General features: G+C 69.6%; 56 protein-coding genes (1 of these 56 running past the window's edge). 13 read left to right on the top strand and 43 right to left on the bottom strand.

All coding sequences use genetic code 11. From position 1 onward, the window contains the following. Nucleotides 1-189: 189 nt before the first annotated feature. The 7 genes from pyrF to pyrR form a co-directional block, all read right to left on the bottom strand. A complete protein-coding gene (pyrF, locus tag B8W67_RS05965) occupies nt 190-999 on the bottom strand; it encodes an orotidine-5'-phosphate decarboxylase (RefSeq protein ID WP_069391945.1) in 810 nt (269 codons plus the stop codon). 2 nt (nt 1000-1001) lie between these two features. Next, nucleotides 1002-4352, bottom strand: coding sequence for a carbamoyl-phosphate synthase large subunit (gene carB, locus B8W67_RS05970; RefSeq protein WP_069391944.1), 3351 nt, complete (start codon nt 4350-4352; stop codon nt 1002-1004). 61 nt (nt 4353-4413) lie between these two features. Then, the gene (gene carA, locus B8W67_RS05975; RefSeq protein ID WP_069391943.1) at nt 4414-5538 is read right to left on the bottom strand and encodes a glutamine-hydrolyzing carbamoyl-phosphate synthase small subunit; all 1125 of its coding nucleotides are present in this window, start codon (nt 5536-5538) and stop codon (nt 4414-4416) included. Further along, on the bottom strand, nt 5535-6035 hold the full coding sequence (locus tag B8W67_RS05980; protein ID WP_085302919.1) for a PH-like domain-containing protein: 501 nt from the start codon (nt 6033-6035) through the stop codon (nt 5535-5537). The genes carA and B8W67_RS05980 overlap by 4 nt, the downstream gene beginning before the upstream one ends. Then, nucleotides 6032-7333 carry a dihydroorotase gene (locus B8W67_RS05985; RefSeq protein ID WP_069391941.1) on the bottom strand — a complete coding sequence of 434 codons (1302 nt, stop codon included), beginning with the start codon at nt 7331-7333 and terminating at the stop codon, nt 6032-6034. The genes B8W67_RS05980 and B8W67_RS05985 overlap by 4 nt, the downstream gene beginning before the upstream one ends. Next, nucleotides 7330-8283 carry an aspartate carbamoyltransferase catalytic subunit gene (locus tag B8W67_RS05990; RefSeq protein WP_085302921.1) on the bottom strand — a complete coding sequence of 318 codons (954 nt, stop codon included), beginning with the start codon at nt 8281-8283 and terminating at the stop codon, nt 7330-7332. The genes B8W67_RS05985 and B8W67_RS05990 overlap by 4 nt, the downstream gene beginning before the upstream one ends. Beyond that, a complete protein-coding gene (gene pyrR, locus B8W67_RS05995; RefSeq protein WP_069391939.1) occupies nt 8280-8858 on the bottom strand; it encodes a bifunctional pyr operon transcriptional regulator/uracil phosphoribosyltransferase PyrR in 579 nt (192 codons plus the stop codon). The genes B8W67_RS05990 and pyrR overlap by 4 nt, the downstream gene beginning before the upstream one ends. A 208-nt stretch (nt 8859-9066) precedes the next feature. On the opposite strand from pyrR, the gene B8W67_RS06000 reads away from it, so the two are divergent. Both B8W67_RS06000 and B8W67_RS06005 read left to right on the top strand, forming a co-directional pair. After that, on the top strand, nt 9067-9711 hold the full coding sequence (locus B8W67_RS06000) for a class I SAM-dependent methyltransferase (protein WP_085302923.1): 645 nt from the start codon (nt 9067-9069) through the stop codon (nt 9709-9711). A 4-nt stretch (nt 9712-9715) separates the two neighbouring features. Beyond that, complete coding sequence (locus B8W67_RS06005; RefSeq protein WP_085302925.1) at nt 9716-10924, top strand: serine hydrolase domain-containing protein; 1209 nt, start codon at nt 9716-9718, stop codon at nt 10922-10924. Nucleotides 10925-10943: 19 nt separating this feature from the next. Here the strand turns inward: B8W67_RS06005 and B8W67_RS06010 are convergent, their stop codons facing one another. The 8 genes from B8W67_RS06010 to B8W67_RS06045 all read right to left on the bottom strand — a co-directional run bounded on the left by B8W67_RS06010 (nt 10944) and on the right by B8W67_RS06045 (nt 19441). Next, the gene (locus B8W67_RS06010; RefSeq protein WP_085302927.1) at nt 10944-11567 is read right to left on the bottom strand and encodes an FMN-dependent NADH-azoreductase; all 624 of its coding nucleotides are present in this window, start codon (nt 11565-11567) and stop codon (nt 10944-10946) included. Between the two features lie 16 nt (nt 11568-11583). After that, nucleotides 11584-12750 carry an acyl-CoA dehydrogenase family protein gene (locus tag B8W67_RS06015; RefSeq protein WP_085302929.1) on the bottom strand — a complete coding sequence of 389 codons (1167 nt, stop codon included), beginning with the start codon at nt 12748-12750 and terminating at the stop codon, nt 11584-11586. Between the two features lie 51 nt (nt 12751-12801). After that, nucleotides 12802-13368, bottom strand: coding sequence for a TetR/AcrR family transcriptional regulator (locus B8W67_RS06020; RefSeq protein WP_069391934.1), 567 nt, complete (start codon nt 13366-13368; stop codon nt 12802-12804). 26 nt (nt 13369-13394) lie between these two features. Continuing rightward, nucleotides 13395-14411, bottom strand: a complete 1017-nt coding sequence (locus B8W67_RS06025; RefSeq protein ID WP_085302931.1) for a phosphotransferase family protein — start codon at nt 14409-14411, stop codon at nt 13395-13397. After that, nucleotides 14408-17146 carry an aminotransferase class I/II-fold pyridoxal phosphate-dependent enzyme gene (locus B8W67_RS06030; RefSeq protein ID WP_085303057.1) on the bottom strand — a complete coding sequence of 913 codons (2739 nt, stop codon included), beginning with the start codon at nt 17144-17146 and terminating at the stop codon, nt 14408-14410. The genes B8W67_RS06025 and B8W67_RS06030 overlap by 4 nt, the downstream gene beginning before the upstream one ends. Nucleotides 17147-17272: 126 nt before the next feature. Next, on the bottom strand, nt 17273-17761 hold the full coding sequence (nusB, locus tag B8W67_RS06035; protein WP_069391932.1) for a transcription antitermination factor NusB: 489 nt from the start codon (nt 17759-17761) through the stop codon (nt 17273-17275). A gap of 9 nt (nt 17762-17770) precedes the next feature. Further along, entirely contained in the window at nt 17771-18334 is a 564-nt protein-coding gene (efp, locus tag B8W67_RS06040) for an elongation factor P (RefSeq protein WP_085302933.1), read from the bottom strand. Between the two features lie 6 nt (nt 18335-18340). After that, nucleotides 18341-19441, bottom strand: coding sequence for a M24 family metallopeptidase (locus B8W67_RS06045; RefSeq protein WP_085302935.1), 1101 nt, complete (start codon nt 19439-19441; stop codon nt 18341-18343). 33 nt (nt 19442-19474) lie between these two features. Here B8W67_RS06045 and B8W67_RS06050 point away from each other — a divergent pair, with 33 nt between their 5' ends. After that, nucleotides 19475-20308, top strand: coding sequence for a B-4DMT family transporter (locus B8W67_RS06050; protein WP_085302937.1), 834 nt, complete (start codon nt 19475-19477; stop codon nt 20306-20308). 2 nt (nt 20309-20310) lie between these two features. Here the strand turns inward: B8W67_RS06050 and aroQ are convergent, their stop codons facing one another. From aroQ to B8W67_RS06100, 10 genes are all read right to left on the bottom strand, one after another. Further along, complete coding sequence (aroQ, locus tag B8W67_RS06055; RefSeq protein WP_234806681.1) at nt 20311-20730, bottom strand: type II 3-dehydroquinate dehydratase; 420 nt, start codon at nt 20728-20730, stop codon at nt 20311-20313. A gap of 20 nt (nt 20731-20750) precedes the next feature. Continuing rightward, nucleotides 20751-21842 carry a 3-dehydroquinate synthase gene (gene aroB, locus B8W67_RS06060; RefSeq protein ID WP_085302939.1) on the bottom strand — a complete coding sequence of 364 codons (1092 nt, stop codon included), beginning with the start codon at nt 21840-21842 and terminating at the stop codon, nt 20751-20753. Continuing rightward, nucleotides 21839-22429, bottom strand: coding sequence for a shikimate kinase (locus B8W67_RS06065; RefSeq protein WP_085302941.1), 591 nt, complete (start codon nt 22427-22429; stop codon nt 21839-21841). Before B8W67_RS06065 ends, aroB begins: the two co-directional genes overlap by 4 nt. 5 nt (nt 22430-22434) lie before the next feature. Then, nucleotides 22435-23646 (bottom strand): chorismate synthase, encoded by a 1212-nt coding sequence (aroC, locus tag B8W67_RS06070; protein WP_085303059.1) that lies wholly within the window; start codon nt 23644-23646, stop codon nt 22435-22437. Between the two features lie 48 nt (nt 23647-23694). After that, the gene (locus B8W67_RS06075; protein ID WP_234806675.1) at nt 23695-24147 is read right to left on the bottom strand and encodes an A24 family peptidase; all 453 of its coding nucleotides are present in this window, start codon (nt 24145-24147) and stop codon (nt 23695-23697) included. 10 nt (nt 24148-24157) lie between these two features. Next, nucleotides 24158-24988 (bottom strand): shikimate dehydrogenase, encoded by an 831-nt coding sequence (locus B8W67_RS06080; protein ID WP_085302943.1) that lies wholly within the window; start codon nt 24986-24988, stop codon nt 24158-24160. Next, nucleotides 24966-26207, bottom strand: a complete 1242-nt coding sequence (locus B8W67_RS06085; RefSeq protein WP_085302945.1) for an endolytic transglycosylase MltG — start codon at nt 26205-26207, stop codon at nt 24966-24968. The genes B8W67_RS06080 and B8W67_RS06085 overlap by 23 nt, the downstream gene beginning before the upstream one ends. Next, the gene (gene ruvX, locus B8W67_RS06090) at nt 26200-26715 is read right to left on the bottom strand and encodes a Holliday junction resolvase RuvX (protein ID WP_085302947.1); all 516 of its coding nucleotides are present in this window, start codon (nt 26713-26715) and stop codon (nt 26200-26202) included. The genes B8W67_RS06085 and ruvX overlap by 8 nt, the downstream gene beginning before the upstream one ends. Nucleotides 26716-26719: 4 nt before the next feature. Further along, nucleotides 26720-29413 (bottom strand): alanine--tRNA ligase, encoded by a 2694-nt coding sequence (alaS, locus tag B8W67_RS06095; RefSeq protein ID WP_085302949.1) that lies wholly within the window; start codon nt 29411-29413, stop codon nt 26720-26722. Between the two features lie 123 nt (nt 29414-29536). Continuing rightward, a complete protein-coding gene (locus tag B8W67_RS06100) occupies nt 29537-29938 on the bottom strand; it encodes a secondary thiamine-phosphate synthase enzyme YjbQ (protein WP_085302950.1) in 402 nt (133 codons plus the stop codon). Nucleotides 29939-30065: 127 nt separating this feature from the next. Here B8W67_RS06100 and B8W67_RS06105 point away from each other — a divergent pair, with 127 nt between their 5' ends. Both B8W67_RS06105 and B8W67_RS06110 read left to right on the top strand, forming a co-directional pair. Continuing rightward, nucleotides 30066-30689: a hypothetical protein gene (locus B8W67_RS06105; RefSeq protein ID WP_085302952.1), complete on the top strand. Its 624-nt coding sequence runs from the start codon at nt 30066-30068 to the stop codon at nt 30687-30689. A gap of 39 nt (nt 30690-30728) precedes the next feature. After that, a complete protein-coding gene (locus tag B8W67_RS06110; protein WP_085302954.1) occupies nt 30729-32201 on the top strand; it encodes an HNH endonuclease signature motif containing protein in 1473 nt (490 codons plus the stop codon). Here the strand turns inward: B8W67_RS06110 and B8W67_RS06115 are convergent. From B8W67_RS06115 to B8W67_RS06125, 3 genes are read right to left on the bottom strand one after another with little or no spacing between them, the layout of a single operon-like run. Continuing rightward, entirely contained in the window at nt 32198-33547 is a 1350-nt protein-coding gene (locus B8W67_RS06115) for a replication-associated recombination protein A (RefSeq protein ID WP_174254730.1), read from the bottom strand. The genes B8W67_RS06110 and B8W67_RS06115 overlap by 4 nt on opposite strands. Before the next feature lie 28 nt (nt 33548-33575). Next, nucleotides 33576-33935, bottom strand: coding sequence for a TM2 domain-containing protein (locus tag B8W67_RS06120; protein ID WP_109561722.1), 360 nt, complete (start codon nt 33933-33935; stop codon nt 33576-33578). Nucleotides 33936-33957: 22 nt separating this feature from the next. Further along, the gene (locus B8W67_RS06125; protein WP_085302958.1) at nt 33958-34800 is read right to left on the bottom strand and encodes a DUF3097 domain-containing protein; all 843 of its coding nucleotides are present in this window, start codon (nt 34798-34800) and stop codon (nt 33958-33960) included. Nucleotides 34801-34868: 68 nt separating this feature from the next. Here B8W67_RS06125 and B8W67_RS06130 point away from each other — a divergent pair, with 68 nt between their 5' ends. Both B8W67_RS06130 and B8W67_RS06135 read left to right on the top strand, forming a co-directional pair. Continuing rightward, nucleotides 34869-35981, top strand: a complete 1113-nt coding sequence (locus tag B8W67_RS06130; protein ID WP_085302960.1) for an ESX-1 system-associated protein — start codon at nt 34869-34871, stop codon at nt 35979-35981. 80 nt (nt 35982-36061) lie between these two features. Continuing rightward, nucleotides 36062-36439 carry an MmcQ/YjbR family DNA-binding protein gene (locus B8W67_RS06135; RefSeq protein WP_085302962.1) on the top strand — a complete coding sequence of 126 codons (378 nt, stop codon included), beginning with the start codon at nt 36062-36064 and terminating at the stop codon, nt 36437-36439. Between the two features lie 51 nt (nt 36440-36490). On the opposite strand, the gene aspS is transcribed toward B8W67_RS06135, so the two are convergent. Further along, complete coding sequence (gene aspS / locus B8W67_RS06140; RefSeq protein ID WP_085302964.1) at nt 36491-38260, bottom strand: aspartate--tRNA ligase; 1770 nt, start codon at nt 38258-38260, stop codon at nt 36491-36493. Between the two features lie 142 nt (nt 38261-38402). On the opposite strand from aspS, the gene B8W67_RS06145 reads away from it, so the two are divergent. Together B8W67_RS06145 and ypfJ are read left to right on the top strand one after the other, a co-directional pair. After that, the gene (locus B8W67_RS06145; RefSeq protein WP_085302966.1) at nt 38403-38912 is read left to right on the top strand and encodes an SRPBCC family protein; all 510 of its coding nucleotides are present in this window, start codon (nt 38403-38405) and stop codon (nt 38910-38912) included. Nucleotides 38913-39005: 93 nt separating this feature from the next. Continuing rightward, nucleotides 39006-39884 carry a KPN_02809 family neutral zinc metallopeptidase gene (gene ypfJ, locus B8W67_RS06150; protein WP_085302968.1) on the top strand — a complete coding sequence of 293 codons (879 nt, stop codon included), beginning with the start codon at nt 39006-39008 and terminating at the stop codon, nt 39882-39884. Between the two features lie 109 nt (nt 39885-39993). Here ypfJ and B8W67_RS06155 read toward each other — a convergent pair whose 3' ends face one another. The 6 genes from B8W67_RS06155 to B8W67_RS06180 all read right to left on the bottom strand — a co-directional run bounded on the left by B8W67_RS06155 (nt 39994) and on the right by B8W67_RS06180 (nt 44449). Further along, complete coding sequence (locus B8W67_RS06155) at nt 39994-40278, bottom strand: WXG100 family type VII secretion target (protein ID WP_085303064.1); 285 nt, start codon at nt 40276-40278, stop codon at nt 39994-39996. Nucleotides 40279-40288: 10 nt separating this feature from the next. Next, the gene (locus B8W67_RS06160; protein ID WP_069393961.1) at nt 40289-40585 is read right to left on the bottom strand and encodes a WXG100 family type VII secretion target; all 297 of its coding nucleotides are present in this window, start codon (nt 40583-40585) and stop codon (nt 40289-40291) included. 76 nt (nt 40586-40661) lie between these two features. Continuing rightward, nucleotides 40662-41888: a PPE family protein gene (locus tag B8W67_RS06165; RefSeq protein ID WP_085302970.1), complete on the bottom strand. Its 1227-nt coding sequence runs from the start codon at nt 41886-41888 to the stop codon at nt 40662-40664. 7 nt (nt 41889-41895) lie between these two features. Continuing rightward, nucleotides 41896-42207, bottom strand: coding sequence for a PE family protein (locus tag B8W67_RS06170; protein WP_069392838.1), 312 nt, complete (start codon nt 42205-42207; stop codon nt 41896-41898). Nucleotides 42208-42732: 525 nt separating this feature from the next. Then, entirely contained in the window at nt 42733-43623 is an 891-nt protein-coding gene (locus tag B8W67_RS06175; protein WP_085302972.1) for a dihydrodipicolinate synthase family protein, read from the bottom strand. Between the two features lie 40 nt (nt 43624-43663). Next, a complete protein-coding gene (locus tag B8W67_RS06180; RefSeq protein ID WP_069392840.1) occupies nt 43664-44449 on the bottom strand; it encodes an aldolase in 786 nt (261 codons plus the stop codon). A 63-nt stretch (nt 44450-44512) separates the two neighbouring features. Here B8W67_RS06180 and B8W67_RS06185 point away from each other — a divergent pair, with 63 nt between their 5' ends. Beyond that, a complete protein-coding gene (locus B8W67_RS06185) occupies nt 44513-45034 on the top strand; it encodes a helix-turn-helix domain-containing protein (RefSeq protein ID WP_069392841.1) in 522 nt (173 codons plus the stop codon). A 10-nt stretch (nt 45035-45044) separates the two neighbouring features. Here B8W67_RS06185 and B8W67_RS06190 read toward each other — a convergent pair whose 3' ends face one another. The 3 genes from B8W67_RS06190 to B8W67_RS06200 form a co-directional block, all read right to left on the bottom strand. Continuing rightward, entirely contained in the window at nt 45045-45482 is a 438-nt protein-coding gene (locus B8W67_RS06190; RefSeq protein ID WP_234793943.1) for an Rv2576c family protein, read from the bottom strand. A gap of 22 nt (nt 45483-45504) precedes the next feature. Next, nucleotides 45505-46818: a histidine--tRNA ligase gene (hisS, locus tag B8W67_RS06195; protein WP_069392843.1), complete on the bottom strand. Its 1314-nt coding sequence runs from the start codon at nt 46816-46818 to the stop codon at nt 45505-45507. A 63-nt stretch (nt 46819-46881) separates the two neighbouring features. After that, nucleotides 46882-47556: an MBL fold metallo-hydrolase gene (locus B8W67_RS06200; RefSeq protein ID WP_069392844.1), complete on the bottom strand. Its 675-nt coding sequence runs from the start codon at nt 47554-47556 to the stop codon at nt 46882-46884. A gap of 106 nt (nt 47557-47662) precedes the next feature. Between B8W67_RS06200 and B8W67_RS06205 the strand changes: the two genes are divergently transcribed. The 3 genes from B8W67_RS06205 to B8W67_RS06215 are packed head-to-tail and all read left to right on the top strand — an operon-like array spanning nt 47663 to nt 50448. Then, a complete protein-coding gene (locus B8W67_RS06205) occupies nt 47663-48547 on the top strand; it encodes a peptidylprolyl isomerase (RefSeq protein ID WP_085302974.1) in 885 nt (294 codons plus the stop codon). After that, nucleotides 48540-49373 (top strand): peptidylprolyl isomerase, encoded by an 834-nt coding sequence (locus B8W67_RS06210; RefSeq protein ID WP_234793944.1) that lies wholly within the window; start codon nt 48540-48542, stop codon nt 49371-49373. Before B8W67_RS06205 ends, B8W67_RS06210 begins: the two co-directional genes overlap by 8 nt. 4 nt (nt 49374-49377) lie before the next feature. Beyond that, complete coding sequence (locus B8W67_RS06215) at nt 49378-50448, top strand: SecDF P1 head subdomain-containing protein (RefSeq protein WP_069392847.1); 1071 nt, start codon at nt 49378-49380, stop codon at nt 50446-50448. A 21-nt stretch (nt 50449-50469) separates the two neighbouring features. On the opposite strand, the gene B8W67_RS06220 is transcribed toward B8W67_RS06215, so the two are convergent. The 5 genes from B8W67_RS06220 to secD all read right to left on the bottom strand — a co-directional run. Then, nucleotides 50470-52794 (bottom strand): RelA/SpoT family protein, encoded by a 2325-nt coding sequence (locus B8W67_RS06220; RefSeq protein WP_069392848.1) that lies wholly within the window; start codon nt 52792-52794, stop codon nt 50470-50472. Nucleotides 52795-52910: 116 nt separating this feature from the next. After that, nucleotides 52911-53465 (bottom strand): adenine phosphoribosyltransferase, encoded by a 555-nt coding sequence (locus tag B8W67_RS06225; protein ID WP_069392849.1) that lies wholly within the window; start codon nt 53463-53465, stop codon nt 52911-52913. After that, the gene (locus tag B8W67_RS06230) at nt 53432-55081 is read right to left on the bottom strand and encodes an ABC transporter substrate-binding protein (protein ID WP_069392850.1); all 1650 of its coding nucleotides are present in this window, start codon (nt 55079-55081) and stop codon (nt 53432-53434) included. The genes B8W67_RS06225 and B8W67_RS06230 overlap by 34 nt, the downstream gene beginning before the upstream one ends. 4 nt (nt 55082-55085) lie before the next feature. Further along, the gene (gene secF / locus B8W67_RS06235) at nt 55086-56339 is read right to left on the bottom strand and encodes a protein translocase subunit SecF (RefSeq protein ID WP_372507432.1); all 1254 of its coding nucleotides are present in this window, start codon (nt 56337-56339) and stop codon (nt 55086-55088) included. A gap of 26 nt (nt 56340-56365) precedes the next feature. Next, on the bottom strand, nt 56366-56822 hold the 3' end of the coding sequence (gene secD / locus B8W67_RS06240) for a protein translocase subunit SecD (RefSeq protein WP_085302978.1). It continues 1472 nt past the right edge of the window; only the last 457 of its 1929 coding nucleotides appear in the window; the start codon falls outside the window, past its right edge; it ends in the stop codon at nt 56366-56368.

A 56822-nucleotide genomic window follows, 5' to 3' on the forward strand; every position in this document is an offset into this window, starting at 1 on the left:
ACCCCGCCGAACGCCCCGCCGGCCGAACGCCCGCCGGCCGAACGCCTCCACCCGCCGAACGTGAACCTAGCTTCACGCTGGCCATCGAACGTGAACCTAGCTTCACGCTGGTGTGTGAGGAGCCGGGCGAGGTCAGCGCAGCCGGGCGAGGTCAGCGCAGCCGGGCGAGGTCAGCGGAGCCGGGCGAGGTCAGCCCAAATGGGCGGCGGCGGTGTCGCGCAGCCGCTCACCGGCGGCCCGCAGGGCCGCGGTGCCGGGTCCGGCCCGCAGCACCTCGCGGGAGACGGCGGGAAGCAGCTGACTCGCCCCGCCGAGGCCGACCACATCCTCGATGCGCCCGCCCTGCGCCCCGACCCCGGGCACCAGCACCGGCCCACCGAGTGAGCGCAGATCCGGCGGCTCGGCCACCGTCGCCCCGACGACCACCCCGACATATCCGCCCGCTGCCGCGCGGTTGGCGGCGGCGGCTTCATCGACGATGTGCTGAGCGACCGTGGCAGTACCGACCGTGCCCTGCTGCAGGGTGCGGCCCTCCGGGTTGGAGGTGGCGGCGAGCACGAACACGCCCCGCTGGCGGGCGGCGGCCACCTCGAGCAGCGGCGCCAGCGACCCGAACCCCAGATACGGCGAGGCGGTGACCGCGTCGGCGGCCAGCGGGCCGTCGCCCGCCCACGCGGCGCCGTAGGCGGCCATCGTCGAGCCGATGTCGCCGCGTTTGGCGTCGGCGAGCACCAAGACCCCCGCCTCGCGCAGCGCGGCGATCGTGCGCTCGAGCACCGCGAAGCCGGCGGCGCCGTAGGCCTCGAAGAACGCCACCTGCGGTTTGACCACCGCGAAGCCGCCGAACGCAGCCACGCAGCGTTCGCAGAACCGGGCCAGCCCGTCGGCGCTGACCGGCAGGTCCCAGGCGGCGAGCAGCTCCGGGTGCGGATCGATACCCACGCACAGCGGCCCGCGCGCCGCGGTCGCCGCCGCCAGCCGCGCGGCGAAACCGGGCACCGCTAGCCCGCCCCGCCGCCGGCGCTGAGCCGCTGGTGCAGCTCCTGCAACGATTGCACCCCGATGTCGCCGCGGATGCCGGCCTCGATGCCCTGGACCGCGGCCGAAGCGCCCTGCACGGTGGTCACGCACGGGATATTCATGCTCACCGCCGCCGACCGGATCTCGTAGCCGTCGCGCCGGGGCCCGGAGTTACCGTAGGGGGTGTTGAGCACCATGTCGACCTCACCGGCGCGGATCGCGTCGACCGCACTCATCTCCCGGCCCGGACGCGGCTGCTCGAAGTGTTTGCGCACCTCGTCGCACGGGATGCCGTTGCGGCGCAGCATCTCGGCGGTGCCCTCGGTGGCCAGCACCCGGAATCCGAGGTCGGCGAGGCGTTTGACCGGGAACACCAGCGAACGTTTGTCCCGGTTAGCCACCGAGACGAAGATCGTTCCGCCCGCCGGCAGCGACCCGTAGGCACCGGTCTGGCTCTTGGCGAACGCACTGCCGAAGTCGCGGTCGATGCCCATCACCTCGCCGGTGGACTTCATCTCCGGGCCGAGCAGCGAGTCGACCCCCGACCCGTCGGGGGCGCGGAACCGGTTGAACGGCAGCACCGCCTCCTTCACCGCGATCGGGGCGCCCGCGGCGATGGTGGCGCCGTCGCCGTGCGCGGCGAGCAGTCCGTCCCGCCGTAACTCGGCGATGCTGGCACCGAGCATGACCCGGGCGCACGCCTTGGCCAGCGCGACGGCGGTGGCCTTGGACACGAACGGCACGGTGCGACTGGCGCGCGGGTTGGCCTCCAGCACGTAGAGCACGTCGTCTTTGAGGGCGTACTGGACGTTGAGCAGCCCGACCACGCCGATGCCGCGGGCGATCGCCTCGGTGGCCCGGCGCACCTTCTCCACGTCGGTGCGCCCGAGGGTGACCGGCGGCAGCGCGCACGCGGAGTCCCCGGAGTGCACCCCGGCCTCCTCGATGTGTTCCATCACCCCACCGAGGTAGACCTCGGTGCCGTCGCAGAGCGCATCCACGTCGATCTCGATGGCGTCCTCGAGGAACCGGTCGACCAGCACCGGGTGCTCCGGGGACAGCAGCGCGGCACGGGTGATGTAGCCGCGCAGCGTCTCCTCGTCGTAGACGATCTCCATGCCGCGTCCGCCGAGGACATAGGACGGGCGCACCAGCACCGGATAGCCGATGTCGGCGGCGATGCGGCGGGCCTGCTCGAAGGTTGTGGCAGTGCCGAACCGCGGGGCCGGCAGGCCGGCGGTGGCCAGCACCTCGCCGAATGCGCCGCGGTCCTCGGCAAGGTCGATCGCCGCCGGCGGGGTCCCGACGATGGGGACCCCGGCGTCTTCGAGGCGCTGCGCCAACCCCAGCGGGGTCTGCCCGCCGAGTTGCACGATCACCCCGGCCACCCCCGGACCGCCCCGCCCGGAGAGCTGCTCGGCGTAGTAGACCTCCAGCACGTCTTCGAAGGTGAGCGGCTCGAAGTAGAGCCGGTCAGCGGTGTCGTAGTCGGTGGAGACCGTCTCGGGGTTGCAGTTGACCATCACGGTCTCGAACCCGGCGGCGCTCAGCGTGGTCGCCGCGTGCACGCAGCTGTAGTCGAATTCGATGCCCTGACCGATCCGGTTGGGCCCCGACCCCAAGATCAGCACCTTGGGTTTGTCGGTCTGCGGCGCCACCTCGGTCTCCGCGGCCGGGTCCAGCTCGAAGGTGCTGTAGTGGTACGGCGTTTTCGCCTCGAACTCCGCCGCGCAGGTGTCGACGGTTTTGAACACCGGATGCACCCCGAGGCGCTCGCGCAGTGTGCGCACCCCGTCCTCGCCGGCCAGCTCGGGGCGCAGCGCGGCGATCTGGCGGTCGGACAGACCGAAGTATTTGGCCCGCCGCAGCAGCGGCTCGTCGAGCACCGGGGTGTCGAGCAGTTCGGCGCGCAGCCCCACCAGTTCGGCGATCTGGGCGACGAACCACGGGTCGACGCCGGAGACTGCGGCGACAGAGTCGACGTCGGCACCGAGCCGCAGCGCCAGCTCCAGGTCATACAGGCGGCCCTCGGTGGGTACTGCGAGCCGTTCGAGGACCGCGTCGAGGTCGCCCTCGGGGTCCGGCGTCGTCCAGAACCCGGCGCGGGTGGTCTCCAACGACCGCATCACCTTTCCGAGCGCCTCGATGAAGTTGCGGCCCAACGACATCGCCTCACCGACTGATTTCATCGTGGTGGTCAACGTCGGGTCAGCGCCGGGGAACTTCTCGAACGCGAATCGGGGCGCCTTGACCACCACGTAGTCCAGGGTCGGTTCGAAGCAGGCCGGGGTCTCTTTGGTGATGTCGTTGACGATCTCGTCGAGGGTGTAGCCGATGGCGAGTTTCGCGGCGATCTTGGCGATCGGGAAACCGGTGGCCTTCGACGCCAGCGCACTGGAGCGCGACACCCGCGGGTTCATCTCGATGACGATCATCCGCCCGTCGGCCGGGTCGATCGCGAACTGGATGTTGCATCCGCCGGTGGCGACCCCGACCTCGCGCAGGATCGCGATTCCGAGGTTGCGCATCGCCTGGTATTCGCGGTCGGTCAGGGTCATCGCCGGGGCGACCGTCACCGAATCGCCGGTGTGCACACCCATCGGGTCGACGTTCTCGATCGAGCAGACCACGACGACGTTGTCGTTGCCGTCGCGCATCAACTCGAGTTCGAATTCCTTCCAGCCGTAGATGGATTCCTCGATGAGCACGTTCGCGCTGGGAGAGGCTGCCAGGCCCGCGCCGGCCATCCGGGCCAACTCCTCGCGGGTGTGCGCCAGCCCCGAGCCGAGCCCGCCCATGGTGAACGAGGGCCGCACCACCACCGGCAGACCGAGTTCGGCGATCGCCTCGTCGACCTGCTCCATCGTGTAGCAGACCGCCGAGCGGGCCGACTCGCCGCCGACGGTGGCGACGATGTCTTTGAACCGCTGACGGTCCTCCCCCCGCTGAATGGCCTCGAAGTCCGCGCCGATCAACTCCACGTCGTAGCGGGCCAGCACGCCGTTGTTGTGCAGGGCCACCGCGGTGTTCAACGCGGTCTGCCCGCCGAGGGTGGCCAGCAGCGCATCGATCCGGTTGCCGCGCTCGGCCTGCTGAGCGATGACCCGCTCGACGAACTCCGGAGTGATCGGCTCGACATAGGTGTGGTCGGCGTACTCCGGGTCGGTCATGATCGTCGCCGGATTGGAGTTGACGAGGCTGACCTGCAGGCCCTCGGCGCGCAGCACCCGGCAGGCCTGGGTGCCCGAGTAGTCGAATTCGCAGGCCTGCCCGATCACGATCGGGCCGGACCCGATCACCAGCACGTGGTTGATGTCGGTGCGACGCGGCATCAGCGCCCTTCCCTTCCCGCGCAGGCGCGCGCAAAACCTGGTTGTCCGGTGATCGTGACGCTCACCGCTGAGCCGCCATCAACTCGACGAACTGGTCGAACAGAAACTCCGCGTCGTGCGGGCCGGCCCCGGCCTCCGGGTGGTACTGCACCGAGAAGGCCTTGCCGTCAAGGAGTCTGACGCCCTCGACGACGCCGTCGTTGGCGCAGGTGTGACTGACCACCGCCGGACCGAAGTCGGTGTCGAAGCGCTGGCCGGCCTCCCCTTCCAGCGCGAAGCCGTGGTTGTGGGCGGTCACCGCCACCCGCCCGGTGGCGTGGTCGATGACCGGGATGTTGATGCCGTGGTGGCCGAAGACCATCTTGTAGGTCGACAACCCCAGCGCGCGGCCCAGAATCTGGTTGCCGAAACAGATCCCGAACAGCGGGATCCCCGCGGCGAGGACCTCGCGGGTGGTCGCCACCAGGTGGTCGGCGACCGCCGGGTCGCCGGGGCCGTTGGACAAGAACACCCCGTCGGGCCGGTACTCGGCGAGTTCGGCGAAGCTGGTGGAGGCGGGCAGAACCACCGACCGGATGCCGCGGCGCGCGAAGTTGCCCTGGGTGCTGGTTTTGACGCCCAGGTCCAGCCCGGCCACGGTGAACCGGGCCGGCCCCGACGGCTCCAGGGTGTAGGGCTCCGCGGTGCTGACCTCCGCGGTCAGGTCCGCGCCGAGCATCGCGGGCTGGCTGCGCACCCGGGCCAGCAGCTCCTCGGGGGCGGCCAGCGCCGGACCGGAGAACACGCCGGCCTTCATCGATCCCGCGCTGCGCAGATGCCGCACCACCGCGCGGGTGTCGATGCCGGCGATGCCGACGATGTCCTGGCGGCGCAACTCGTCGTCGAGTGTGGTGGTGGCCCGCCAGTTCGACACCCGCGGCGAGGGGTCGCGCACCGCGTAGCCGGCCACCCAGATGCGGTGGTCGCGGCTCTCGTCGTCCTCGTCGTTCCAGCCGGTGTTGCCGATCTGCGGGGCGGTCGCCACCACGATCTGGCGGTGGTAGCTGGGGTCGGTCAGCGTCTCCTGGTAGCCGGACATGCCGGTGTTGAACACCGCCTCCCCCAGCGTCTGGCCGACCGCGCCGTAGGACGTGCCGGTGAACACCCGGCCGTCCTCGAGCACCAGTTGCGCGGTCACAGCGTTCATTGGGCCTCCTCGATCCACTGGGGATAGCTGTCGCGGTTGTCGGCGCGGAATCCGGTGTCGATCTCGGTGCCCGTCGGCAGCCGCCATCGGATCGCGAGGATGCCGTCGTGACTCATCGCCTTGCCGACCATGCCGCGTTCGGTTCGGATGGCGATCAGCTGTTCCCGCGGGATCCAGATCGGTCGCGCACCGCTGCGCTGCACCATGATTCCCTCCGGGTAGCCGGTGATGACCGCGCGAGTGCGGTAACCGAGGTCCCCGACGACGACACGGTCGTGCCATCGCGGGCTCAGTGTGCAGCCGACGTACACGCCGCGCAGCGACGGCGCGCTCACCGCTCCGACGGTGTCGGGCACCGGCGGCAGGGCGCCGACCAGTTCGGCCTGCCTCGCCGCCCGGTTGCGCCAGCCGCGCATCATCGACTGGATGAGCCAGCTGACCACGATCAGCAGCACGAGGGCGAAGATCAGCGAGCCGACCAGCGTGGGGGTGTTCACACCGGACTCTTCCCGTTGCGGGCGGTGATCGTGCCGCGCAGCAGGGTTGCGGTGACCGTCGCCGGCAGCCGCAACTGCTCGTAGGGGGTGTTGGCTGACCGGCTGGCCAACTGGGCACCGGTGACCGTCCAGTGCGCCTCCGGGTCGACGATGGTGAGGTTGGCCGGCTCACCCACCTCCAGCGGCCGACCCTGGTCGGGCAGGCGTGCGATGCGGGCCGGGTTTTCGCTCATCACCGCCGCCACCCCGCGCCAATCGAGCAGGCCGGGGACGACCATGGTCTCGGCGACCACCGACAGCGCGGTCTGCAGCCCCAACATGCCCGGGCGTGCGGCGGCGAACTCGCAGCATTTCTCGTGATCGGCGTGCGGCGCGTGATCGGTGGCGACACAGTCGATCACGCCGTCGGCGAGGGCCTGGCGCAACGCGGCGGTGTCGGAGGATTCACGCAGCGGCGGGTTGACCCGGTTGCGCCCGTCGTAGCCGGTCAACCGGGAGTCGTCGAGCAGCAGGTGGTGGGGGGTGACCTCGGCGGTGATCGCGATGCCTTGCGCTTTGGCCCATTTCACGATCTCGACGGTGCCGGCTGTGGAGGCGTGGCAGATGTGGACGCGGGCTCCGGCGTCGCGGGCCAGCAGCGCGTCACGGGCGACGATGGCCTCCTCGGCGGCCCGCGGCCAGCCGGTCAAGCCCAGGCGCGCAGCCCGCGGCCCCTCGTGGGCGACCGCCCCGACGGTCAGCCGTGGCTCTTCGGCGTGTTGGGCGATGAGCACTCCCAGGCCGGAGGCGTATTCCAGGGCGCGGCGCATCACCAGCGGGTCGGCGACGCACAGCCCGTCGTCGGAGAACATCCGCACCCCGGCCGCACCGGCGGCCATCATGCCCATCTCGGTGAGTTCGGTGCCGCCGAGACCGACGGTGACCGCCCCGACCGGATGCACGTCGACCAGCCCCACCTGCTGGCCGCGCGCCCAGACGTGGTCGGTGACCACCGGCGAGTCCGCCACCGGGGTGGTGTTGGCCATGGCGAACACAGCGGTGTAGCCACCCAGAGCCGCTGCCGCCGAACCGGTTTCGATGTCCTCGGCGTATTCGCGGCCGGGTTCGCGCAGGTGGGTGTGCAGGTCGACCAGACCGGGCAGCAGCACCTGGCCGGGCGCGTCGAGCACCTCGGTGTGCGCGTCGTCGGCGCGGGCGGAGAGGTCGGGGCCGATCTCGGCGATCTGGCCGTCGGCGACGTAGACGTCGACCACGTCACCGGCGCCGTAACGGCGCACCCCACGAATCAGCACTGTCATTCCGTCACCGCCGTTCCCGATCCGACCAGCAGGTGGAACAGCACCGCCATGCGGACCTGCACACCGTTGGCGACCTGCTGCAACACCGCCGAGCGTGCGGAGTCGGCCACCGAGGAAGTGATCTCCATGCCGCGCAGCATCGGGCCCGGATGCAGCACCACTGCGTGCTCGGCAAGAAGTCCGGCGCGCCGCTCGGAGAGCCCGTAGCGCACCGAGTACTCCCGCGGCGACGGGAAGAACCCGCCGGTCATCCGTTCGGCCTGCACCCGCAGCATCAGCACCGCGTCGGCGGCGGGCAGCTCCGCGTCGAGGTCGTAGCTGATGGTCACCGGCCACTGCGCGACCCCGACCGGCAGCAGGGTGGGCGGGGCGACCAGCACCACCTCCGCACCGAGGGTGGCCAGCAGCATCACGTTGGAGCGGGCCACCCGGGAATGCAGGATGTCGCCGACGATGACGATGCGGCGCCCGGCGATCCCGCCGAGACGCTGGCGCAGGGTCAGTGCGTCCAGCAGCGCCTGGGTGGGGTGTTCGTGGGTGCCGTCGCCGGCATTGATCACCGCCGGTCCCCCGCCGTCGGTGTCGGCGGTCCATTCCGCCAGCAGTTGCGCCGCCCCTGAGGCGGGGTGGCGGATGATCAGCGCATCAGCACCGGCGGCGCGCAGCGTGAACGCGGTGTCGCGCAGCGATTCGCCTTTGCCCACCGAGGAACCGGTCGCCGAGACGTTGATCACGTCGGCGCTCATCCACTTGCCGGCCACCTCGAAGGAGACCCGGGTGCGGGTGGAGTTCTCGTAGAACATCGTGATGATGGTGCGCCCGCGCAGGGTGGGCAGTTTCTTGACGTCACGGCCGAGCAGCGCCTCGGCGAACCGGTCGGCGTCGTCGAGGATCGCGGTGGCCTCCTCGGCGCTGAGGTCCTCGGTGGCCAGCAGGTGGCGGGGGCTCATGCCGGCACCTCCCGCGAGATCATCACCGCGTCACGGCCGTCGAGTTCGGCCAGCAGCACGTGCACGCTCTCGCTGCGGGCGGTGGGGATGTTCTTGCCGACGTAGTCGGCGCGCACCGGCAGTTCCCGGTGGCCGCGGTCGACGAGCACCGCCAGCTGCACCGCGGCGGGGCGGCCCTGGTCGCGGAGCGCGTCGAGGGCGGCGCGCACCGACCGGCCGGCGTAGAGCACGTCGTCGACGAGGATCACCAGCGCGTCGTCGATGCCGCCGGCCGGAATCGAGGTGGCCGCCAGTGCCCGCGGCGGTTTGATCATCAGATCGTCGCGGTAGAGCGTGATGTCCAGGGAGCCGTGCGCCACCTGCACGCCGCAGAAGTCGGCGATGCGGGCGGCCAGCCGCGCGGCGAGGGTGACCCCGCGGGTCGGGATGCCCAGCAGCACCACCGGGGGCCGGGTCTCGCTGGGATCGTCCAGCGCGGTCTTCTCGATGATCTGATGGGCGATACGCGAGACGGTGCGGCCCACGTCGGCCGCCGTCATCAGTTCCCGCAGCTCCCGGTCGTCGGCAGTGCCCATGCGGAGTCCTGACCTCCTTCTCCGCCTCACGGGACGGACCGTTAAAGGATGTCGTATCGCCGCGAAGCCTAGCATCCCCGTCCGACCGCGACCGGCGCGGCGCGGTGTGGCGCGCTCGGCGGTCCTCGCGGTGACCCGGGCCGACGATGCCGGCGGGTTCGCCGAGCGGTGAGCGCCGGTTCGACCCCCGGCGACTACGCTGGCAGCGATGACCGAGCAACAGCACCCCCGGTTGGATTTCGATGCGTTCTACCGCGGTGAGGCCCCGGCCGACGGCGTGCCGGCGGCGGCCACGGTTCCGTGGGACACCAAGGCGCCCAAGGAGAACGTGATCGGGTGGTGCGCGCAGGGACTGGTCGAGGGCGCGGTGCTCGATGTCGGGTGCGGGCTCGGGGACAACGCCGTCTACCTGGCACAGCAGGGCTTCGCGGTGACCGGGGTAGACATCTCCCCCACCGCCGTGCGCATCGCGACCGACCGGGCCTCCGACGCCGGTGTCGACGTCGCCTTCGCGGTGGCCGACGCGACCGCCCTCGACGGGTACACCGCGGCGTTCGACACCGTGGTCGACTCGGGCATGTTCCACTGCCTGGGCGACGCCGATCGCCGGGCCTACCTGGTGGCCGCCCACCGCGCCACCCGCGGTGGTGCCCGGTTGTTGCTGTCGTGTTTCTCCGACGCCAACCCCACCGACCCGACGCGCCCGGTGCCCAACGTCGCCGAGGCATACCTGCGTGAGGCGTTGCCCGCGGCGGGCTGGCAGATCGAGTCGGTGACCCCGGCGACGGTGCGCCGCGACGGGTGGGGCGGGGACATGCATTTCTTCTACGTGCACGCGCGTCGGCAGGAGTGAGCCGATGAACCTCGATTCCAACCGCGCCCCGATCGTCGCGGCCTGTGATGCCGGCCTGCTCTCCGGGGCGGTGACTGTGGTGTGGCAGCACGGCAGCGTGCTGCAGGTCAACGAGATCGGCCATCGCGACGTCGCCGCCGGGTTGCCGATGACCCTCGACACGGTCTTCCGGATCGCGTCGATGACCAAGCCGGTCACGGTGGCCGCCGCGATGCGGTTGGTCGACGCGGACCGGCTTGCGCTCGACGATCCGATCACCCGCTGGATCCCGGAGTTCACCCGGATGTCGGTGCTGGCCGACCCGACCGGTCCGTTGGAGCAGGTCCTTCCGGCGCACCGCCCGCTGACCGTCGAAGACCTGATGACCCATCGGGCCGGGTTGGCCTACGGGTTCACCGTGACCGGCCCGATCGCCGCGGCGTATCGGCGGTTGCCGTTCGGTCAGGGCCCGGACGCCTGGATAGCGGCGCTGGCCGAGTTGCCGCTGGTGCACCAGCCTGGTGAGCGCATGACCTACGGCCACGGCATCGACGTGCTCGGGGTGCTGTTGGCCCGCGTCGAAGGCAAACCTGTCGCCGATGTCCTCGCCGAGCAGATTCTGGATCCGGTCGGCATGTCCGACACCGGTTTCCACCTGGATCCGGCCCGGCGGGCACGCGCGGCCACCATGTACGGCCTCGACGCCGAGCAGCGGCTGCGCGACGACGTGATGGGGCCCCCACCGATCACCGCACCGACGTTTGTCAATGCCGGCGGAGGACTGTGGTCGACTGCCGAGGACTATCTGCGGTTCGCCCGGATGCTGCTGGCCGACGGGGTGATCGACGGCCGCCGGGTGCTTTCCGAGCAGGCGGTGACCGCCATGCGCACCGACCGGCTCACCCCCGAACAGAAGCGCCACCCGTTCCTCGGCGCCCCGTTCTGGGAGGGTCGCGGATTCGGGTTGAATCTGTCGGTGGTCACCGACCCGGCGCGGTCACGGCCGTTGTACGGCCCCGGGGGTATAGGAACGTTCAGTTGGCCCGGCGCCTACGGAACCTGGTGGCAGGCCGATCCGTCGGCTGATCTGATCGTGCTGTATCTGGTTCAGAACCAGCCGACCCTGTCGGCGACAGCGGCCGCCGCGGTGGCGGGCAACACCTCGATCGCGGCGCTGCAGACCGCTCAACCGAAATTCGTTCACCGCACCTACCGGGCGTTGGATCTTTTGTGATCACCGACCGGTTCGCCGGTCACCATGAGGCGCCCGCGACGCGCGCGGCCTCCAGCGATTCGGCGCGCATCGCCTCGCGTTCCTCGGGCGACCACCGGGTGGTCGGTTCCACCGCCAGGGTTGTGACGTCGTAGCCCAGGAAGCCGAAAATATATTCCAGGTAGGGGCGCTGGAAATCCTGCAGTTCGGGATGACGACCGTCGTAGGCGCTCGAGCGGGTCAGGATCAACTGCGCCGGCTTGCCGGTGCCCAGCGTGCCGACATGCTCACCGCGCTCGTTGAGCGTGAAGCTCGCCCCCGGCTGCACGACGATGTCGATCCATGCCTTCAGCGCGTGGGGCACATGCCAATTCCACATCGGGGAGGAGACCACCACCCGGTCGAAGCCGCGCACCCGCTCGATCTCGTCGAGCACCTGCGTCCAGGCGGCCTCCTGCGCGTCGGTGCGCTGCTCGCCGTAGAGAGGTGCGAATTTGGCCAGGGCAGCCTCCCGCCCGAAGCGCAACAGGTCCTCCGACCACACCGAGAACCGTTCCACGTTCCCGACCGCATCCGGTGTCGCGGCCGCGAGAAAGGTCTCGGCCATCGCCGAGGACAGTGACTGCTCCTGTTTCGGGCTGCCTTCGACCCAGAGTGTTCGCACGACGCGGAGGTCCTCCTCAGATCATCGATATCGGTGAGATCTTGACACCCACCTCCAGCGCGCCGGCCAACTCCCGGCTGACGTCGTAGTCGAACACCACGTGCCCGCAGATGATGTCGACGTCGCGTTTGGCCCGCTGCAGCGGATTGTCGAGGAAGTGCACGCTGGCCCCCGCCGCCTCCAGCAGATCGGCGATGATCGCCCGGGATTCGTGCACGATGTGCGCCGCGGCCGCTCGTGCGTCGGCTCGTTGTGCCCGTGTCACGCGCTCCCCGGCGCTGACCGCGGTCTGGATCTGGGCGACGGTGTCGGCGAGCAGCCCGTGCAGTGCGCGCAGTCGCACCCGCGCCGAGCCAAGGCGGATCTGGGCGGCGGGCTGATCTTTCTGCGCCGCACCGGAATAAGCCAGCACCCGCTTGCTCAGGCGTTCGGCGAACAGTTCGGTGACCCGTTCGGCGGCGCCCAGCGCCGGCATCGCCGCAACCAACGCCAGCGCCGGAACCATCGGCCACCGGTAGGTGGGCGCGTCGTGCAGAGCCGCCCCGGGTGTGGTGCCGCCGTAGATGTCGACGACGTTGACGAGGTGGTGTGCCGGCACCCAGGTGTCGGTGATGACGACGTCGTTGGACCCGGTGGCGCGCATCCCGGCGGTGTGCCAGACATCCTCGACGGTGATGGCGGATGCCGGCACGAGCACCAGCGCGGGAAACGGCGCGTCCTCGGCGCCGCAGATCGCGCCGACGAGGATCCACTGCGCGTCCATCACCCCGGTCGCCCACGACCAGCGGCCGGTGAGCCGGAATCCGTCCCCGTCAGGCACCGCACGTCCGGTCGGCGCCAACGGCGCCGGGCAGAGCACCGGACCGTCGGCGAAGACCTCGCTTTGGGTCTGCTCGTCGAACAGCGCCAGCATCCAGTTGTGCAGGGTGTAGAAGCCCAGCGTCCAGGCGCTCGACGCGCAGCCGTGGGCCATCCGCCGGATCGGGTCGAGGATCTCCGGGAACTCCGCCTGCGCCCCGCCGTAGCGGGCCGGCATCAGCAGCCTGTCCAGCCCCGATTTCCGGTAGTCGGCGATGGTCTCCGGCGGCAGGCGCCGGGCGGTCTCGGCGTCGCCGGCACGCTCGGCGAGGGCGGCGATGAACTCGTCGGCGACGCCGGCGGCGGGAGCGGAGAGGGTCGTCATGACACCTGAAATTACCATACTTTTTGGTATGGTCAAGAGGTCTGGCGCCGCTCAGCGCTGCAACATCAGGTCGATGAACTGGTCGCGACGGCCGGCGGCCTGCGCGCTGGGCCGCGAACCCGACAGGTGCAAAAACCCGATTCCCGCGGCGAAGGTGGCGTTCGCGCGCATGTCGGCCTGCTCGTCGCTGAACCCGTCGTCGAGGAAGGCTCGACGTACCGCGGCCACGATCCGGGCGTCGGAGGCGCGGACCGCCTCGGCGACGGTGGCGTCGTTGCGGGCCCACTCCCGCATCGCACGCTCCAACATCCAATGCCGCGGACCCACCAACGACGTCATCATCTGCAAGAGCCGTTGCCGGGGCGGTAAATCGGTGAGGTTCTCCAGGTCACCGCGCTCCTCATCGCGCACCGCCGCGTACGTCTGCACCAATGCGCTGCGATAGGCCTTCATATCGGTGAAATGCCAGTAGAAGCTGCCCTTGGTGACCTGCAGCCGGTCACACAACCGTTGAATGGTCAACGCCTTGACGCCGTCTTCGGCGAGAAGCCGCAGACCGGCCTGCACCCAGTCGCTGACCGACAGCCGAGTGGTCGCCGAGGATCGCGCTGTGCTCACAACCGGTCACCCTATCCAGCCCACCGTCAGCCGGTGAGCAACTCGCGCGACATCTGCGCCAACTGGCCGGGACGTTCGGCCATCTCCTGCAGGTGCACTCCGGTCACCCCCATCGCGCCGTCGCGGTAACGCTGGTAGACACCGTCGGCGATGCAACCCAGTCGCCACAGGGCGAACCCGTGGTAGTAGTCGAGGTCGCCGACCGTGCGGCCGGTGCGCTCTTCGTAGCGCGCGACGAGCCTCTCGGCGGTGAGGAACCCCGCCGCTGGGTCCGGCGCCCATCCCACCTCCGGTGCGGCACTCCACCAGGCCACCAGCCAGCCGAGATCGGTGAGCGCGTCACCGACCGCGCAGAGCTCCCAGTCGAGCACCGCCCGGACAGTCCCGTCAGCACCGACAATGAGGTTGCCGGGCCGGTAGTCGCCGTGCACCAGCCCGGTGCTGCGTTGCGGCGGAACGGCCTCGGCGAGCAGTCCGGCGACGTCGCGCAGCCCGTCGTTGGGGCTGGCCACCGCGTCGAGCTGGCGGGTCCAACGGCGAAGCTGGCGCTCGATGTAGCTGCCGGGGCGGCGTAGCGCGGCCAACGGCCCGGTGCCGCAGTCGATCCGGTGGATGTCGACGAGGGTGTCCACGATCGCCAGACATGCCGCCTCGCGGCGGCCCGGGGCGAGTACGGCGGCGTCCTCGTCGGTGTTCAGGATGACCCCGTCGACGAAGTCCATCACGTAGAAGTCGGCGCCGGTGATTGCCGGGTCCGCACAGAAGCCGGCCACCGGTGGCACCGGGACCGCGGTGCCCGCAAGGGCCGCGAGCACCGACTGCTCACGCAGCACGTTGTGCGCCGACGGCAGCACCGCCCCGGTCGGTGGGCGGCGCAACACCCATCGGCGTCCGGTGGTGTCGGTGACGATGTAGGTGAGGTTCGAGCGCCCGCCGAGAACCAACTCGAAGTCCAGCGGCGGGCTCGCCTGCGGGATCTGCGCGGCGAACCAGGCGGTCACCGCGGCCACGTCGATGCCCGCGGGGTCCTGCGCAGCATTCACCGCGACTGCGCCATCCGTTCCAGGGCGTCCTCGGTGAACACCGACAGGCCCAACTCGCCGTGATACCCGTGGATTTCCTTGACGTCGAGTTCGAGCAGGAAGTCCAGGATCTCCGCGGCGACGGTCTGGCCGGGCACCAGCACCGGGAAACCGGGCGGGTAGGGCACCACGAATGTCGTTGAAACCAGGGTGCGCCCGGCCTCGATGACGGCGCGGGCCTTCTCCAGCGGGATGTGCTCACGGTCGGCGTCGTCGTAGCCGGCGTAGAACGCCGAGCGCATGTCGCCGAACCCACTTGCCGGATCGGGGCGAAACGCCGTGTCGAAGGCGCTGAAGTTCGGCAACGGCGGCAGATCGGAGGTGATCGCGGCGACGCGACGCTCGTGCAGTGCGGCGTCCTCGACGCCGGCCTGTTCAGCGGCGCGCTCGAAGTCGGCGGCGACCCGGCGCAACGCGTCGAGCAGATAGTGCACGCTCGACCAGGTGGCGCCGATGGTGAAGATCAGCAGCACGCTGTTGATCGACGTCTTGTTGATCTGGATTCCGAAGCGCTCCATGAGGATCTTCTCGCGGAAGTCATAGCCGGTCATCCCGGTGTCGCCGACGTACAGCGTCGCCCGGGTGGGGTCGAGCACGAAGTCGTCGGAGCGCCACGCCTCATTCCACTCCGCCAGCGCGCCCTGGCGCACCTGCCGGTAGGACTTCACCGCCGAAGCGCGGTACTGCTCGGGGACCAGGTCGAACTCGTCGAGGATCCGGAACCATTTGCTGATCAACGGATCCCGGCGAATGCGATAGCGGAACACCAGCGCCATGTCGTAGACGCCGCGGACCAGTTGGAAACCCTCGAGGTCGACTTGGCGGCGAGCCAAATCCAGTGACGCCAACAACTGCTGATTCGGCGAGGTGGAGGTGTGGGTCAAGAACGCCTCGGTGAACGCGTCCCGGCTGTGCGCCCCGAAATCCTGGTCGCGGATGTGGATCATCGACGCCTGGCGCAACGCCGAGAGCGACTTGTGGGTGGAGTGGGTGGCGTAGACCCGCACCCGCGCGCGCTGCGGATCGGGCAGCAACCGCTGCTGCACCCAGTGTGCGCGGTCCTCCCCCGGTTCGAATCCGGTCATCGTCTCGCGCCATTTCTGGTATTCGCGGGCGTAGGCCGGTGACGCCAGTTGGGTCTCGAGACGTTCCGCGGAGATCATCGCGGTGCGTTGCCGTGCCCATGGCACCGCTGTGGCGAACGCGTACCACGCCTCGTCCCAGAGGAAACAGATGTCGGGTTTGATGGCGAGCACTTCTTCCATCACCCGCTGCGGGTGGTAGACGACACCGTCGAAGGTGCAGTTGGTCAGCAGCAGCATCCGCACCCGGTCGAGCTGTCCGGCCTCCTGCAGCCGCAGCAGGGTCTCTTTGATCGTCGACAGCGCCACCCCGCCGTAGATCGCGAACTCCGCCAGCGGATAGGCATCCAGGTACAGCGGATACGCCCCGGCGAGCACCAGACCGTAGTGGTGGGATTTGTGGCAGTTGCGGTCGATGAGCACGATGTCGCCGGGGCGGGTCAGTGCCTGCACGACGATCTTGTTGGCCGTCGAGGTGCCGTTGGTGACGAAATAGGTCTGATTGGCGTTCCACGTCAACGCCGCCTTGTCCATCGCCGCACGGATGTTGCCCTGCGGGTCCAGCAGCGAATCCAGGCCGCCGGAGGTGGTGGAGGTCTCGGCCATGAAGATGTTGCGGCCGTAGAACTCCCCCATGTCCTGCAGCGAGCGGGAGTTGAAGATCGAGGCACCGCGCGCGACCGGCAGCGCGTGGAACTGGCCGACGGGTTCTTCGGCGTAGCTGCGCAGCGCGTCGAAGAACGGTGTGGCATACCGTTTGCGGATTCCGGCGAGCACCGTGGAGTGCAGATCGGTGACGTCGTTGAGTCGGTAGAAGCTGCGGTCGTAGACGTCGGGTTCGACGGCGGTGTCCGCAGCGATCGACTCGTCGGTGAGCAGGTACCGGTCGATGTGGGGACGCAGTTCGCGGATCCACTCCCCACATTCGATGGCGTCGTAGGTGCAGTCGGCGGCCACCGCGTCGTCGTTGGCGCCGAGCAACGCCGTCATCAGCGGCAGCCGGTCCCGGGAGCGCAGCGGCAGATCGTGGCGGATGATCGCCGCCTGGATCTCGCCGTTGAGGGCGACCGCGGTGATCACGTCCTCGATGCTGGTCATGACCAGCAGCTCGAAATGAATGTCGTCGGCGGGATCGTGCAGGGCCCGCAATCGGGCGGCCACACTCTCCGGGGCGTCGGGCGGATAGTCGTCACCGAGCAGCACGGTGTAGAACTGCTGCTGTTTGACCTGGGCGATCAACTCCTGGTCGGCCAGTGGCTCGGAGGTGTCGAAACGGGCTGCGCGGTCACCGTATTCGGACAGCAGCCGCACCGCCAACGACACCTCGTCGGCCAGCCGGATCGTTTTGTTCTCGGCCAGATAGCGTCGGAACGTCGCCAGATTGACCGCTCCCGGGTACAGCCAGTACCGCTCGTAGGCGCCGAGCCGGTCGAGCAGCCGTTTGACCCGGCTGACGTAGTGGGTGATGTCGCGGCGCGCCCGGTTCACCTCGGCGAGTTGTCGGCAGGCGTCGTCGAGCAGGTTCCAGGTGTCCACCCGCGAGTAGGACGGGTTGGCGACCGCCGCCAGAGCCGACACCCGCAGCCGCCGGGGCCGTCCATCCTCGCCGATCATGTGCTCACCCACCGTTTCGCTGTCGACGCGTTCGCCGCCCTCGGCCGACATTGTCGCCCGTTACCGCCGGGTAGGGGGCGACTTTGACCGCTTGGGTGAGCCCGCCGGCCGCCACAAGCCGGTGGTTCAGGGCGCGGGGGTCTCACCGCCGGCGCCGCGCACCGCGCGCGCCGCCGCCCGGATCTGCGGAGTCACCAGCATCACCTGGCCGAGGACACCGTTGACGAATCCCGGCGAGTCGTCGGTGGAGAGTTTCTTGGCCAGCTCCACCGCCTCATCGACGGCCACCGGCTCCGGGACGTCATCGGCGTAGAGCAGCTCCCAGACCGCCACCCGCAGGATGGCCCGGTCCACCGCGGGCAATCGCTCCAACGTCCAGCCCTGAAGGTGCGAGCTGATCAAGTCATCGACGTGGGCCAGGTGCTCGGTGACCCCGTGGGCCACAGTCACCGTGTACGGGTGCGGGGGTGCCATCTCCGGGTCGGCGGCGGCCAGCGCGGCGCGCGCATCGGCGGCTGCGGCGGGAGTCCAGCCGCGCGCCTCCGCCTCGAAGAGCAGATCCACGGCGCGTTTGCGGGCCTGGTGACGCCCCTTGATCGGTTTGCCGTCAGGCATCGGGCAGGCTCACCCGTTGACCCGGCCCAGGTAGCTGCCGTCGCGGGTGTCCACCTTGAGCTTGTCGCCGGTGTTGATAAACAACGGAACGTTGATCTGCGCGCCGGTCTCGACCGTCGCCGGTTTGGTGCCCGCGCTGGACCGGTCGCCCTGCAGGCCCGGTTCGGTCTCGGTGACGACGACTTCGACGCTGACCGGCAACTCCAGGTAGAGCGGGGCGCCGTTGTGGAACGCGATCTGCACCGGCAGTCCTTCGAGCAGGTAGTTCGCCGAGTCACCGACCATGCTGTCGGGCAGCGGATGCTGTTCGAAGTCGGCGCTGTCCATGAACACGAAGTCGGCGCCGTCGCGGTACAGGTAGGTGGCGTCGCGGCGGTCGACGGTGGCGGTTTCGACCTTCACCCCGGCGTTGTAGGTCTTGTCCACGGTCTTGCCCGACACCACGTTCTTGAGCTTGGTGCGCACGAACGCCGGGCCTTTGCCGGGTTTGACGTGCTGGAACTCCACGATCTGCCACAGCTGGCCGTCGATGACCAACACCAGTCCGTTCTTGAAATCGGCGGTCGATGCCACGGTCTTCTATGTCTCCTCAACAATGGCCAGTTCCTTGGGGAACCGGGTCAGCACTTCCGGGGTCTGCCCGGAATGCTCCACGATCACGGTGTCCTCGATACGGACACCGCCGCGGTCGGGCAGGTAGACGCCGGGCTCCACCGTCACCGCGGAGCCAGCCTGCAGTCTACCGGCGGCGCTCGCGTTGATTCCGGGCGCTTCGTGAATCTGCAGGCCCACCCCGTGGCCCAGACCGTGCGGATACCGTTCGCCGTGCCCGGCGTCGGCGATGAGCGTGCGCGCCGCGGCATCGATGTCGGCCAACGCCGCGCCGGGAGCCAGGGCGTCGAGGCCGGCCTGTTGGGCGGCGGCGACCAGTGCGTACAGGTCGCGTTGCCAGTCCGCGGCCGCCCCGAGCACGAACGTCCGGGTCATGTCCGAGTGGTAGCCGTCGACCAGGGCGCCGAAGTCGATCTTGACGAAGTCGCCGGTGCGCAGCACCGCGTCGGTCGGGCGGTGATGCGGGATCGCCGAGTGCGGACCGGCGGCGACGATCGTCTCGAACGACGGCCCGATCGCGCCGTGGTCGACCAGCAGCGCCTCCAGGTCGCGGGCCACCGCCCGCTCGGTGCGCCCGGCGCGCAGCTTGCCGCCGTCGACCAGGTCGTGCAGCGCGGCGTCGGCGGCCATACAGGCCCGCCGCAACGCCGCCACCTCCCCGGCGTCTTTGATCTCGCGCAACGCCTCCACGGTGCCGGGGGCACGCACCAGGGTCGCACCGGGTTCGACCTCGGCGGCCAGGGCGTCGTGGGCGTCGACGGTGACCACATGACTCTCGAAGCCCAGCCGCCGGATCCCGTCGCCGACCGCGCGGGCGCCCAGGTGGCGCGCCACCGCCCGGGCAATGCTCACCTCCAGGTCCGGCGCCTGGGCACCGGCCTGGGTGCGATAGCGCCCGTCGGTGGCCAGGACCGCCGGGCGGTGGTCGGCGAAGACGAGCAGCGCGGCGTTGGACCCGGTGAACCCGCTGAGGTAGCGCACGTTGATCAGATCGGTGACCAGCAGGGCGTCCAGGTCGGCCGCCGCGATCCGGTCGCTGAGGGTGTCTCGACGGTGGGAATGTGTCACGCCTGTCGACGGTACTGGTTAGGCTGTGGTCCCATGACCAACAACTGGGTGCTGCGCGGGCTGGTCCTGGCGGCCGGGATGCTCGTTCTTCGCCTCGTCCAGGGGGTGTTGATCAACACCTTCGAGATGCACGCGACCCTCATCAACATCGCGCTGCTGGTCATCTTCGTCGCCGGGGTCGTGGTCTGGGCATACTTCGACGGCCGGGAGAACGCGAAGTCCCATCCCGACCCGGACCGTCGCGCCGACCTGGCGATGACGTGGCTTCTGGCCGGCATCACCGCCGGGGTGCTCAGCGGCGCGGCCGCGTGGACGATCGCCCTGTTCGACCCGGCGATCTACACCGGCGGGCTGCTCAACGAGTTGACCGGCATCGCCTCGTTCACCGCACTGCTGGTCTGGGTGCCGGCGATGGCGGCGGTCGCGTTCGGCCGCCGGCAGATCGACAAGAACTACGAGTACCCGCCGGAGGTCCACCACGGGCTCGCCGCCGAGGGTGAGCGCGCCGACACCGACGTGTTCGCCGCCGTCGACCCGGACGCGCAGGCCGCCGGTGAAGCGGTGAGCGAGGCGGCGAGCGAGGAGCAGACCACCGCGGTGGCCACGTTGCCCGACTTCGCCCCGGCCCCGTCGAAGAAACGGTGGTGGCAGCGCCGCAAATCCGCGGCGACCGAGGTGGACCAGTCCGCCGAGACGACCGGGGTCACCGTGCCGACCGCCTACACGATGGAGCAGACCGAGCCGGTCAGCTACGACACCGAGGCGACCACCGAGATCACCACCCCCGCGCCCTCGGCGGGCGAGGAGCCCACCACCGAGTTGCCCACTGTGCAGCCTCCGGAGTCCGACGACCCGGAGAAGTCTTAGTCTTAGCGGTCGGCCAGATACCGCAGCGCCAGCAGGTATCCCTGCACGCCCAGCCCGACGATCACCCCGGTGGCGATGGGACTGAGGTAGGAGTGTCGCCGGAACTCTTCGCGCGCATGCACATTGGAGATGTGCACCTCGATCAGCGGTGCCGTCAACTCCGCGCAGGCATCCCGCAACGCGACCGACGTGTGGGTCAGCCCACCGGCGTTGAGGATCACCGGGTCGCCGTCGTCGGCGGCCTGATGCACCCAGCCGATCAGCTCGGCCTCGCTGTCGCTTTGACGCACCACCGCGCTCACCCCGAGGGCTTCCGCCTCCCGCTCGATCCGAGTGCGCAACGCCTCAAAGGTGGTGTCTCCGTACACGTCAGGTTCGCGCCGGCCCAGCCGGCCCAGGTTGGGGCCGTTGAGGATCTGGATCGTGCCGGTAGACGACGCCGTCACCATGGGTTGGACACCTCCGCGTAGGCGCCGGCCAGAAGCGTCGGATCGGGGCCTTCGAGCCGCCCGGGTTTACCGAGCCCGTCGAGCACGACGAACCGCATCACCCCGGCCCGGTTTTTCTTGTCCCCGGCCATGTACTCCAGCAGCGCCGGTAACGCGTTGGCGCGGTAGGTCACCGGCAGGCCCAGCGACCGAAGGATACTGCGGTGCCGGTCGGCAGTGGCGTCGTCGAGACGCCCGGCGAGGCGGGACAGCTCCGCGGCGAAGACCAGCCCCACCGACACGGCGTTGCCGTGGCGCCACTTGTAGCTCTCCAACGCTTCGATCGCGTGGGCCAGGGTGTGGCCGTAGTTGAGGATCTCGCGCAGCTCCGATTCCTTCTCGTCGGCGGCGACCACCTCGGCTTTGACCGCGATCGCCCGACGGACCAATTCTCCGAGGACCGGCCCCCGCGGATCGATGGCCGCCGTCGGGTCCGCTTCGATCAAATCGAGGATGACCGGATCGGCGATGAAGCCCGCTTTGACCACTTCGGCCATCCCGGGCACGATCTCGCTTTGCGGCAACGTCTCCAGGGTTGCGAGATCGACGACGACGGCGTCGGGCTGGTGGAACGCCCCGACGAGGTTTTTGCCGGCGTCGGTGTTGATGCCCGTCTTGCCGCCGATCGCGGCGTCGACCATCGCCAAAAGCGTGGTCGGCACGTGCACGATGGACACCCCACGCAGCCAGGTCGCCGCGGCGAATCCGGCCACATCGGTGGCCGCCCCACCGCCGAGGCTCACTAACGCGTCTTTGCGACCTAATCCGATGCGGCCCAACACATCCCAGATGAACCCGAGAACCGGCAGCTCCTTGCCGTCCTCGGCGTCGGCGATCTCCACCCGGTGAGCGTCGATGCCCTGTTCGGCGAGATGACTGCGGATCGCTTCGGCCGTCGCTGCCAGCGTCGGCTGGTACAGGATCGCCACCCGGTGCCGACCGGCCAGCAACTCGGCCAGCTCACCGAGCAGCCCGGTGCCGACCACCACCGGATAGGGCGGATCGGTGTCGACCGTGATGGTGACCGGTTCGACGATATCGCTCATTTACGGACCTTTGTTCGTCGGGCGGCCAGCGCCGCGGCGGTGGCCGGGGTCGGCTTCTCCTCGCGCCGCGGCGCGGGAGGACGCGGGTTGAGACGGGCCACGATATCGCGCACCACCGCACCGGGATTGCGTCGGTTGGTGTTGACCCGCACGGTCGCCACCTCCCGGTACAGCGGTGCCCGCTCGGCCATCAGGGCCCGGTACTTCTCGGTGCGGTTGGGCCCGGCCAAAAGTGGGCGCACGGTGGTGCCGCCGGTGCGCCGCACCCCTTCGGTCACCGAGATCTCCAGGAACACCACCGTGTGCCCGGCCAGCGCCGCGCGTACCCCGGGGCTGGTGATGGCGCCGCCGCCCAGCGAGACCACCCCGGTGTGCTCCTTGAGTGCGTCGCGCACCACGTCTTCCTCGATGGCGCGAAAGCCCTGCTCGCCGTCGGTGGCGAAGATCTCCGGAATGGTCCGGCCGGTGCGTTGTTGGATCGCCGCGTCGGTGTCGAGCATCTCGACCCCCAGTGTCTTGGCCAGGCGCCGACCGATCGTGGACTTGCCCGACCCGGGCAGCCCCACCAACACGGCCCGCGGTGCCACGACCGCTACCCCGTCTCCTGCTGCGTTCCCGGCGCGCCGGGTTCCTGCTCGGCCACGCCGCGCAGGTAGGCGTCGATGTTGCGCCGGGTCTCGGCCAGGGAGTCCCCGCCGAATTTCTGCAGGGCGGCACGGGCGAGCACCAACGCGACCATGGTCTCGGCGACCACCCCGGCGGCCGGTACCGCGCAGACGTCGGAGCGTTGGTGGATGGCGACCGCCTCGTCGCCGGTGGCCATGTCGACGGTGGCCAACGCCCGCGGCACCGTGGAGATCGGTTTCATCGCCGCACGGACCCGCACCGGCTGGCCGTTGGTCATGCCGCCCTCCAGGCCGCCGGCCCGATTGGTGGATCGGCGCACCCCGTCGGCGCCGGGATACATCTCGTCGTGGGCGGCGCTGCCGCGGCGGCGGGCGGTGGCGAAGCCGTCGCCGATCTCCACCCCCTTGATCGCCTGGATGCCCATCACCGCGGCGGCCAGCTGCGCATCGAGCCGGTTGTCGCCGCTGGTGAACGAGCCCAGTCCGATCGGCAGCCCGCTGGCCACCACTTCGACCACCCCGCCGAGGGTATCCCCGTCGGCCTTGGCCGCTTCGATCTCGGCGATCATCGCCTGCTCGGCCTGCGCGTCGAACGCGCGCACCGGGCTGGCGTCGATGCCGGACAGATCCTGCGGCAGCGGCGGCGGGCCGTCGTAGGGCTCCGATGCGCCGATCGCGACCACGTGGGAGAGCACCTCCACACCGAGGGCCTGGCGCAGGAACGCCCGCGCGACGGTGCCGGCGGCCACCCGGGCGGCGGTCTCGCGCGCGCTGGCACGCTCGAGCACCGGGCGTGCGTCGTCGAAGCCGTATTTGAGCATCCCGGCGTAGTCGGCGTGGCCGGGCCGCGGCCGGGTCAGCGGCGCGTTGCGCGCCACCTCCAGCTGGGCGGGGTCGACCGGATCCGGCGACATCACCGCCTCCCACTTCGGCCACTCGGTGTTGCCGATCTCCACCGCGATCGGGCCCCCGAGGGTCAGCCCGTGGCGCACCCCGGCGAGCACGCTGACCTGGTCTTGCTCAAACTTCATGCGGGCGCCCCGGCCGTAGCCGAGGCGGCGGCGGGCCAGCTGGGTGGCGATGTCGTCGCCGGTCACCGCCACACCGGCGACCATGCCCTCCACCACGGCCACCAACGCGCGGCCGTGGGATTCACCGGCAGTGGTCCAACGCAACACGCGTCCCATCTTCCCATGACCGTGCCGCGGCACGGAAACCGTGGACGCTCACAGCAGCGCCAACGCGACTGCGGCGGCGCCGGCCAACCCCAGCGACGGGCCGTGCGGGATGGCGTGCGCCCCGCGGCACCCGGCGACCAGGGCCACCACCGCGGTCAGCAGCGGTGCGCCCAGCGCCGCAAGCGCCCAGACCGGGGCGCCGAACCAGCCGGTCCACGCTCCCACCCCCAGGGCAAGCTTGACGTCCCCGGCGCCGAGTGCGGCCGGGGCGACCAGGTGCACCGCCAGATAGATCCCGGCCAGTGTCAGCGCCCCGGCCAGTGCCGCCGCGCCGTGGCCCGCCACCGTCGCCGCCGCGAGGAGCGCCGCCGCGCCGGGCAGGGTCAAGGTGTTGGGAAGTCGGCGGTGACGCAGGTCGTGGCCGCAGAGCACCGTCAGCCACGCCACCGTCGCCAGGCTCACCACCAGCGGCGCGACCGGGTGTCCAGCGCCGGCCCCCACAGCGGCAACGCTAGTCCGCGGCGGTGAGCGCGCAAGTCATCGCCGCACGCGGGGCCGGCCGCCCGGTGAACAGCTCCACCTGGGTGAACGCCTGGTGCAGCAGCATCTGCAGGCCGCTGATCGCCGTCCCGCCGGCGGCGTCGACCGCGCTGGCCAGCGGGGTCGGCCACGGATCGTAGATCGCGTCGAGCACCACCGGTGTGCGCGCCAGCGTCCGGGCGTACCCGGCGGCCACGTCGGCGGGCACGGTGCTGACCAGGACCGCGGCATCGGCGGTGACCGCCGGCAGCGCCGGGTCGTCGAGGGCGCAGAACCGTGCCGTCACCCCGCTGCCGTGGGCCAGGTCCACCAGGCGGGCGGCCTTGGCGGGGTTGCGCGCCACGACGGTGATCGACGTCGCCCCACCCTGGGCCAACGCCAGCACCGCGGCCGGGGCGGTTCCCCCCGAGCCGACCACCACCGCCGGGCCGGGGTCGACGGCGCCCAGCGCTCCGGCCACCCCGTCGACGTCGGTGTTATCCGCCCACCATCCGCTGTCGGTGCGCACCAGGGTGTTGGCCGACCCGAGCAGCGCGGCCCGCTGCGAGCGATCCTCGGCGACGGCCAGCGCGGCGAATTTGCCGGGCATGGTCACCGACAGCCCCACCCACTGCCGGTCCAGGCCGGTGACCAGGACCGGCAGCCGCTCGGCGTCGCAGTCGATGCGCTCATAGGTCCACGAGTCGAGCCCCAACGCCCGGTAGGCCGCTAGGTGCAGTTGCGGGGAGCGCGAATGCGCGATCGGGGATCCGAGCACCCCGGCCTTGCGGGGCGCGGTGTCACCGGACGCTGTCGAGGACACCGTTGTTCTTGGCTTTTTCGATGTTGGCCAGGTGCTGCTGGTAGTCGTCGGTGAACAGCGTGGTGCCCTCCAGGTCGACGGTGACGAAGAACAGCCAGTTGCCCTCGGCGGGATGTTCGGCGGCCTGCAACGCCTCGTCGCCCGGCGAGCAGATCGGGGTCGCCGGCAGCCCCTCGGCCATGTAGGTGTTCCACGGGGTGCGTTTGGCCCGGTCGGCGTCGGTGGTGGCGACCTCCTGGCGGTCCAGCCGGTAGTTGACGGTGGAGTCGAACTCGAGTTTGCGGTGCTGGTGCAGCCGGTTGTAGATCACCCGGGCCACCTTGGGGAAGTCCTCCGGTTTGGTTTCGCGCTGCACCAGCGAGGCGACGGTCAACACGTCGTAGGGCGACATCGCCAGGGAGTCGGCGGAGCGGGGCAGCCCGAACCCGGTGTACATCCGGGCACTGTCGGCGATCAAGGTCGACAGGATCGTCGTCGCCGACGCCGACGGGTCGACGTTCCAGCTGCCCGGGACGATCAGCCCTTCGATACGCCGGTGGTCGCGGCCCATCTGGGTCACCGGCAGCGCCGCCCACGGCGGCACCGACAGGCCGGTCGGTGGTTCGGTGCTGGCGGCGGCCCGCAGGTCCTCCACCGTGACGCAGTGTTCGACGCCGTTGAGCTCCACGCAACTGGCCTGCGAGATCAGGCTGAAGATCCCGGCGGTGACCTCCTCGGTCTTCATGTCGACGGTGTCGTCGAGTTGGCGGCCCTCCGGGATCACCAGTCGACCGACCCGGTTGTTGGGGTCGGTGAGTTTGGACACCGCGGTGGCGGCCGGGATGACGGTGCGCATCCGGTAGAAGCCGGGCTGGATCGCCGAGATGCCGCTGTTGCCGTGGGCGGCGTCGACGAAGGCGCGCACGGTGGCGACGACCCCGAAGTCGTGCAGGGTCTGGCCGACCGCGGTGGTGGTGTCGCCGTCGTGCACCTCGATGACCACGTCGCGTTCCCCGTCGCCGGTGTAGTCCGCGTCGTGGCCGGGCAGCGCATCCCACAGCTTCGCGCCCAGCACCACCAGCGCGAGCACGATGACGGTCAGCAGGCCACCGACGATCCAGCCGGTGATGCGCCGGCGCCGGCCGCTCTTCTCGGCGGTGGCACGCCCTCTGCGCGGCAGGCGGTGGCGCGGCGGGCCCACCGCGACCGGTTTGGCACGGGGGCGGCCGGTGTCAGCCATGCTCGGGACTCCCGTCCGTCGCCGCGGCCCGGCGGGCGTCCAGCCAGCCCTGCAGGATCGCCACGGCGGCGGCCTGGTCGATGACCGAGCGCTGCTGTTTGGCGCGCATCCCGGCCTGCCGCAGTGAGCGTTGGGCCCCGACGGTGGTGAGTCGCTCGTCGGCCAGCCGCACCCGGGCCGGGTGGCCCTGGCGGGCCAGCGCCGCGGCAAGCCGGTCGGCGACGTCGATGGCGTCGCGGGCAGAGGTTCCGACCCGGTCGGCCAGGGTGCGCGGCAGCCCGACGATGACCTCGACGGCGTCGGCCTCGGTGATCAACTCCATCAGCCGGCGCAGATGGGTGTCGCCGCGCTGGCGGCGCACCGTTTCCACGGGGGTCGCCAGGATGCCGTCGGGGTCGCTGACGGCGACCCCGATACGGACGGTTCCGACGTCGACGCCGATCCGGCGGCCACGGCCCGGGTCGTCGGGTCCGGGGCGGTCGGGGCGACGTTCGTCGGTGGCGATCACGCGGTCAGCCCCGGGCGATCTCGGCGCGGACCGCTGCCAGGGCGGCGTCGATACCGGCCGGGTTCTTACCCGACCCCTGCGCCTGGTCGGCCTTGCCGCCGCCACGCCCGTCGACGGCGGCCGCGACAGCGGTGACCAGGTCGTTGGCGGCCAGTCCGGCGTCCTGGGCGGCACTGTTGGCGGAGACCACGAACGGCACGCTGGTGCCCTCGCCCTCGGCGATCAGCACCACCACCGCCGGGTCGGACCCCAGCTTGCCGCGGATATCGCCGGCCAGCGAACGCAGGTCGCCGCCGTTCATCGGGCCGGGCAGTCGTTGTGCCACCAGTCGGACTCTACCGATCTGTTCGGCGTCCGCGGCCGCATTGACCGCCGCGGCGCGTGCGCCGGCCAACCGGGCCCGGTCCAGCTCCTTCTCGGCGGCCTTGAGCCGCTCCACCAGCCCGGCCACCCGGGCCGGTACTTCCTCAGACGGAACCTTCAGCGAGGCGGCCAGCCCCGCCATCAGGGCCCGTTCCTTGGCCAGGTGCCGGTAGGAGTCCAACCCGACGTAGGCCTCCACGCGGCGCACCCCGGAGCCCACCGACGACTCCCCCAGGATCGTGACCGGCCCGATCTGCGCCGAGTTGCCGACGTGGGTGCCGCCGCACAGTTCCAGGGAGAACGGTCCGCCGATCTCCACGACCCGCACCTGTTCGGGGTAGCGCTCCCCGAACATGGCCATCGCGCCCATCGACTTGGCCTTCTCCAGGTCCTCGATGAAGGTGTGCACCGGGAAGTCGGCCTGCACGGCCTCGTTGGTGACCTCTTCGACCCGGCGACGCTGATCGTCGGTGAGCGGACCCTGCCAGTTGAAGTCGAACCGCAGGTAGCCGGGGCGGTTCAGCGAGCCGGCCTGCACCGCGTTCGGCCCGAGCACCTCCCGCAGCGCCGCATGCACCATGTGGGTTCCCGAGTGGCCCTGGGTGGCGCCTTTGCGCCACTGCGGGTCGACGGCGGCGACCACGGTGTCACCCTCGACGAACTCGCCGGATTCCACGCTGACGCGGTGCACGAACAGGGTGTGGGCGATCTTCTGCACGTCGGTGACCGCGGCCTTGGCCACACCGCCGGCGGCGCCGCTGATGGTGCCGGTGTCGGCGATCTGGCCACCGGACTCGGCGTACAGCGGCGTGCGGTCGAGCACCAGTTCCATGCGGTCGGCGGTGACGGCGTCGGCGTGGGACACCACCGGCACGCGTTGACCGTCAACGAAAATTCCGAGAATGGTTGCCTCGGAGGATAATTCGTCGAACCCGGTGAACTCTGTCGGGCCGGCGTCGACCAGCTCGCGGTAAGCGCTGAGGTCGGCGTGGGCGTGTTTGCGCGCCGCCGCGTCGGCCTTTGCCCGGGCCCGCTGCTCGGCCATGAGCTCGCGGAAACCGGCCTCGTCGACCGACAGGCCCGCCTCGGCCGCCATCTCCAGGGTCAACTCGATCGGGAACCCGTAGGTGTCGTGCAGGGTGAACGCGTCGGCACCGGAGAGCACCGTGGTGCCAGCCGATTTGGTGCCCGCCGCGGCGTCGGCGAAGAGCTTCGAGCCCGACGCCAGGGTCCGGTTGAACGCGGTCTCCTCAGCGACCGCGATGCGGCTGATCCGAGCGAAGTCGGTGACCAGCTCGGGGTAGGACGGGCCCATCGCGTCGCGGACGGTGGTCATCAGCTCGGCGACGATCGGCGTGTCGATGCCCAGCAGTTTCGCCGACCGGATCACCCGGCGCAGCAACCGGCGCAGCACGTAGCCGCGGCCGTCGTTGCCGGGGCTGACCCCATCGGCGATGAGGATGGCCGCGGTGCGCGAATGATCGGCGATGATCCGGTAGCGCACGTCGTCCGCGGGGGTGCCGTGTTCGCCGTAGGGCCGGGCGGCGACCGCGGCGACGGTGTCGATCACCGGGCGCAGCAGATCGGTCTCGTAGACGTTGTGCACGCCTTGGAGCAGCACCGCGATGCGCTCCACGCCCATCCCGGTGTCGATGTTCTTGCGGGGCAGCGGTCCGAGGATCTCGAAGTCCTCTTTGCCGTGGCCCTCCCCGCGTTCGTTCTGCATGAACACGAGGTTCCAGACCTCGATGTAGCGGTCCTCGTTGGCGATCGGGCCGCCGCCGACGCCGTACTCGGGGCCGCGGTCGAAGTAGATCTCCGAGGACGGGCCGCAGGGCCCGGGGATCCCCATCGACCAGTAGTTGTCGGCCATGCCGCGGCGCTGGATGCGCTCGGTCGGCAGCCCGGCGATCTCCTGCCACAACCCGGCCGCCTCGTCGTCGTCGAGATAGACCGTCGCCCAGATCCGTTCGGGATCGAGCCCGTAGCCGCCGTCGTCGACGCCGTTGGTCAGCAGAGTCCAGGCCAGGGTGATCGCTTCGCGCTTGAAGTAGTCGCCGAACGAGAAGTTGCCGGCCATCTGAAAGAAGGTGTTGTGCCGGGTGGTGATCCCCACCTCATCGATGTCGGGGGTGCGGATGCATTTCTGGATGCTGGTGGCGGTGGCGTACGGCGGGGTGCGCTGCCCCAGGAAGTACGGCACGAACTGCACCATGCCGGCGTTGACGAACAGCAGGTTGGGGTCGTCGAGAATCACCGAGGCGCTCGGCACCTCGGTGTGCCCGGCCCGCACGAAATGATCGAGGAACCGTTTCCTGATCTCGTGAGTCTGCACGTTGACGCTGTCCTTACTGCCGGATCACCGTGTGGGGATCCCATTTCTGCTGGATTCGACCGCACCACAGTACCGGGGGGCCCGGGCCGGCTGCCGCACCGGCGAGCCCCGCCGGTGCCGCGGTCAACCGGCCAGAAAGCTCAACCGCACCGACCGGCGGGGGTTGTCCCGGTTCAGGTCCACCAGCACGATGCTCTGCCAGATGCCCAACAACGGCTCACCGGCGCCGACCGGCACCGTCACCGACGGCGCGACCAGGGCCGGCAGCACATGGTCGGCACCGTGGCCGGGGCTGCCGTGGGCGTGGCGGTACCGGTCGTCGCGCGGCAGCAGCCGCTCGAGGGTGTCGACGAGGTCGGCGTCGGAGCCGGCCCCGGTCTCGATGATCGCCACCCCCGCCGTCGCGTGCGGGACGAACACGTTGCACAGCCCGTCGCGGCGGCCGGCGCAGAACCCGCGGACCGCGTCGGTGAGGTCCACGATGCGGCGCGTGGCGGTGTCCACCTCGAGCACATCGGAATCCATCCGCCCAGCCTATCGGCCCGTCCGGGCACGGGACGACGGTTGAATCCGCAGGCTGGACGGGGGACAATGGACACAGACCGGCGGCACCGCCGGGGGTGCTGCCTTGAACTCCTGAAGGAGTAGGGCCATGTACGCACGTTCCACCACTATTTTCGCCCACCCCTCCCGGATCGACGACGGTGTTGCGCACCTGCGCGATCGCGTGATGCCGGTCATGCAGGGCCTCGACGGCTATATCGGGTTGTCGATGCTGGCCGACCGGCGCTCCGGGCGGTGCATCGTCACCAGCTCCTGGCTGGACCACGATCTGATGCGGGCCAGTGAACACTGGGTGGCGCCGATCCGTAACTCGGCGGCGTCGCTGTTCGGTGGCGACACCCGGGTCGCGGAGTGGCAGATCAAGGTGCTGCACCGTGGGCGACTGACCCGCGGCGGCGCGGTCGCGCGCTGCACCTGGGCCAAGGCCGATCCCGACCAGCTCGACCGCTGGGTGGGCAACTACCGCGATGCCGCGCTGCCGGCGATGGACGGTCTCGACGGGTTCTGCAGTTCCAGCCTGCTGGTGGATCGGCGCTCCGGGTTGGCGGTGTCGTGCTCGAGTTTCGAAAGCCGCGAGGCGATGGACCGCACCCGCGACGAGGCCACGACCCTGCGCGCCGATCTGCTGCGGATGTTGGGGGCCACCCAGGTCGACGTCGGCGAGTTCGAGTTGGCGCTGGCTCACCTGCGGGTTCCCGAACTGGTCGGCTAGCCCCCGGGATTGTCCGACCCGCCCGCTACAATCGAACGTATGTTCGATACGAAGGTGGCGGCGCCGGGTGCGGATCCCGCCGCGCCGTTCGCCGGTCTCGATGACTGGGCGCTGACGGCCGCGATCACCGTGGCGGCACGCGAACAGAGCATGGCGTGCGCGCGGGAACTGGCGGCGATCGGTGAGTTGTATAAGCGTCGGGCCCCCGAGGACGACGTCGAGCGGGTGAACTGGGCGATCGACGGGCACGAGAACGTCGTCGCGGAGGTCTCCGCCGCCCTGGGGATCAGCCGGGGTCGTGCCCGCGCCCGCCTCGGCTATGCGATCACCCTGCGGGAACGGCTACCGCAGGTCGCGCAGGTCTTCGCGCGCGGCGACATCGACTTTCGGATGATGGCGGCGATCGTGTACCGCACCGAACTGGTCAGCGACGACGAACTCGTCGCGACGATCGATGCCTGCATCGCCCGGCATGCACACAAGTGGAAGCGCTTCTCCCAGCCGAAGCTCGCCGAGCGCATCGACATGTGGATCACCCGATTCGACCCGGCCGGTCGACGGGTGCCGGGCAACGGCGTCGATGAGCGCTACGTCGAGATCAACCCGGTGGAATCAGGCATGGCCGGGGTGTGGGCGCAGCTGCACGCCACCGACGGGGCCGCGCTCGACCAGAAACTCGACGCGGTGGCCGCCACCGTCTGCCGCGACGATCCACGCACCGCCAGGCAGCGCCGCGCCGACGCGCTCGGCGCGCTGGCCGCCGGTGCTGAGGTCCTGCGTTGCGAGTGCGGATCGCCGCAGTGTCCGGCCGCTCAGCGCCGCGTCGGCACCGACGTCGTGATCCACGTCGTGGCCGATCAGAAGTCGCTGGGCACCGGCGCCGCCAAGCCGGGATATCTGCCCGGATACGGCCCGATTCCGGTGCCGGTGTTGCAGCAGTTGGCCCGCCGCGCCACGATCAAGCCGGTCCGGTCCCCGGCCACCGAGCCCGAAAAGGGTTATCGCCCCTCGGCGGCCCTGACCGAATTCGTCCGGCTACGCGATCTGACCTGCCGGTTTCCCGGCTGCGAGGCACCGGCAACCGCCTGCCAGATCGATCACACCGTGCCCTGGCCGGTCGGTCCCACCCACGCATCGAACTGCAAATTGCTCTGCGTGGTTCACCATCTTCTGAAAACCTTCTACACCGGCGCCGGCGGGTGGTCGGATCGGCAACTCCCCGACGGCACCGTCATTTGGACCGCACCGAGCGGAGTCACCCACCGCACCAAACCGCATGGTGCACTGTTCTTTCCGGCCTTGGCGACACCCACGGCGCCGCTGTGCCTTCCAGCGGTGCCGGCACCCCGGCCGGGTCGCACCGCGATGATGCCGGCACGCAAACGAACCCGGGCCCAACAGCACCGCGCCCGGATCGCCCACGAGCGACGGCTCAACGAGGAACGTCTCGCCGCCGAACACCGCGAACGGCACGCCTGGCTGGTGGCCAACGACGAACCACCACCGTTCTAGCCGCGGGCGCGGCGGATGATCGCGCGCAGCCGGCCCAGCCGCCCAGCGATGTCGCGTTCTGCGCCGCGCCCGGTGGGCCGGTAGTAGTCCACGCCCACCAGCTCGTCGGGGGGATACTGCTGGGCCACCACACCGTCGGGGTCGTCGTGGGAGTATTTGTAGCCCTGGGCGTGCCCCAGCGCCGCGGCGCCCGTGTAGTGGCCGTCGCGCAGGTGCGGCGGCACCAGCCCGGCCTTGCCGGCTTTGACGTCGGCCATGGCCTGACCCAGCGCGGTGGTCACCGCGTTGGACTTCGGCGCCGTGGCAAGGTGCACGGTGGCGTGCGCCAGGGTGAGCTGGGCTTCGGGCATCCCGATCAGCGCTACCGTCTGCGCGGCGGCGACCGCGGTGGGCAGGGCGGTCGGATCGGCCAGGCCGATGTCCTCGCTGGCCAGGATCATCAGCCGCCGCGCGATGAACCGCGGGTCCTCCCCCGCCACCAGCATCCGCGCCAAATAGTGCAACGCGGCGTCGACGTCGGAGCCGCGCACCGATTTGATGAACGCGCTGACCACGTCGTAGTGCTGGTCGCCGTCACGGTCATAGCGGATGGCCGCCTCATCGAGTGACTGCTCCACGATGTCCACCGTGATCTGCGGTCCCGCCTCGGCGGCGACCTCCAGGCCGGTCAGGGCACGCCGGGCGTCCCCGGCGGAGAGCCGCACCAACAACTCCAGGGCCTCGGGGGTCACCGTGACCGCGCCGGCCAGTCCCCGCGGGTCCTCGACAGCGCGTTCGATGACGGTGCGCACCCCGTCGGCGGTGAGCGGGCGCAGCTGCAAGATCAGCGACCGCGACAGCAGCGGCGCCACCACCGAGAACGACGGGTTTTCCGTCGTCGCCGCCACCAGCAGCACCACCCGGTTCTCCACCGCCGACAGCAACGCATCCTGCTGGGTCTTGGAGAACCGGTGCACCTCGTCGATGAACAGAACGGTCTGCCGGCCGTGCACGGCGCTGCGCCGGGCCGTGTCGATGACGGCCCGCACCTCCTTGACCCCCGCCGACAGCGCCGAGAGCGCCTCGAAGCGGCGTCCGGTCGCCCCGGAGATCAGCGACGCCAGGGTGGTCTTGCCGGTCCCGGGTGGTCCGTAGAGGATGACCGAGGCGGCCCCCGACCCGTCGACCAGGCGGCGCAGCGGGGAGCCGGGCTGCAGCAGGTGATCCTGCCCGACAACCTCGTCGAGTCCCGCCGGGCGCATCCGCACCGCCAGCGGCTCGTTCGGCGGTGGCGTCGGGGGCCCTGCCCCGGCATCACCCGCCGGGTCGGGCACGTCGAACAGGCTGTCGGTCACGGTCTCAGGCATACCACGGCGGCGACGCGGCGCCGCCGGGTCAATCGCGCAGCGGGCGCCCCTGCGGATCGCGGACGTTGCCCACCAGGATCAGGATCCCGTCGATGAAGCCCCAGATGGCGCCGAACCCAAACGTGATCACGGTGACGATGATCTGGGCGATGCCGATCCCGACATACCCCAGGTAGAACCGGCCGATCCCGAATGCGCCCAGAAAGATCTGCAGCAGACCCGCGGCGATCTTGCTCTTCTCGGAGTACGGCTGGCCGTCGGGGGCGACGCCGTAGTGCGTCCCGTAGGGGGGATACCCCGCCGGTGGATACGCCCCCGGCGGGTACTGGCCCGGCGGCGGGTAGGAGGGCTGACCGGGCTCGGGCGCGAACGGCTCTGGTGTGCTCACATCCTCCAACGTACCGACTGCGCTACGGCTGCGGCGCGGTCACGAAGTCGATCAACTCCTCCACCCGGCCGATCAACGCCGGCTCCAGGTCGGTCCAGTCACGTACCCGCCCCCGGATCCGTCGCCACGCGGCGGCGATGTCGGCCTGGGTGGCGTGCGGCCAGCCCAACGCCTGACAGATCCCCTTCTTCCATTCGACGGTGCGCGGAATCTGTGGCCACGCCGCCATCCCGAGACGCTCGGGTTTGACCGCCTGCCAGATGTCGACGTAGGGATGGCCCACCACCAGGGTGTGCTCACCGCCGGGACCGCGGCGCACCTGCTCGGCCAACCGGGCCTCTTTGGAGCCGGCGACCAGGTGATCGACGAGCACCCCGAGTCGACGGGTCGGCCCCGGTTGGAAATCCGCCACGATGGCGACGAGGTCGTCGACCCCGCCGAGGTGTTCGACCACCACGCCTTCGATCCGCAGGTCGTCGCCCCACACCTGTTCGACGAGTTCGGCGTCGTGGCGGCCCTCGACATAGATCCGGCTGGCCGACGCGACCTTGGCGCGCTCACCGGGCACCGCCACCGACCCGGATGCGGTGCGCGCCGGGCGGGCGGCCGGGGCGCGACGCGGCGCGGTCAAAATGACCGGTTTGCCGTCGATCAGATACCCCGGGCCCACCGGGAAGGCGCGGGTGCGTCCGTGCCGGTCCTCCAGTTGCATGCGGCCGTACTCCACCCGCACCACCGCACCCACATAGCCGGTCTCGGCGTCCTCGACGACCATCCCGACTTCGACCGGTTGCTCGACGGAGCGGGGTTTGCGGGCGCGGTGGGGATTGCGGGCCAACACGTCAGATCCGTAGCGGTCTTCCACGGCGCCCAATCCTACGGGCGTGGCGATAGTTTCCCCGGCGAGCGACATTCGCTCTAGGCTGCTCGATTGTGTTCGAAAACTACGATTTCGGCGACGACGAAGACGACGACTTCGACGACGACGACGACTTCGACGACGACGAGGACCTCGATGACGACGCCGAGTCCCGCGGGGGGGATTCCGGACCACCGAAGCGCGATAACAGTCTCAAATGGGCCCTGGGCCTGGTGACGTTCCTGGCGGTCGTCGCCACGGCGGCCGCCGCGGCGGTGGTGTTCGGCGGCAACCCCGAAGCCGGTGACGCCGGCAAGACGACCCCACCGAAATCATCCGATATCGCCAGCGCCGGCGATGACGGTCCGGTCAGCGTGATCGTCGATGACCCCACCTGCAAACCGTGGATGCCGATCAACGACACCTTGGCCTCCGCCGGGGAAGGCAAATGGAACGACCGCGATCGCAGCATCCCGGCGTCGGACTGGACCCCTGAGCAACAGCAGATGCACATGGGGGCCGCCGCGGTGCTGCGCAGCGCCGCCGCACAGAGCGTCGGGCTGGCCAAACTCACCCCGCACCGGGTGATGCGCGAACTCTACGAACAGTTCATCGCCTACGGCCGGGCCTACGCGGAGCGGGTGCCGCAGTATGTGCCGGCCGACAACAACCTCGCCGAGGCCGCCAACAGCGCTGCATCCGCGCTGGCGTCGATCTGCGGGGCCATCAACGACGGGTCGGCGGCGTCGCGGGGCCCGCTGGTACCCGCCCTGGACCCGCCGCAGTTGACCGCCACCCCTGCCGATCCCACCAACCCGGTGCCGTTTCTGGCCAGCACCAACCCGGTCTGCCACGACTGGCACGCCGCGCTGCAGGACTACATGGCCAAGACCACCGAGTGGCAAAAGCTCGACCCCAACATCGCGGCGATCCTGTGGAACCCGGCGCAGAAGGCCGTCAACGTCGCCGCGGCGCAGGTGTTGAGCAACCAGGCCAACACGATCGAGCAACTGGGCCACCAGAGCGGCAACGCCACCCTGCAGGATTTCGCGACGTTGATCGCGCAGTACCAGCGGGCGTTCGTGGCCGCCGTGCCCACCTACACGCCCGCCGATCAGCATCTGGCGAACGCCGCGGCCTACACCTCGGCGCTGGTGGACGGTGCCTGCACGATCAGCGGCGCCTGAACCACTGCAACCTGCCGGGCATAGACGCATAGCCCCCCGTTCGGTACCGGGCGGGGTGTTTTGCGGGCACAATCGGAAAGGTGGGCACCTGGGACGATGTGGCCCGCCTGATGCAAGCGCTTCCGCTCACCGCCGAGCACAGGCCACACGAGTGGCGGGTCGGTGGAAAGCTGGTCGCCTGGCAGCGGCCGCTGCGCCTTCCCGAACGCCGCGCCCTGCAGGTCAGCGGCGACCCCGATGTCCTGGCGGTGCGGGTGCGCGGCGAGTCGGCCGCCGCGGCACTGATCGCGGCGCACCCGCAGCGGTATTTCACCACCGCACATCTGGCCGGGTACCCGGTGGTGCTGGTGTGGCTGGCCGACATCGACCGTGGCTCCCTGGCTGACCTGGTGTTCGACGCATGGCTGGTGCACGCACCGCGGGCGGTGGCGCGCGAATACCTGGCCCGCCGCGCGTAACTCCCGCAGCCGCTAACGGCGCGACCGGATGCGGTGCTGGCGGCGGGGGTGTTAAGCCTGCGCGCGCGGTTTGGCGTCGATGCCGGATTCTTTGCGCTGCGCGGCGGTGATAGGCGCGGGCGCATCGGTGAGCGGGTCGACGCCACCACCGGATTTCGGGAACGCGATCACTTCACGGATCGACTCGGCGCCGGCGAGTAGCGCCATGATGCGGTCCCAGCCGAACGCCAGTCCCCCGTGCGGTGGCGCCCCGAAAGTGAAGGCGTCCAACAGGAATCCGAATTTCTCCGCCGCTGCCTCCGAGTCGATGCCCATGACGGTGAACACCTGCTCCTGGATGTCGCGGCGGTGGATGCGGATCGAGCCGCCGCCGATCTCGTTGCCGTTGCACACAATGTCGTAGGCATCGGCGAGCACCGAACCCGGGTCGGCGGTGATGGCTTGCGCCGTCGCTGATTTGGGTGCGGTGAACGCGTGATGCACCGCGGTCCACGCCCCCGAACCGACGGCCACGTCACCGGCGGCCGCGGCTTCGTCGGCCGGTTCGAACAGCGGCGGGTCGACGACCCAGGTGAACGCCCAGGCGTCCGCGTCGATGAGGTCTTGGCGGGCGGCGATCTCGACTCGGGCCGCGCCCAGCAGAGCCCGGGAGACCTTCGGTGCGCCCGCGGCGAAGAACACGCAGTCGCCCGGGGCGGCCCCCACGTGATCGGCCAGCCCGGCGCGCTCGGTCTCGGAGAGGTTTTTGGCCACCGGGCCCGACAGGGTGCCGTCCTCCCCGATCAGCACGTAGGCCAGCCCCTTGGCGCCACGCTGTTTGGCCCACTCCTGCCAGCCGTCGAGGGTGCGTCGCGGCTGAGACGCCCCGCCGGGCATGACCACCGCACCGACGTACGGCGCCTGGAACACCCGAAACGGCGTGTCGGCGAAGAACTCGGTGCATTCGACGAGTTCCAGCCCGAACCGCAGGTCGGGTTTGTCGGTGCCGAACCGGCGCATCGCCTCGGCGTAGCTCAGCCGCGGCAGCGGGCGCGGCACCTCGTAGCCGATCAGCGCCCACACCGCGGCCACGATCTCCTCGGCGATCGCGATGACGTCCTCGGCGTCGACGAAGCTCATCTCCAGGTCCAGCTGGGTGAACTCCGGCTGGCGGTCGGCGCGGAAATCCTCGTCGCGGTAGCAGCGGGCGATCTGGTAGTAGCGCTCCATGCCGGCGACCATCAGCAGTTGCTTGAACAGCTGCGGGCTCTGCGGCAGGGCGTAGAAGGTGCCCGGCCGCAGCCGGGCGGGCACCAGGAAGTCCCGCGCCCCCTCGGGGGTGGAGCGGGTCATCGTCGGTGTTTCGATCTCGATGAAGTCGTGGGCAGCCAGCACGCCGCGCGCGGCCGCGTTGGCCTTGGAGCGCAGCCGGATCGCCGCGGCCGGACCGTCGCGACGCAGATCCAGATAGCGGTAGCGCAGCCGCGTCTCCTCCCCCGGTTCCTCATCGAGCTGAAAGGGCAGCGGCGCGCACTCGGCGAGCACGGTCAGCTCGGTGGCGTTGATCTCGATGTCACCGGTCGCGATCTCCGGGTTGGCGTTGCCCTCGGGACGGATCTGCACCACCCCGGTGACCGCGACGCAGAACTCGGCGCGCAGCCGGTGCGCCTCGGCGAGTACGGCCTCGTCGTGGAAGACGACCTGGGCGACCCCGGACGCGTCGCGCAGGTCGATGAAGATGACCCCGCCGTGATCGCGGCGGCGCGCCACCCAGCCGGCCAACGTGACCTGGCGTCCGGCGTCGGCGGACCGCAACGAACCGGCGTCGTGACTGCGCAGCACGGCTACTCCTCATCGGGCAGTGGGAAACGACTGCCCAGTCTAAAGCCGCGCCCGCAGCACCCGGTGTGCCGGTGTGGCGCCCCACCACGGTGTGTGATGGGCTGGGGGTTCCTGGGAGTTCCGCCGAACCGGAGGATTGCAGATGGCCCTGTCCCGCAAGAAGCACCCCTGCCAGCGGGTCGACACCGGTTTCATCGAGACCGCCCCGTACCGTTTCGCCAACACCGTCGAGTTGGCGATCACCCCCGAGCAGCTGTTCGAGGTCCTCGCCGACGCCGACTCGTGGCCGCAGTGGGCGTCGGTGATCACCGACGTCACCTGGACCAGTCCGCAGCCGTACGGGGTGGGCACCACCCGCACCGTGACGATGCGCGGCATCGTCGGCTACGAGGAGTTCATCGCCTGGGAGCCGCACACCTACCTGGCGTTCCGGTTCAACGAGGCCTCGACGCGCACGCTGCGCGCCTTCGCCGAGGACTACCGGGTAGCACCCACCGCCGAGGGCTGCCGTCTGACGTGGACGATGGCCATCGAGCCGCTGGGCCCGGCCCGGCTGGGACTGTGGCTGGGACGTCCGGTGGTGCAGTGGATGCTGGGCCGGTTTCTGCGCCGACTGCGCCGCTACACCGACCAGCGTTTCGCCACCGTGTAGAACTCCGCCAACCCGTGTGCCGCGCGGCGGCGATATGCGAAGCTGGGAGCGGCCGAGCGCGATGAGCGACCCCGATGAGCGACGGAGTGTGCGATGACCTTCAACGAGGGCGTGCAGATCGACACCAGCAAGGTGAGGTCGACCGGTCGCGGCCGCGGGATCGCCCTCGGCGGCGGGGCCGGCGGCCTGGGACTGCTCATCATGATCGTCGCGATGTTCTTCGGAGTCGACCCGGGCGAGGTGATCTCCCAGCAGGCACCGGCCCCCCAGGAGACCGTGCCGCAATTCGACCTGGGCAAATGCCGCACCGGAGCGGACGCCAACAAATACGTCCAGTGCCGGGTGGTGGCCACCGGAAACTCGGTGGACGCAGTGTGGACGCAGTTGCTGTCGGGCTACACCGCCCCGAACATGCGGCTGTTCAGCGGCCAGGTCAACACCGGCTGCGGCACGGCCACCAGTGAGGTCGGCCCGTTCTACTGTCCGGCCGACAAGACCGCCTACTTCGACACCGACTTCTTCGATGTCCTCGTCGATCAGTTCGGTTCCAGCAGTGGCGCATTGGCGCAGGAGTACGTGGTCGCCCACGAGTACGGCCACCATGTGCAGAACCTGCTCGGGGTGCTCGGGCGGGCCCAGAGCGGCGCGCAGGGCGCCACCGGTTCCGGGGTGCGCACCGAGTTGCAGGCCGATTGCTACGCCGGGGTGTGGGCGCACTACGCCTCGGTGACCCAGCAGGAGAGCACCGGCAAGCCGTTCCTGGAGCCGTTGAGTGACCGCGACATCGCCGACGCGCTGTCGGCGGCGGCATCGGTCGGCGACGATCGGATTCAGAAGACCATGACCGGGCGGGTCGACCCGGAGGCGTGGACGCACGGCTCCTCCGAGCAGCGCCAGCACTGGTTCACCGTCGGCTACCAGACCGGCGACCCGAACAAGTGCGACACCTTCGCCGCCCGCGACCTGGGTTAACCGGTGCGTTGAGCAGACGCAGACCGCAACGTAAATGTCCCCCGAACACCGTGTGCCGGGGGACATTTACGTCGAACCGCGGGGTGGTAGCGACCCCCCTCACGGGCCGTTAGAGCCAGCTGGAGCCGACCGCCGAGTCGGTGGAAGCCATGTTGTTCCCGGCGTTTTGCACCTTCGCACCGTGCGTGGCCGCCTGCTCGTAAATCACCTGGAAATTCCGCCCCAACTGAGCAATGAACTCCTGGCACGACGCCGAACCAGCACCACCCCAAAAATCACCGGCAGCCAACACATCCCGAATAATCGCCTGATGCTCAGCCTCCAACGACGCCGCCTGCGCCTTGATCAACGCCCCATGAGCATTGACATCACCAAACTGGTAATTAATCGTCATCACACAACCCCTAACTGCTCAAACTCGACTGGGCCGCAGCTTCCTGCTGCTCATACACATTCGCGTCACGCACCAACCCGTCACGCACCCCATGCAACATGTCCACAATGTTGCGAAACGCCGTCTGCATCTGCCCCATCGTGTCCAACGACGTCCGCTCGGCAATACCGGTCCACCCCGCCCCAGAAATACTCTGCGACGACGCCCACATCCGCCGAGCCTCATCCTCCACAGTCTGAGCATGCACCTCAAACCGCCCAGCCATATCCCGCATCAACTGCGGATCAGTCATAAAACGCGAAGCCATAATCGCCTCTCCTTACACAATCAGTTCGTCAGTGGTGTGTTTTCTCGGGTGGCTGCTAATCGCGTCCCCCTCCCGGTTAGCCGCCCTTGGCCGCGGTGGCGGCCTTGACGCCGGCCTTGGCAACGTTGCCCAGGCCTCCGAATCCCCGTCCGGCGAGGGCCCCCATCATGGCCTGCGCGAACGGTCCGCCCGGCATGCCCGCCTGCACCGTCGGCACCGCCGGGACAGTGGTGGCCGGCGGGACCGGCAGCGCGCGGGTGATGGTCTGGATGGCGCCGTCGGGCACCGACAGCCCGCCGACCCGCGAGGCGTTGGCCAACTGCGCGCTGACCTGCTGACCGATCTGGCTGCCCCAGTTGGACAGCTGGCTGGTCAGCCCGCTGGTCATAGTCTGCAGCTTGCCGTTGACCATCTCGCTGATCGCGTCGAGCAGCGGGTTTGTCGCACCGTTGGCGAGGCCCCCGGTGAGATTGCCGAGCCCGGAGCCGGATGTCCCACCGGCACGGGTCAGCGACATCAGCATGCTCATCGGCGCCGAGCCGAGGCGCATCGGAACGTTGACCAGTTCGGAGGCGCTGGACAAGCTGCCGGGAGAGGTCAGGCTGAGGTCGGCGAAGGCACCCAGGACCGGGATCTTCTCAAACCCCGACAACGCCGTCCCGATCGGTGCCCAGAACGCGGTGAGGGGCTCAAGGGCGCTGCCGATTTGGGTCAGTCCTCCGGCGATCGCGTCACCCGCAGCCCCCGGACCCGGCAGAGACGCCGCCGAGAGGCCGGCATCTGACGGCCCCTCCGTCGTTCTGAACATCGCCTGCGGCTGCTCCGCCTTCGATGACGCGTCGAAGGTCGACATGACCATGACGTCATCGGCCCACATGATGTCGTAGAGCGCCTCACACGCCATGATCGCCGGGGTGTTCTGGCCGAGAATGTTGGACGCGATCAGCTGCATGCACAACGTGCGGTTGGCGATGACCGCCTCCAGCGGCACCATCGAAGACCGCGCCTGCTCGAAGAAACCGACGTGCGCGGCGGCCTGGGCGGCCAGGGCCGCCGTCTTCGCGGCGGTTTCGTGCAACCACGCCACATGCGGCTCCAGTTTGGCCTGCACCGTCGCCGACGACGGGCCGTGCCACCCGCCCGTCAGGCCGGCGAGGGTGGATCCGAAGCCGGTGGCGGCGGTCTCCAACTCCTGGGTCAACCCCGCCCAGGCCTCCGAGGCCTCCAGCAGCGGCGCCGATCCGGGCCCGAGGGTGATCAGCAGCGAGTTGATCTCCGGTGGATAGAACTCAAATAGCGCCATGGCCGACCTAGGTCAATCCACCCAGCGTGGACGCGGCGGCGTTGGCCGCCTCCGCCCCGTCGTACGCGGCGGCGTTGGTGCGCAGCGTGTTGACGAACGACTCGTGGATGGCCGCCGCCTGCGCGGCGATGGCCTGGTAGAGCTGGCCGTGCGCGGCGAACTGCGCCGCGGTGAGTGCGGACACCTCGTCGGCGGCCGCGGGCACCACACCGGTGGTCGGTGCCGCGGCGGCGGCATTGCCCGCGTTCATCCCAGCGCCGATCGATTCCAGGCTGCCGGCTGCCGACAGCAACATCGCCGGCTCGGTCTTTACATACATCTATTCAGCCCCCTTGTGAGTGCAGGTGACACTGGTGGACCCCGGCGCCCCAACCCCCGGGACCACCAGGGCTCGTTTCGCGCCGCCGCGTATCGATTATGCCGTATGGATAGTGATCCACGCCACCCCGACCGCCACAGAGCTTAACGAAATGTGTCCGTCCGATGTCCAAACGGCATCGAACGTAGGCCGCGACGGTACACGTCCGCACCGGCATCCGAAACCCCCCGAAAGCCGCAGGTCTCCAACGGCTTTGGCAGCGGGCCCGTCGCCGAACCGGCCATCATGACAGTTACCTGAGATCAACCAAAGAAACTTACGCAGGCGACGATTCGGTCGCCCGAATTGTCGCCTGCAATAATTACGGCCCACCAGGATGGACCCTCTCAAGTTGACATTGGTTGATGCTGAGACATTGATGAGAGACAGGACGCGTCGAATTTTTGTCCGCTTAGTTAAAAAATAACTCAACCTACCCTGGGTATTCGCTGACATTTTCGTCAATAACGGCCTCGATATAGCGGATCAGACTGCGCTAATCAGGGATTTCAGCTCCGCACGGCCGGCTTCGTCCAGCGGCAGCAGGGGGCGACGGGGCACGCCGGCAGGCACGCCGAGCATCTCCAGGCCCGCTTTGATCGTGGTGGCCAGCCCCCCGGCGACAATGAACTCCAGCAGCGGCTTGAGCCCGTCGTAGAGGCGCTGAGCCTGCTCCTGCTCCCCCGCCCGCACCGCGGCCACCAGGTCCAGGCACGGCTGGGCCGCCAGATTCGGTGCGGCGGTGCACCACCCCGTCGCACCGGCCCGCAGGGCGTCGAGAACCAGCGGGTTGCTGCCGTTGTAGAACGGCAGGGCGCCGTCGCTGAGGTCGGCGAGGGCCTGCATCCGGGCGAGGTCACCGGTGGACTCCTTGACCATCGTGACGTGGTCGATGTCGCGGAACATCGACACCAGCAACGCCGGGCTCATGTCCACTCCGGCGGTCGCCGGATTGTTGTACGCCATGATCGGCAGGTCGATCGCATCGGAGACCGCCCGATAGTGCTCGACGATTTCACGCTCGGAGAGCTTCCAGTACGACACCGGGATCACCTGCACCGCGTCGACGGCGGCGCGCTGGGCGTAGCGGGCGCGGCGCACGGTGTTGGCCGTGGTCAGATCCGACACCCCGGCGAGCACCGGGACCGCGCCGTCGACGGCGGCGACGGTGGTGTCGATGACCGCGTCGAATTCCGTCTCGCTGAGATACGCCAGTTCCCCGGTGCTGCCCAGCGGCGCGATCGCCTGAACCCCCGCGGCCACCAGACGAGTGATCATCGCCGCCAGCGCCGCGGTGTCCACGCCGCTGTCGTCGAACGGGGTGACGGGATAGGCGATGACGCCCTCGATGGCGGGGGCGACGCGGGTGTCGACCATGGGCGGGCTCCTCGGGGTAGCGGGATGTCGGGACAGCGGGTCAGCAGCTCAGCGCGTCGGGGTGACGCACCAGGGCGCGGCGGGCGTAGTAGGCGAAGTTGGCCCGGCTGCGTTGCGGGGTCAGCGTCCAGTTGTGGGCTTCGCGGGCCAGTTTCTCCGGCAGCGGTTTGATCTCACCGGCGGCCATCGCCGTCAGTTGCAGTTTCGCGGCACGCTCGATGAGCACCCCCAGCGAGCACGCCTCCTCGACGGTGGCGCCGACGACGATCTGACCGTGGTGGGCCAGCAGGATCGCCCGTTTGTCACCGAGCGCCGCGGCGATGATGTCGCCCTCCTCGTTGCCGACGGGAACCCCGGGCCAGTCCTGCAGAAAGGCGCAATCGTCGTAGAGCGGGGTGGTGTCCATCTGGGAGACCACCAGCGGCACCTCCAACATCGCCAGCGCCGCCACATGGAACGAGTGCGTGTGCACGATGCAGTTCACATCGGGGCGCGCCCGGTAGATCCAACTGTGGAAACGGTTGGCGGGGTTGGCCATCCCAGCACCCTCGAGGACGTTGAGGTCCTCATCGACGACCAGCAGGTTGTCCTCGGTGATCTCGTCGAACCCCAGACCGAGCCGTTGGGTGTAGTAGGTGTCCGGCGCGTCGGCGCGCGCGGTGATCTGACCGGTCAACCCGGAGTCGTGGCCGCCGTCGAAGAGCACGCGACAGGTCAGGGCCACCTTCTGGCGGGTCGTCCACTGCGGTTCGGTGACGGTATGGGCCAGGCGCTGCTGGGCACGGTCCATCAGCGATTGCTTGGATTCGGAGAATGTGGTGGCCATGACGGCTCCTCGGCGTCGGAAACACTAACTCCACTATAGGACACTTTGTGTCATAGTGGTGGTGTGACCGCCCTGCTGCGCACGGTCCGCCGTCAGCGCGGGCTGACCCTGCAACACCTCGCCGAGGCGACGGGGTTGACCCGCAGTTACCTGTCGAAGATCGAACGCGGCCAGGCGACCCCCTCGATCGCCGTGGCGTTGAAAGTCGCCGATGCTCTCGGGGTCGACGTCGCGCGCCTGTTCGCGACGGAGGGCCCCGCCGAACGACTCTCGGTGGATCGCGCCGGCGGCACGGACCGCTACCGCGCGCTGGCCGCCGATCAGCTGGGAAAAGCCATGTCGCCGTTCATGGTTCACCCGACGGTCGAACCGGGCGACGATCCGCACCCCACCCACACGGGCCAGGAGTTGGTGTTCGTCCACGCCGGCACTGTCGAGTTACGCCACGGCGACACCACGGTGCGGCTGCACGCCGGTGACAGCGCCTACTTCGACGCCCGGATCGACCACAGCCTGCGGCAACTCGGCGAGGAGCCGTCCGCCGTGCTGGTGGTCGCCTACCGCGAGCCCGGGACGCACCGCTGAGCCGCTGCGATCACCACTGGCCGGTGGCGCAGGTGACCCCGCTGCCGCCCTGCTGGGTGACCACAACCTCACCGTCCACAGCGATCTCACACCCGAAATTCGGGGGCACCCGCAGGGCTCCGCTGGCGTCGACCCGCGCCCACTGGCCGGGGTCGTTGAGGGTGACCGTGTAGACCAGCGGCTCCCCCGGCGCGATCGGCTGCTGCACCGAGGTCAGGTATTTGGCCGAGTCGGCGTTGTAGTCGGCCATGCTCGGCGGGTCGGCGCTGATGTAGTAGATCTTCGCCACCAGGCTGTCGGCGGCGGTGATGGTGTAGGTCACCTCGTGGGCACCGTCGGGATCGGCGCCGGCGGTGGCGTTGCTGACGGCGACACCGGCGGCCGCCACCATCAGTGCGGCCCCGATCGTGGTTGTTTTGCGCATGTACGCCATATCCATGTACGCCATATCGAGGCAGGTTACCGCAGCGTTACACCCCGGTACGCGCCGCCGGGTTCCCGCTGTGCGCGGCGGCGGCCACCAGGGCGGCGACGGTGTCGGCGACGTCGGCGTGCGCCACGTCGGTCTGGGTGCCGGCGACGAGGTCTTTGACCCCCACGGTGCCGGCGTCGAGGTCGCGGTCGCCGGCGACCAACGCCACCACCGCACCGGACCGGTCCGCCGCCCGCATCGCACCCTTGAGTCCGCGGTCACCATAGGCCAGGTCCACCCGGAGCCCGAGGGCCCGCAGGTCGGCCGCCACCGTGGCCAGGGCAATTTTGGCCCGCTGTCCCAGCGGCACCCCGAATACCTCGCACCGGGCCGGCGTGCCGACTCTGCGCTGCTCGGCGGCCAGCGCCAGCAGAGTGCGGTCCACACCGAGCCCGAACCCGATCCCGGACAGGTCGGCCCCGCCGAGTTGGGCCATCAGCCCGTCGTAGCGCCCGCCGCCGCCGATCCCGGACTGGGCGCCGAGGCCGTCGTGGACGAACTCGAACGTGGTTTTGGTGTAGTAGTCCAGCCCGCGCACCATCCGCGGGTTGATGACGTACGGCACGCCGAGGGCGTCGAGGTGCGCCAGCACGGTGTCGAAGTGCGATCGCGCCGACTCCGACAAGTGGTCGATCAACACCGGGGCGTCGGCGGTCATCTCCTGGATGGCGGCACGCTTGTCGTCGAGCACCCGCAGCGGGTTGATCTCGGCGCGCCGACGGGTCTCGGCGTCCAAGTCCAGCCCGAACAGGAAGTCCTGGAGCCGTTGCCGGTAGGCCGGCCGGCAGGTGTCGTCGCCGAGGGAGGTGATCTCCAAGCGGAATTCGGTGAGCCCCAGCGAACGGAACGCGGTGTCGGCCACGGCGATCACCTCGGCGTCTAAAGCCGGATCATCGACCCCGATCGCCTCCACCCCGACCTGCTGCAACTGGCGGTAACGGCCGGCCTGGGGACGCTCGTAGCGGAAGAACGGCCCCGCGTAGCAGAGTTTGACCGGCAGCATTCCCCGATCGAGGTGGTGTTCGATGACCGCGCGCACCACCCCGGCGGTGCCCTCCGGTCGCAGCGTCACCGAGCGGTCGCCGCGGTCGGCGAAGGTGTACATCTCCTTGGAGACGACGTCGGTGGATTCGCCCACCCCTCGGGCGAACAAGGCGGTGTCCTCGAAGATCGGCAACTCGATGTCGCCGTAGCCGGCGCGCCGCGCCGCGGCGAGCATGGTGTCGCGCACCGCCACGAACGCCGAGGAGTCCGGCGGCAGATAGTCCGGGACCCCTTTCGGGCCGGCGAACGCCTCACGAGACTCGGTCATACCCGCCGCTCCTCCTCATCTGCTGGGTTTCCTTCACCGCACGACACCGACGCTGGGCGGCGGTCACCCGCCGAGTCCCTGCAGGAACGGGTTGGTGGCGCGTTCGTCACCGATCGTCGTCGCCAACCCGTGCCCGGGACGCACCACGGTGGCGTCGTCGAGAACCAGCAGCTTGTCCACGATCGACCCCAACAGGTCGCGCCCACTGCCGCCGGGCAGATCGGTGCGACCGACCGAACCGGCGAACAGCGTATCGCCGCTGAACACCACGTCCACCGGCCCGGGTCCGGCGGCGTCGATCCGGAAACACACCGATCCGCGGGTGTGGCCCGGGGTGTGGTCGACGGTGACCGTCACCCCACCCAACTCCAGCTTGTCGCCGTCGCGATCCAACTCGACCAGCTGTTTCGGTTCGCGGAACAGCGCCCCGAGGGCCCACTGGCCCAGCCGCGGGCCGAACCCGCGGATCGGGTCGGTGAGCATGAACCGGTCGGACGGGTGGATGTAGGTCGGCACCCCGTAGGTGTCGGAGACCTTCTGCGCGGACCAGATGTGGTCGATGTGGCCGTGGGTGAGCAGCACCGCCGCCGGGGTGAGCCGCTTCTCGTCGAGAATGCGGCGCAGCGTGCCCATCGCCCGCTGACCCGGGTCGACGATGATCGCGTCGGTGCCGGGGCGCTGCGCCACCACGTAGCAGTTGCAGGCCAGCAGTCCGGCGGGAAATCCGGTGATCAACACGGTGCCCAGTTTCCCACGGCCCGGTTTCGCATGCGGGTGGTGTCAGCGCAGCCCAGCCGGGGCTGGCACACTTTGACCAACGCAACGAACACGGAGGACAGCCGCGGTGCCCACCAACGAACAACGACGTGCGACGGCCAAACGCAAGCTGGAGCGACAACTGGAGCGTCGCGCCCACAAGGCACGCCGCCGCCGGCTGATCACCATCGCCTCCTCGATCGCGGCAGCGGTGCTGCTGGTGGCCGCCGGCGTGTTCGCGGTGTATCAGACCACCGGCGACTCCGACGACACCGCGAACACCGCGGCGAGCACCCCGCCGGATGCCGACAACCCGGATCAGGCCGGCAACGACGGCGCGCTGCCGCCGTTCACCCCCTCTGACGCGACCGCGGTGACGTGTGACTACCCGTCGTCGGGAACGGCGGCCAAGAAGGTGAATCCGCCGAAGACCCAGGACGGCAAGGTGCCGACCGACGCGGCCACCGTCAGTGTCTCGATGATGACCGACCAGGGCCCGGTGGGGCTGTTGCTCGACAACGCCAAAGCGCCGTGCACGGTGAACAGTTTCCTCAGCCTCGCCGACCAGGGATTCTTCGACGACACCCCCTGCCACCGGCTGACGACCTCGCCGTTGATGGGGGTTCTGCAGTGCGGTGACCCGACCGGTTCCGGCAAGGGCGGGCCCGGCTACTCCTTCGCCGACGAGTACCCGACCAACGTCTACGCGCCGGGCGACCCGGCGCTGGAACGCCCGGTCACCTACCCGCGCGGCACCCTGGCGATGGCCAACTCCGGGCCGAACACCAACGGCAGCCAGTTCTTCCTGGTCTACCGTGATTCGCAGCTGGCACCGAATTTCACCGTGTTCGGCACCATTCAGGAGGACGGCCTGGCCACCTTGGACAAGATCGCCGACGCCGGGGTCGCCGACGGCACCACCGACGGAGCTCCCACGACGCCGGTGACGATCAAGTCGGTGCTTCTTGACTGACCGTAAACCCGGCTCCAACGCCACGATGGCGTTGGTGGCGGTGGGGAGCGCGATCGTGGTCGTGGCGTTGATCGTCGGGGTGATCGCGTTCCTGGTGGCCCATGCCGACGACGATGATGCGTCCACCGGCGCCGACCCGGATACCGGTCTGCCGTTGCTGCCGTCGACCCGGCCCACCCCGCCGCCGAACACCGGGATGCTGCCCAAGGTCACCACACCACCACCGGCGGCGGTGAACTGCTCCTACATCAGCACCGGGCCCGCGTCGCGGCCGCTGACCCCGCCGCGCTCCGGGGAGGTCGCCACCGAACCGGCGATCCGGCACGCCACCCTCACCACCGATCGGGGAACCATCGGGCTGGATTTGGACAACGCCAAGGCCCCGTGCACGGTGCACAGCTTCATCGACCTGGCCGGGCAGGGGTTTTTCACCGACACCCACTGTCACCGACTGACCACCGGGGCCGGGCTGAGCGTGCTGCAATGCGGCGACCCCGAGGGAACGGGACGCGGCGGGCCCGGCTACAAATTCGCCGACGAGTACCCCACCGACCAGTACGCGGCGAACGACCCGAGCCGGCAGGTCCCGGTCACCTACCCGCGCGGCACCCTGGCGATGGCCAACTCCGGCCCGGACACCAACGGCAGCCAATTCTTCCTGGTCTACGCCGACTCGCAACTGCCCCCGGCCTACACGGTGTTCGGCACGATCGACGACGAAGGCCTCGGCGTGCTCGACACCATCGCGTCCGGCGGGGTGCGCGGCGGGACCGCCGACGGCGCCCCGGCCACCCCGGTGACGGTCACCGCGGTCGAGGTGGACTGACCCGATGAGCACGTCGCCCACCCCCGATCGGCGGCGGCTGCTGCGCCACCTGTTGATCGTGTTGATCATGGTGGTCTTCGCCTACCTGGTGGCGGTGACGGTGAGCATGCTCGTCGGCGACCAGCAGAAGCAAGCGGAGTTCGACCGGGTCGGCGGCACCCGAACCACCTGGACGCCGCAGACCGCCGACGGCGCGGCGCTGTCGACGGAGGGGATCAACCGCGCCGAGAAGGTCTTCGGCACCCGACTCAAAGCCGCCGGCGTCCGGAACGCGGAGGTCGCGGCCGACGACAACTCGGTCACCGTGAGCGTCCCTGGTGACGATCCCGACCTACCGGCCGATCTCGGCGCCCGCCGAGAACTGCTCGTGCGTCCGGTGATCGATTCCGTTCCCGCCGAATCGGCCGGCTCCGACCGCACCACCGCGACACCGGATCAGACCAAATCGCCGCTCGCCGAACGCATCCAAGCGCAGCGAGCCCTGCGCCAGAGCGACAACCCGCTCATCCAGGTCCAAGCGCTGCTCACCCAGGCCAAACGCTGCGGTCAGGACGACGACCCGTTGGCCGGCCGCGACGACCCGGCGCTGCCGCTGGTGACCTGCGCGGCCGACGCCACCATGGCCTATCTTCTGGGTCCGGCGATCCTCGACGGTGAGCAGATCGACCGTGCGAGCACCGAGCCCGACGGCAGCCGGGGCGCGTTGGTGAACCTGGTGCTCACCCGCGACGGCAAACGCGAATGGTCGCACTACACCGGTACCCATGTCGGGGAGGGCGTGGCGTTCACTCTGGACACCGCGGTGATCAGCGCCCCGGTGATCAACGAAGCGATGCCCGCCGAGGCCGTTCAACTCTCCGGGTACACCGACGAGCAGGCCGGCGATCTCGCCGACGCGATCAACGGCCGTGCGCTGCCGGTGGCGTTCGAGGCGACGCGAACCGAGCAGGTGGAGGCGACAGCGGCGTCGTCGAACTTCTCCTCACCGGAGTTCGGGCTGATCGCCGGGGGTTTCGTGCTGATGATCGCCCTGATCGGCGGGCTGGTGTTCGTGATGGCGCGCGAACGCTCCTGACACGCCGTCGGGGCCGGGTGATCAGGACGCCGAGGTGATCCGGTACACGTCGAAGACGCCTTCGACGTTGCGCACCACGTTGAGCAGATGCCCCAGATGCTTGGGATCGCCCATCTCGAAGCTGAACCGCGATACCGCCACCCGGTCACCGGAGGTGGTCACCGACGCGGACAGGATGTTGACCTTCTCGTCGGCCAACGCGTGGGTGATGTCGGAGAGCAACCGATGCCGGTCGAGGGCCTCGACCTGGATGGCCACCAAGAACACCGACGACGCCGACGGGTTCCACTTCACCTCGATGAGCCGTTCCGCCTGTTCGCGCAGCGACTCGGCGTTGGTGCAGTCGGTGCGGTGCACGCTGACCCCGCCGCCGCGCGTGACGAACCCCATGATGGTGTCGCCGGGCACCGGGGTGCAGCATTTGGCCAGTTTCGTCAACACCCCCGGCGCGCCGGGCACTTCGACTCCGACGTCGTCGCTGCGGCGCTCCCGGCGAGGCATCATGGTGGTCGGGGTGGACCGTTCGGCGAGTTCGTCCTCGGCGTCATCGTCGGCGCCGAGCGCGGTGACCAGCTTCTGCACCACATGGCGCGCCGAGGTGTGGCCCTCCCCCACCGCGGTGTAGAGCGCGGCGACGTCGGCGTAGTGCATCCCGCGGGCCAGATCGGCCATCGATTCACCGCTGACCAACCGCTGCAGTGGCAGTCCGATGCGGCGGACCTCCCGTGCGATGGCGTCCTTGCCGGACTCCAGCGCCTCCTCACGGCGCTCTTTGGCGAACCATTGACGGATCTTGGTTTTCGCCCGCGGTGAGACCACGAACGTCTGCCAGTCCCGCGACGGACCGGCGTTTTGGGCCTTGGAGGTGAAGACCTCGACCACTTCCCCGTTGTCGAGCTTGCGTTCCAAAGCCACGAGTCGACCGTTGACGCGCGCACCGATACAGCGGTGTCCCACCTCGGTGTGCACCGCGTAGGCGAAGTCGACCGGGGTCGACCCGGTGGGCAACGTGATCACATCCCCTTTGGGGGTGAACACGAAGATCTCTTTGACCGCCAGGTCGTAACGCAACGACTCCAGGAACTCGCCGGGGTCGGCGGCCTCCCGCTGCCAATCGAGCAACTGGCGCATCCACGCCATGTCGTCGATCTCGGCGGCGGTCTGCGGATGCGGAATATTGTTGCGGCCCTTGGCTTCTTTGTACCGCCAGTGCGCGGCGATCCCGTACTCGGCGGTGCGGTGCATCTCGCGGGTGCGGATCTGCACCTCCAGCGGCTTGCCCTCGGGCCCGACGACGGTGGTGTGCAGGCTCTGATACACCCCGAAGCGCGGTTGGGCTATGTAGTCCTTGAACCGACCGGCCATCGGTTGCCACAGCGAGTGCACCACCCCGACCGCGGCGTAGCAGTCTCGGATGTGGTCGCAGAGGATGCGGATACCGACCAGGTCGTGGATGTCGTCGAAGTCGCGGCCCTTGACGATCATCTTCTGATAGATCGACCAGTAGTGTTTGGGTCGACCCTCCACCGTCGCATCGATTTTCGCCGCCGTGAGAGTGGCGGTGATCTCCGAACGGACCTTGGCCAGATAGGTGTCGCGCGACGGGGCGCGATCAGCCACCAGGCGCACGATCTCTTCGTATTTCTTGGGGTGCAGGATCGCGAAGGACAGGTCCTCCAACTCCCACTTGACGGTGGCCATCCCCAGCCGGTGGGCCAGCGGGGCAATCACTTCCAGCGTCTCGCGGGATTTGGCGGCCTGTTTCTCCGGTGGCAGGAACCGGATCGTGCGCATATTGTGCAGCCGGTCGGCGACCTTGATCACCAGCACCCTCGGATCACGGGCCATCGCGATGATCATCTTGCGGATGGTCTCGCCCTCGGCGGCGCTGCCGAGCACCATCCGGTCCAGTTTGGTGACCCCGTCGACCAGGTGCGCGACCTCGTCGCCGAAGTCGGCCGAGAGCTCCTCGAGGCTGTACCCGGTGTCCTCGACGGTGTCGTGCAGCAACGCGGCCACCAGCGTGGTGGTGTCCATCCCGAGTTCGGCGAGGATGTTGGCCACCGCCACCGGGTGGGTGATGTAGGGGTCGCCGGACTTGCGCAATTGGGTCGCGTGACGCTGCTCAGCGACCCGATAGGCGCGACCCAGCACCGCGACGTCGGCCTTGGGGTAGATCTCGCGGTGCACCGCCACCAGGGGTTCGAGCACCGGGCTGATGCCGCTGCGCTGGGCGGTCATCCGCCGGGCCAGTCGGGCCCGCACCCGCCGCGACGCCGCCGCCGACGCCTTGAGAACGTCGGTGCGTTCGTTGGGCTCAGGCGGCAACACGTCGGCGACCGACATCGGCTGGGTGTGTTCCGACGGCGTTCGCCCAGGCCCCCGGTCTTCGTCAGCCACGTTGCTCACCTCCGCCCCGAGGATATCGCCCGCCGCCACCGGGCTGCTCCTGGTTGGCTCGCTCACATCTGGCACAGGCTGTACACCGGCACCGGGGCCACGGCGCGCCGGCCGTCGAGGGCCACCAGCTCCAGCACCACCGCCGCGGTCTGGACCCGTGCTCCGGCGCGGTCCAGCAGTCGATGCGCGGCCGCCAGCGTGCCACCGGTGGCCAGTACGTCATCGATGAGCACGACCCGGCGCCCGGCCAGCGCGAGCCCGTCTGCGGGGATTTCCAGCGTGGCCTGGCCGTACTCGAGTTGGTAGGTCTCCTGCAGCACCGGCGGCGGCAGCTTGCCCCCTTTGCGGATCGCCAGCACCCCGGTTCCGAGCCGGGCGGCGACCGCGGCGGCGACCAGGAATCCGCGTGCGTCGAGTCCGGCGACCAAATCGGCACCGAAGGCGACGTCGGCCAGCGCGTCGGTGATGGTGGTCAGCCCGTGGGCATCGGCGAACAGCGGGGTCAGATCCTTGAACGCGACGCCGGGGGTGGGAAAGTCCGGCACCTGGCGGGTGAGCGCCGCGATCGTCTCGGCGGTGGGACTCACCGCTTGAGGGCCCAGCGGTCCATGTTCCATCCGGCACCCCACCGCGTCGGGTTGGCGGCCACTCCGTCCATTTTCTGCGCGGTCAAAACCGTGCGCTGCTGGCGGTACAGCGGCAGAGTCGGCATGTCGGCCCAGAGCACCGGGGCCGCCTCGGCGAGCAGCCGGACCCGTTCGGCCGGGCTGACCACCACCGCGAGCGCCCCGATGATGAAGTCGATCTGGCCGTTGGCGTAGCCGGAGAGGTTGTTGCCGTTGCCGGTGTGCAGGCTGTAGGAGTCCACCCCCGGCGACCCGCTGGACCCGCTGCCGCTGGCGCCACCGAGGCTGGCGATCAGGATGTCGATGTCGCCGTCGCGCAGCGACCGCGCTCCCACGTCCATGCCTGCGGCGTCGGTGACGGTGATGCCGGCCGGACCGCACGCCGTGGCGATCTCCTCGACGACCACCGCCAGCCGCGGGTTGGGCCCGCGGTAGCCGATGCGCACCGCCAGCGGGGCGCCGCCCAGTTCAGCGCGGGCGGCGTCGGGGTTGGCGACGGTGAACTCCCCGGCCTCCGAGGCGCCCTCGGCACCGCTCAGCGCGTCGTCGAGGGTGGTCTGTAGCCGCGCGTTGGCGACCGGGACCCCGGCGTTGGCGGCGAGGACATCGCGGGGCGTGCACAGCGCCACCGCCCGGCGCGCCTCGGGGGCGGCCAGCGGACCGGAGGGGGCGAAGATGAGCTGTTCGATCCCGTCGGAGGGGGTGTCGAGTTCGCGGTAGTTGTCGGGAGTGGTCAACGGTCCGGCGGAGCCGGCGGCGATGTCCAGGACGTCGATGTCGCGCTTGTCGACACGATCTTGGATGTCGCTGCCCTTGGCCGAGACCGTGATCTGTTTGGTGACCGGCGCGATCTTCCACCACCGGTCGTTGGCGACGAGTACCACGGCACCGTCGTCACGAACCGAGTCGATGCGGTACGGACCCGACGACGGGAAATGGTCGGGGTCGATTCCGGGGTGCAGATCCCAGGTGGTGTTCCACACCTGGGCGATCTCGTCGACGACGGGGCTGTCCTCACCGAGCAGGGTCGCGGTGAGTTCGTCGGTGCTCAGGTCCATCTGATCGGCGATCACGTGCGACGGCAGGATCGAGGTCGCGGTGAACAACTCGTCGTAGTCGGTGAAGTTGCGGTTCTCCCCGAAGTGGACCTGCGCCGTGTTCGTCCCCGGCTCGCAGTCCACCCGGACGATGTCGGCGTAGCCGGCACGGTTGGCCGCGTCGAACGCCGGGAACCGACCGGACTGGGCCGCCCAGGTCAGCACCATGTCGTCGCAGGTGATCGGCACCCCGTCGGAGTAGACGGCATCCTCGTCGATGGTGTAATCCAAGATCAGCGGCGCCCGGCCCACCTCGGCGACGGTGCCGAAGTCGTAGTCGGCCACCACCTGGCCGTTGGGTCCGTGGTAGCTGAACCCGGTCAGGGTGCGGGCGAACGCTTGCGCACCGGCGGACGCCGCGCCGGCGACGGTGTTGGTGTTGTAGGTGGTCAGCGGCCCGTCGACCACATAGTCCAACCGCTTGGATCCCAGCGCCGAGCAGGCGGTCGGGCCCAGGGTCAGCAGCACGGCGCCGCTGAGCGCGATGACCAGGGCACGGCGGAGAGCCATCGGTTTACCGCCGTTTACCGCTGGGCCGCCCCTGCCGGCTGCGAGTGGGGCGATTCGGTTTCGCCCCCGGCGCCGGTTTCGCTGCGCTGCTCGTCGCGGTGTCGGCGTGCGCGGTACCCGCCTCGGCGGCGTCGGTCGCCGGGGCCGTGGTGTCGTCGGCCTCCTCCGGCGTGGCGTCGGAGGGTTCGGCGGTGTCGGCGGTGTCGGCGCGTGCGGTGCGGTTGCGCCGTTTGAGCACCTTGCGGGTGTGGTTGCGGACCAGTTCGGTGCGCTCACGCATCGACACCAGCAGCGGTGTGGCGAAGTAGATCGACGAGTACGTGCCGACGATGATCCCGACCAGCTGCACCAGCGCCAGGTCCTTGAGCATGCCCACGCCGAGCAGCCACACCGCGACGACCATCAGCGCGACGACCGGGATGACCGCGATGAGGCTGGTGTTGATCGAGCGCATGAACGTCTGGTTGACCGCCAGGTTGGCCTGTTCGGCATAGGTGCGTCGGGTGGTGTGCTGGAAGCCGTGGGTGTTCTCCTCGACCTTGTCGAACACGATCACGGTGTCGTAGATCGAGAAGCCCAGAATCGTCAGCCAACCGATGACGGTGGCCGGGGTGACCTCGAACCCGACCGCTGCATACACCCCGGCGGTCACCACCAGGTCGAAGACCAGCGATGCCAGCGCCGACAGCGCCATGTAGCGCTCGTATCGCACGGTGATGTAGAGCGCGACGAGCACCAGGAACACCACGATGGCCTGCGCGGCCTTGATGGTGATCTGCCCGCCCCAGGTCTCGGAGACCGCCGAGTCGCTGATGGCGGACTCGCTGGGCTGCCCCTCGGCGTCGAGCGGGTGGAACGCGTCGAACAGGGCGGTCTTCAGCGCCGCGGTCTGGTCGGTGTCGAGTGCCTGGGAACGGATCTGGATGGTCTTCGACCCGCCGGAGCCGACCTCGACGACCGCCTCGGGGGCGAAGCCGACACTGTCGGAGAACACCTGCTGCACCTGGGAGATTTCGGCGTCGCCGCGGGGGAACGACACCGTGGTGCCGCCCTCGAAGTCGATGCCGAAGGTGAACCCCCGGATCAGGATCGCCGCGATCGACAGAACGAACATCGCGCCGCTCACCGCGTACCACAGCCGGCGTTTGCCGATCACCTCGAACGCGCCGGTACCGGTGTAGAGACGGTTGAGGAAGCCGTGGTGGGGCATCTGCGCATCCGCCGGCGAGGCGGTCAACTCGGTCGCCGCGCTGGCCATGCCGTCGTCGGTCGTCGTCTTCGCACTCATCGCGCTGTCCCCGTCCCGGCCCGTGCCGCCGATGTCGTCGCCGCGCGGCCCAGGGCCCGCCGTTCGCGGGCGACCTGTTGGACCGCCCCGAGGCCGTTGTAGGCCGGCTTGGCCAGCCTCGTCGACTTCGAGGTGAGATACACCAATGGCCAGGTCACCAGGAACACCACCACGATGTCGAGCAGGGTGATCAGCCCGAGGGTGAACGCGAAGCCCTTGACCTGGCCGATGGAGAGCACATAGAGCACCGCAGCGGCCAAGAATGTCACCGCGTTGCCCGACACGATGGTCTTGCGGGCCCGCGCCCAACCCCGCGGCACCGCCGACCGGTAGGAGCGTCCCTCCCGGATCTCGTCCTTGATGCGCTCGAAATACACCACGAACGAGTCGGCGGTGGTGCCGATACCGATGATCAGACCGGCGATGCCGGCCAGATCCAGGGTGTAGTTGATC

This window comes from Mycolicibacillus koreensis (assembly GCF_002104795.1).
Taxonomy (GTDB): domain Bacteria; phylum Actinomycetota; class Actinomycetes; order Mycobacteriales; family Mycobacteriaceae; genus Mycobacterium; species Mycobacterium koreense.

Excerpts from the sequence above, each read along its gene's own strand:
- nusB (WP_069391932.1), bottom strand. The coding sequence starts at position 17,761 with ATGCCTGACGGCAAACCGATCAAGGGGCGTCACCAGGCCCGCAAACGC.
- hisS (WP_069392843.1), bottom strand. The coding sequence starts at position 46,818 with ATGACCGAGTCTCGTGAGGCGTTCGCCGGCCCGAAAGGGGTCCCGGAC.
- B8W67_RS06005 (WP_085302925.1), top strand. The coding sequence starts at position 9,716 with ATGAACCTCGATTCCAACCGCGCCCCGATCGTCGCGGCCTGTGATGCC.
- B8W67_RS06000 (WP_085302923.1), top strand. The coding sequence starts at position 9,067 with ATGACCGAGCAACAGCACCCCCGGTTGGATTTCGATGCGTTCTACCGC.
- carA (WP_069391943.1), bottom strand. The coding sequence starts at position 5,538 with ATGAACGCTGTGACCGCGCAACTGGTGCTCGAGGACGGCCGGGTGTTC.
- B8W67_RS06050 (WP_085302937.1), top strand. The coding sequence starts at position 19,475 with ATGACCAACAACTGGGTGCTGCGCGGGCTGGTCCTGGCGGCCGGGATG.
- B8W67_RS06015 (WP_085302929.1), bottom strand. The coding sequence starts at position 12,750 with ATGACGACCCTCTCCGCTCCCGCCGCCGGCGTCGCCGACGAGTTCATC.
- B8W67_RS06215 (WP_069392847.1), top strand. The coding sequence starts at position 49,378 with ATGAGCACGTCGCCCACCCCCGATCGGCGGCGGCTGCTGCGCCACCTG.
- B8W67_RS06175 (WP_085302972.1), bottom strand. The coding sequence starts at position 43,623 with ATGGTCGACACCCGCGTCGCCCCCGCCATCGAGGGCGTCATCGCCTAT.
- B8W67_RS06160 (WP_069393961.1), bottom strand. The coding sequence starts at position 40,585 with ATGGCTTCGCGTTTTATGACTGATCCGCAGTTGATGCGGGATATGGCT.
- secF (WP_372507432.1), bottom strand. The coding sequence starts at position 56,339 with ATGGCCAGCGCGGCGACCGAGTTGACCGCCTCGCCGGCGGATGCGCAG.
- B8W67_RS06115 (WP_174254730.1), bottom strand. The coding sequence starts at position 33,547 with ATGCCTGAGACCGTGACCGACAGCCTGTTCGACGTGCCCGACCCGGCG.
- B8W67_RS06220 (WP_069392848.1), bottom strand. The coding sequence starts at position 52,794 with ATGTCGGTCGCCGACGTGTTGCCGCCTGAGCCCAACGAACGCACCGAC.
- ypfJ (WP_085302968.1), top strand. The coding sequence starts at position 39,006 with ATGACCTTCAACGAGGGCGTGCAGATCGACACCAGCAAGGTGAGGTCG.
- B8W67_RS06170 (WP_069392838.1), bottom strand. The coding sequence starts at position 42,207 with ATGTATGTAAAGACCGAGCCGGCGATGTTGCTGTCGGCAGCCGGCAGC.
- B8W67_RS06190 (WP_234793943.1), bottom strand. The coding sequence starts at position 45,482 with ATGGCGTACATGGATATGGCGTACATGCGCAAAACAACCACGATCGGG.
- B8W67_RS06145 (WP_085302966.1), top strand. The coding sequence starts at position 38,403 with ATGGCCCTGTCCCGCAAGAAGCACCCCTGCCAGCGGGTCGACACCGGT.
- aroB (WP_085302939.1), bottom strand. The coding sequence starts at position 21,842 with ATGAGCGATATCGTCGAACCGGTCACCATCACGGTCGACACCGATCCG.
- B8W67_RS06030 (WP_085303057.1), bottom strand. The coding sequence starts at position 17,146 with ATGATCGGCGAGGATGGACGGCCCCGGCGGCTGCGGGTGTCGGCTCTG.
- B8W67_RS06100 (WP_085302950.1), bottom strand. The coding sequence starts at position 29,938 with ATGGATTCCGATGTGCTCGAGGTGGACACCGCCACGCGCCGCATCGTG.
- B8W67_RS06180 (WP_069392840.1), bottom strand. The coding sequence starts at position 44,449 with ATGGCCACCACATTCTCCGAATCCAAGCAATCGCTGATGGACCGTGCC.
- B8W67_RS06105 (WP_085302952.1), top strand. The coding sequence starts at position 30,066 with ATGTACGCACGTTCCACCACTATTTTCGCCCACCCCTCCCGGATCGAC.
- B8W67_RS05985 (WP_069391941.1), bottom strand. The coding sequence starts at position 7,333 with ATGACAGTGCTGATTCGTGGGGTGCGCCGTTACGGCGCCGGTGACGTG.
- B8W67_RS06225 (WP_069392849.1), bottom strand. The coding sequence starts at position 53,465 with ATGGAACATGGACCGCTGGGCCCTCAAGCGGTGAGTCCCACCGCCGAG.
- B8W67_RS06155 (WP_085303064.1), bottom strand. The coding sequence starts at position 40,278 with ATGACGATTAATTACCAGTTTGGTGATGTCAATGCTCATGGGGCGTTG.
- B8W67_RS06165 (WP_085302970.1), bottom strand. The coding sequence starts at position 41,888 with ATGGCGCTATTTGAGTTCTATCCACCGGAGATCAACTCGCTGCTGATC.
- B8W67_RS06085 (WP_085302945.1), bottom strand. The coding sequence starts at position 26,207 with ATGGCTGACACCGGCCGCCCCCGTGCCAAACCGGTCGCGGTGGGCCCG.
- carB (WP_069391944.1), bottom strand. The coding sequence starts at position 4,352 with ATGCCGCGTCGCACCGACATCAACCACGTGCTGGTGATCGGGTCCGGC.
- B8W67_RS05990 (WP_085302921.1), bottom strand. The coding sequence starts at position 8,283 with ATGAGCCCCCGCCACCTGCTGGCCACCGAGGACCTCAGCGCCGAGGAG.
- B8W67_RS06110 (WP_085302954.1), top strand. The coding sequence starts at position 30,729 with ATGTTCGATACGAAGGTGGCGGCGCCGGGTGCGGATCCCGCCGCGCCG.
- B8W67_RS06230 (WP_069392850.1), bottom strand. The coding sequence starts at position 55,081 with ATGGCTCTCCGCCGTGCCCTGGTCATCGCGCTCAGCGGCGCCGTGCTG.
- pyrR (WP_069391939.1), bottom strand. The coding sequence starts at position 8,858 with ATGGGCACTGCCGACGACCGGGAGCTGCGGGAACTGATGACGGCGGCC.